Origin of the sequence: Flavobacterium sufflavum, assembly GCF_004016525.1 — a bacterium.
In the GTDB taxonomy this organism is placed as follows: domain Bacteria; phylum Bacteroidota; class Bacteroidia; order Flavobacteriales; family Flavobacteriaceae; genus Flavobacterium; species Flavobacterium sufflavum.
The window spans coordinates 1-57671 of the sequence record NZ_SACJ01000006.1 but is presented as its reverse complement, the minus strand read 5'-3'; the positions used below and the strand labels follow the sequence as shown (position 1 = coordinate 57671).

General features: G+C 33.3%; 44 protein-coding genes and 2 tRNA genes (1 of these 46 running past the window's edge). 27 read left to right on the top strand and 19 right to left on the bottom strand.

Annotated features, from left to right (window positions below):
• The 10 genes from EOD40_RS10995 to EOD40_RS10950 form a co-directional block, all read left to right on the top strand.
• Positions 1-1284, top strand: partial view of an alpha-L-fucosidase gene (locus tag EOD40_RS10995; protein WP_128195476.1) — the 3' portion only. Its footprint begins 201 nt before the window's first position; only the last 1284 of its 1485 coding nucleotides appear in the window; the start codon falls outside the window, past its left edge; the stop codon is at positions 1282-1284.
• Positions 1285-1293: 9 nt separating this feature from the next.
• A complete protein-coding gene (locus EOD40_RS10990) occupies positions 1294-3537 on the top strand; it encodes a GH92 family glycosyl hydrolase (RefSeq protein ID WP_128195474.1) in 2244 nt (747 codons plus the stop codon).
• Between the two features lie 27 nt (positions 3538-3564).
• Positions 3565-6213, top strand: a complete 2649-nt coding sequence (locus tag EOD40_RS10985; protein ID WP_128195472.1) for a glycoside hydrolase family 3 protein — start codon at positions 3565-3567, stop codon at positions 6211-6213.
• A 369-nt stretch (positions 6214-6582) separates the two neighbouring features.
• A complete protein-coding gene (locus EOD40_RS10980) occupies positions 6583-9696 on the top strand; it encodes a SusC/RagA family TonB-linked outer membrane protein (RefSeq protein ID WP_128195470.1) in 3114 nt (1037 codons plus the stop codon).
• A gap of 10 nt (positions 9697-9706) precedes the next feature.
• Positions 9707-11278 (top strand): SusD/RagB family nutrient-binding outer membrane lipoprotein, encoded by a 1572-nt coding sequence (locus EOD40_RS10975; protein WP_128195468.1) that lies wholly within the window; start codon positions 9707-9709, stop codon positions 11276-11278.
• A 235-nt stretch (positions 11279-11513) separates the two neighbouring features.
• A complete protein-coding gene (locus EOD40_RS10970) occupies positions 11514-12236 on the top strand; it encodes a copper homeostasis protein CutC (RefSeq protein WP_128195467.1) in 723 nt (240 codons plus the stop codon).
• Between the two features lie 100 nt (positions 12237-12336).
• The gene (locus EOD40_RS10965) at positions 12337-13671 is read left to right on the top strand and encodes a sugar MFS transporter (protein WP_128195465.1); all 1335 of its coding nucleotides are present in this window, start codon (positions 12337-12339) and stop codon (positions 13669-13671) included.
• A 61-nt stretch (positions 13672-13732) separates the two neighbouring features.
• A complete protein-coding gene (locus tag EOD40_RS10960) occupies positions 13733-14773 on the top strand; it encodes a sialidase family protein (protein WP_231129613.1) in 1041 nt (346 codons plus the stop codon).
• A 51-nt stretch (positions 14774-14824) separates the two neighbouring features.
• Entirely contained in the window at positions 14825-15157 is a 333-nt protein-coding gene (locus EOD40_RS10955; protein ID WP_128195461.1) for an L-rhamnose mutarotase, read from the top strand.
• Positions 15158-15217: 60 nt separating this feature from the next.
• A complete protein-coding gene (locus EOD40_RS10950; RefSeq protein ID WP_128195459.1) occupies positions 15218-16198 on the top strand; it encodes a M20/M25/M40 family metallo-hydrolase in 981 nt (326 codons plus the stop codon).
• Between the two features lie 261 nt (positions 16199-16459).
• On the opposite strand, the gene EOD40_RS10945 is transcribed toward EOD40_RS10950, so the two are convergent.
• The 4 genes from EOD40_RS10945 to EOD40_RS10930 all read right to left on the bottom strand — a co-directional run bounded on the left by EOD40_RS10945 (position 16460) and on the right by EOD40_RS10930 (position 19563).
• The gene (locus EOD40_RS10945; protein WP_128195457.1) at positions 16460-17710 is read right to left on the bottom strand and encodes a site-specific integrase; all 1251 of its coding nucleotides are present in this window, start codon (positions 17708-17710) and stop codon (positions 16460-16462) included.
• Between the two features lie 263 nt (positions 17711-17973).
• A tRNA-Ser gene (locus EOD40_RS10940) sits at positions 17974-18058 on the bottom strand.
• 229 nt (positions 18059-18287) lie between these two features.
• Complete coding sequence (locus EOD40_RS10935; RefSeq protein ID WP_128195455.1) at positions 18288-18725, bottom strand: Hsp20/alpha crystallin family protein; 438 nt, start codon at positions 18723-18725, stop codon at positions 18288-18290.
• Positions 18726-19011: 286 nt separating this feature from the next.
• Positions 19012-19563, bottom strand: a complete 552-nt coding sequence (locus EOD40_RS10930; RefSeq protein WP_128195453.1) for a GNAT family N-acetyltransferase — start codon at positions 19561-19563, stop codon at positions 19012-19014.
• A 490-nt stretch (positions 19564-20053) separates the two neighbouring features.
• On the opposite strand from EOD40_RS10930, the gene rpsA reads away from it, so the two are divergent.
• The 4 genes from rpsA (at position 20054) to EOD40_RS10910 (ending at position 27728) form a co-directional block, all read left to right on the top strand.
• A complete protein-coding gene (gene rpsA, locus EOD40_RS10925; RefSeq protein ID WP_128195451.1) occupies positions 20054-21832 on the top strand; it encodes a 30S ribosomal protein S1 in 1779 nt (592 codons plus the stop codon).
• 152 nt (positions 21833-21984) lie between these two features.
• The gene (locus tag EOD40_RS10920; protein ID WP_128195449.1) at positions 21985-24627 is read left to right on the top strand and encodes a gliding motility-associated C-terminal domain-containing protein; all 2643 of its coding nucleotides are present in this window, start codon (positions 21985-21987) and stop codon (positions 24625-24627) included.
• Positions 24628-24658: 31 nt separating this feature from the next.
• Entirely contained in the window at positions 24659-25594 is a 936-nt protein-coding gene (locus EOD40_RS10915; RefSeq protein WP_128195447.1) for a PorP/SprF family type IX secretion system membrane protein, read from the top strand.
• A 10-nt stretch (positions 25595-25604) separates the two neighbouring features.
• Positions 25605-27728 carry an OmpA family protein gene (locus tag EOD40_RS10910; protein WP_128195445.1) on the top strand — a complete coding sequence of 708 codons (2124 nt, stop codon included), beginning with the start codon at positions 25605-25607 and terminating at the stop codon, positions 27726-27728.
• An 86-nt stretch (positions 27729-27814) separates the two neighbouring features.
• Here EOD40_RS10910 and EOD40_RS10905 read toward each other — a convergent pair whose 3' ends face one another.
• Positions 27815-28570, bottom strand: a complete 756-nt coding sequence (locus EOD40_RS10905) for a GDSL-type esterase/lipase family protein (RefSeq protein ID WP_128195443.1) — start codon at positions 28568-28570, stop codon at positions 27815-27817.
• A gap of 264 nt (positions 28571-28834) precedes the next feature.
• Here EOD40_RS10905 and EOD40_RS10900 point away from each other — a divergent pair, with 264 nt between their 5' ends.
• From EOD40_RS10900 to EOD40_RS10875, 6 genes are all read left to right on the top strand, one after another.
• Complete coding sequence (locus EOD40_RS10900; protein WP_128195441.1) at positions 28835-29452, top strand: TetR/AcrR family transcriptional regulator; 618 nt, start codon at positions 28835-28837, stop codon at positions 29450-29452.
• Positions 29453-29505: 53 nt separating this feature from the next.
• Entirely contained in the window at positions 29506-30840 is a 1335-nt protein-coding gene (locus tag EOD40_RS10895) for a TolC family protein (protein WP_128195439.1), read from the top strand.
• 18 nt (positions 30841-30858) lie between these two features.
• Complete coding sequence (locus EOD40_RS10890; RefSeq protein ID WP_128195437.1) at positions 30859-31950, top strand: efflux RND transporter periplasmic adaptor subunit; 1092 nt, start codon at positions 30859-30861, stop codon at positions 31948-31950.
• 7 nt (positions 31951-31957) lie between these two features.
• On the top strand, positions 31958-35011 hold the full coding sequence (locus tag EOD40_RS10885) for an efflux RND transporter permease subunit (protein ID WP_128195435.1): 3054 nt from the start codon (positions 31958-31960) through the stop codon (positions 35009-35011).
• 28 nt (positions 35012-35039) lie between these two features.
• A complete protein-coding gene (locus EOD40_RS10880; RefSeq protein ID WP_128195433.1) occupies positions 35040-35843 on the top strand; it encodes an SDR family NAD(P)-dependent oxidoreductase in 804 nt (267 codons plus the stop codon).
• A 240-nt stretch (positions 35844-36083) separates the two neighbouring features.
• Positions 36084-36638: a fasciclin domain-containing protein gene (locus EOD40_RS10875; RefSeq protein WP_128195431.1), complete on the top strand. Its 555-nt coding sequence runs from the start codon at positions 36084-36086 to the stop codon at positions 36636-36638.
• A gap of 86 nt (positions 36639-36724) precedes the next feature.
• Here the strand turns inward: EOD40_RS10875 and pheT are convergent, their stop codons facing one another.
• The 13 genes from pheT to EOD40_RS10815 form a co-directional block, all read right to left on the bottom strand.
• Positions 36725-39145: a phenylalanine--tRNA ligase subunit beta gene (pheT, locus tag EOD40_RS10870; protein WP_128195429.1), complete on the bottom strand. Its 2421-nt coding sequence runs from the start codon at positions 39143-39145 to the stop codon at positions 36725-36727.
• 330 nt (positions 39146-39475) lie between these two features.
• Positions 39476-40339 carry a bestrophin family protein gene (locus EOD40_RS10865; protein WP_128195427.1) on the bottom strand — a complete coding sequence of 288 codons (864 nt, stop codon included), beginning with the start codon at positions 40337-40339 and terminating at the stop codon, positions 39476-39478.
• Between the two features lie 158 nt (positions 40340-40497).
• The gene (locus EOD40_RS10860) at positions 40498-41430 is read right to left on the bottom strand and encodes a transglutaminase (protein ID WP_128195425.1); all 933 of its coding nucleotides are present in this window, start codon (positions 41428-41430) and stop codon (positions 40498-40500) included.
• A 20-nt stretch (positions 41431-41450) separates the two neighbouring features.
• Complete coding sequence (locus EOD40_RS10855; protein ID WP_128195424.1) at positions 41451-42302, bottom strand: substrate-binding domain-containing protein; 852 nt, start codon at positions 42300-42302, stop codon at positions 41451-41453.
• Between the two features lie 65 nt (positions 42303-42367).
• Positions 42368-42826: a GNAT family N-acetyltransferase gene (locus EOD40_RS10850; protein ID WP_128195422.1), complete on the bottom strand. Its 459-nt coding sequence runs from the start codon at positions 42824-42826 to the stop codon at positions 42368-42370.
• Positions 42823-42999, bottom strand: a complete 177-nt coding sequence (locus EOD40_RS18330; RefSeq protein ID WP_394343675.1) for a hypothetical protein — start codon at positions 42997-42999, stop codon at positions 42823-42825. The genes EOD40_RS10850 and EOD40_RS18330 overlap by 4 nt, the downstream gene beginning before the upstream one ends.
• Before the next feature lie 57 nt (positions 43000-43056).
• Entirely contained in the window at positions 43057-43203 is a 147-nt protein-coding gene (locus tag EOD40_RS18235; RefSeq protein WP_231129612.1) for a hypothetical protein, read from the bottom strand.
• 23 nt (positions 43204-43226) lie between these two features.
• Positions 43227-44108, bottom strand: a complete 882-nt coding sequence (locus EOD40_RS10840) for a nucleoside phosphorylase (RefSeq protein ID WP_128195420.1) — start codon at positions 44106-44108, stop codon at positions 43227-43229.
• A 91-nt stretch (positions 44109-44199) separates the two neighbouring features.
• A complete protein-coding gene (locus EOD40_RS10835; RefSeq protein WP_128195418.1) occupies positions 44200-44532 on the bottom strand; it encodes a translation initiation factor in 333 nt (110 codons plus the stop codon).
• Positions 44533-44622: 90 nt separating this feature from the next.
• Positions 44623-45573, bottom strand: coding sequence for an isopenicillin N synthase family dioxygenase (locus EOD40_RS10830; RefSeq protein ID WP_128195416.1), 951 nt, complete (start codon positions 45571-45573; stop codon positions 44623-44625).
• A 142-nt stretch (positions 45574-45715) separates the two neighbouring features.
• Positions 45716-45796: transfer RNA gene (locus tag EOD40_RS10825), tRNA-Tyr, on the bottom strand.
• A 188-nt stretch (positions 45797-45984) separates the two neighbouring features.
• Positions 45985-46350 carry a TlpA family protein disulfide reductase gene (locus tag EOD40_RS10820; RefSeq protein ID WP_128195750.1) on the bottom strand — a complete coding sequence of 122 codons (366 nt, stop codon included), beginning with the start codon at positions 46348-46350 and terminating at the stop codon, positions 45985-45987.
• A 39-nt stretch (positions 46351-46389) separates the two neighbouring features.
• Positions 46390-47172: a DUF4369 domain-containing protein gene (locus tag EOD40_RS10815; RefSeq protein WP_128195414.1), complete on the bottom strand. Its 783-nt coding sequence runs from the start codon at positions 47170-47172 to the stop codon at positions 46390-46392.
• 236 nt (positions 47173-47408) lie between these two features.
• On the opposite strand from EOD40_RS10815, the gene EOD40_RS10810 reads away from it, so the two are divergent.
• Positions 47409-47636 (top strand): hypothetical protein, encoded by a 228-nt coding sequence (locus EOD40_RS10810; protein WP_128195412.1) that lies wholly within the window; start codon positions 47409-47411, stop codon positions 47634-47636.
• A gap of 38 nt (positions 47637-47674) precedes the next feature.
• On the opposite strand, the gene EOD40_RS10805 is transcribed toward EOD40_RS10810, so the two are convergent.
• Positions 47675-49219 (bottom strand): hypothetical protein, encoded by a 1545-nt coding sequence (locus tag EOD40_RS10805; RefSeq protein WP_128195410.1) that lies wholly within the window; start codon positions 49217-49219, stop codon positions 47675-47677.
• A gap of 154 nt (positions 49220-49373) precedes the next feature.
• Between EOD40_RS10805 and EOD40_RS10800 the strand changes: the two genes are divergently transcribed.
• From EOD40_RS10800 to ilvC, 6 genes are all read left to right on the top strand, one after another.
• Positions 49374-50549 (top strand): 2-isopropylmalate synthase, encoded by a 1176-nt coding sequence (locus EOD40_RS10800; RefSeq protein WP_128195409.1) that lies wholly within the window; start codon positions 49374-49376, stop codon positions 50547-50549.
• A gap of 59 nt (positions 50550-50608) precedes the next feature.
• Entirely contained in the window at positions 50609-51727 is a 1119-nt protein-coding gene (gene leuB / locus EOD40_RS10795) for a 3-isopropylmalate dehydrogenase (RefSeq protein ID WP_128195407.1), read from the top strand.
• Between the two features lie 273 nt (positions 51728-52000).
• Positions 52001-53674, top strand: a complete 1674-nt coding sequence (gene ilvD, locus EOD40_RS10790) for a dihydroxy-acid dehydratase (protein WP_128195405.1) — start codon at positions 52001-52003, stop codon at positions 53672-53674.
• Positions 53675-53752: 78 nt separating this feature from the next.
• Positions 53753-55441 (top strand): biosynthetic-type acetolactate synthase large subunit, encoded by a 1689-nt coding sequence (ilvB, locus tag EOD40_RS10785; protein ID WP_128195403.1) that lies wholly within the window; start codon positions 53753-53755, stop codon positions 55439-55441.
• A gap of 4 nt (positions 55442-55445) precedes the next feature.
• The gene (ilvN, locus tag EOD40_RS10780; RefSeq protein ID WP_128195401.1) at positions 55446-55973 is read left to right on the top strand and encodes an acetolactate synthase small subunit; all 528 of its coding nucleotides are present in this window, start codon (positions 55446-55448) and stop codon (positions 55971-55973) included.
• 15 nt (positions 55974-55988) lie between these two features.
• Positions 55989-57461, top strand: coding sequence for a ketol-acid reductoisomerase (gene ilvC, locus EOD40_RS10775; RefSeq protein ID WP_128195399.1), 1473 nt, complete (start codon positions 55989-55991; stop codon positions 57459-57461).
• Positions 57462-57671 lie beyond the last annotated feature (210 nt).

Below are 57671 nucleotides of genomic sequence, written 5' to 3'. Positions count from 1 at the left end.
TGTCCAGAAGATTATGGATGGTGCGAACGCAAAAAAGGAAGCAATCCAGGCAATTACAATCAATATGTAAAAGAATATGAAGGACTGAAAAAGAATTTCAACCCTACTAAATTCAATCCCGAGAAATGGGCAAAAGCAGCTAAAAATGCCGGAATGAAATACATGGTTTTTACCACGAAACACCATGATGGATTTAATATGTTCGACACCAAATATTCGGATTATAAAGTAACCGATGCAGGTTGTGCTTTTAGTACGAATCCAAAAGCAAATATTGCAAAAGAAGTTTTTAATGCTTTTAGAAAAGAAAATATTTCAACTGGAGCTTATTTCTCTAAACCAGACTGGCATAACGAAAATTATTGGGATCCTTATTTTCCTCCTTTCGACAGAAATGTAAATTATGATCCAGCGGCATATCCGGATAAATGGAAAAAATACGTTGATTTTACACATAATCAAATATTAGAATTACTTTCAGATTATGGCAAGATTGATATTTTATGGCTTGATGGTGGTTGGGTTAGAAAAAGAGATCAACAAAACATAAAAGAAAATTACGAAGAAAAGTTTGTAGAAAACGAATCAAAAAATGGATTTATAAAGCACAGGGTAGTTGACCAAGACATCAAAATGGATGAATTGGTGGTAAAAGCACGTCAAAAACAACCAGGATTGATTGTAGTTGACAGAGCCGTTCATGGAAAAAACCAAAATTATTTAACTCCTGAAAACCGTGTTCCAGAAAAAACATTGCCTTATCCTTGGGAATCTTGTATCACTTCAGGCGGAGGATGGTCTTATACTCCTGATGCCAAATATTTAACAGGAAGACAAGGGATTCACATGTTGATTGATGTGGTTGCCAAAGGAGGAAATTTGTTGCTAAATGTAGCTCCGGGACCTGACGGAGAATGGCAACAAGGCGCTTATGATTTATTAGCCGCTTACGGCGATTGGATGAAAGTAAACAACACCGCAATTTATAATACTAAACCTATTGCTCCGTACAAAGAAAATAATATTTGTATGACTCAAAATAAGGCAGGAAATGTGTTCTTATTTTATTTGGCTAAAGAAGGAGAAAGCACCATTCCATCAGAAGTTGTTGTTAATTCTATTAGTCCAAAAAAAGGAAGCAAAATCACGATGTTAGGTTCTAAAACTTCCTTAAAATGGACTAAATTAGATAAAGGATTTAAAGTGATAATTCCAGAAAGTTTGAGAAATAATTTACCATCAAAAGAAGCCTGGACTTTAAAAATTGAAGCGATTAACAGATAAAATTAAATTATGGTTTTATATAAAGGGATAACATTACAAACAGCATGTTTTTTTTACATGCTGTTTTTTAGCACAGCTATTTTGGCACAACAGCCAGCCGATTTTGTCAATCCGTTTATTGGAACTTCCAATTTTGGAGCTACTTTTCCTGGACCAATTGCGCCAAGAGGAATGGCTAGTATTAGTCCGTTTAATGTTTCTGGTTCTCAAAACCGACCTTTGGAAAAAGACAGCCAGTGGTTGTCAAATCCGTATGTGAATGAAAATAAATTTCTAACTGGTTTTAGTCAAGTGAATCTAAGTGGTGTTGGCTGTCCTGATTTAGGTGTTATTTTAGTAATGCCCACCACAGGAATTGTTGAAACGAATCATTTAAAATACGGTTCTACTTATTCTAACGAAGTGGCAAAGACAGCTTATTATGGTTTAAATATTGACAAGTACAATGTCAAAGCAGAATTTACAGCTTCAAAAAGAGTGGGTGTAAGCAAATTTACTTTTCCGAAAGGGCAATCTAATATTTTATTAAATCTTGGATTGGGATTGACCAATGAAGAAGGCGCAATGGTTAGAGTAGTTTCTTCGACGGAAATTGAAGGAATGAGATCTGTCGGTTCTTTTTGTTATAACAGTCCAGAAGATGCTTATCCGGTTTATTTTGTAGCTAAATTTTCTAAACCAGCCGATAAATTCGGAGTTTGGAAAAAACCTGCAAAATATAAAGGCGTTGAAGCACAATGGATGGGTTACAATGGCAAAGCGAGAATGATGGAAAATACAATCAAAACGGTTGTTGGAGATAGTATTGGAAGTTATTTTAGATATAATTTTGAAAAAGAAGAAACGGTTGAAGTCAAAATCGGTATTTCTTATGTAAGTATCGAAAATGCTCGTGAAAACTTAGAAAAAGAAGTTGGAACTAAATCATTTGATGCTGTTTATAAAGAAACATATAACGAATGGAACGAAGAATTGTCTAAAATTTTAGTGGAAGGCGGTTCAAAAGATGAAAACACGATTTTCTACACGGCTTTATACCATACTTTAATTCATCCCAACATCTTAAATGATTTCAACGGAGAATATCCTGAGATAAAAAGAAGTAAAATTGGTAAAACGGATGATACTCGTTATACGGTATTTTCACTTTGGGATAGCTATCGCAATTTGCATCAACTGATGTCTTTGGTGTATCCAAAACAACAATCGGACATGGTAAAGAGCATGCTTGAAATGTACGATGAAAACGGCTGGTTACCTAAATGGGAACTAAATTCGACAGAAACTTTTACTATGGTGGGTGATCCGGCAAGCATTGTAATTACAGACACCTACTTAAAAGGAATTCGTGATTTTGATGTGCAAAAAGCCTATACAGCGATGTTGAAAGGTGCGGATCAAATTGAAAATAATCCATTACGTCAGGGATTGAAAGATTATATCGAAAAAGGATATTTAACTACTAATGATCGGGGACCGGTTTCTACCACGCAAGAATACAATGCATCGGATTATTCCATTTCACTTTTGGCGAAAGCCTTAGGAAAAACAAAAGATGCTAATCGATTAAAAAAACGTTCGTTATCGTACAAAAAATTATTCGACAAAAACTTAAAATTATTGCGTCCAAGAACATTTGACGGAAAATGGTATGAACCTTTTGATCCTGTATCTGGTGCTAATTTTCAGGAAAATGTTGGTTTTATAGAAGGCAATGCCTGGCAGTATGCTTTTATGGTACCACATGATATCAAAGGATTGATGAAATTAATGGGCGGTGAAAAAGATTTCTCGAATCAATTGCAAAAAGTATTTGACAGCAAACAATTTGATATGGCAAATGAGCCTGATATTGCTTATCCTTATTTGTTTAATTACATAAAAGGTGAAGAATTTAAAAGTCAGGAAATGGTGAAAAAATTAGTAAAAGAATATTTCCAGAATAAACCAAAAGGATTACCAGGAAATGACGATACCGGAACGATGTCGGCCTGGTTGGTGTATTCGATGATGGGAATTTACCCAATTGCTCCGGGCGAACCTATTTATACCATCACCACGCCAATGTTTGATAAAATCACGATTGCTTTAGATGCTCCATATTATAAGAATAAAAGCATTGTAATTGAGAGAGAAAAAAACAAGGAAGGTCATATTAAAGCGATTCAACTTGACGGAAAAGCACATAACAGTTTTTTCATTTCTCACGATGAATTTGTAAATGGGACGACATTGAAAATAATTCAGAATTAAAAAATACACACGTTATAAAACTAAATAATGAAAAAGATAACTATTGTTTTAGCATTGTTTTTGAGCTTTTTAGGTCAAGGTTTTGCACAAAAAAAATATCCCTATCAAGATGCAAAATTGGGAGTCGAAGAGAGAGTTAAGGATTTGTTGAGCCGAATGAGTCTGGAAGAGAAAGTACGCCAGATGGATATGTACAAGGGTGAATATTTTAAAGAAAAAGAAGATTTTTCTAAAACAAAATCCGATGCTAAAATTGGAAAACTTGGAATAGGTGCTATTCATGATATTTATCCCCGTTCGGCTAAAATGATTAATGATCTTCAAAAAGAAGTAATTGAAAACAATCGTTGGGGAGTTCCTGCCCTTATTATGTGTGAGATGCTTCACGGTTATTTAGATGAAGGAAGTACAGCTTTTCCAATGAATATTGGTTTGGGAGCTACTTGGGATACTAATTTAATGGGGAAAATAGGGCAAGTTATTGGTACCGAAGCCAGAGCGCATGGTGTTCATTTTGGTTTAGGTCCAAATTTAGATTTGGGGCGTGAACCACGTTGGGGAAGAGTTGCGGAGACTTTTGGTGAAGATGCTTATTTGAACAGCGAAATTGGTCTGGCAATGATTAAAGGAATGCAAGGAGATGACTTAAAGTCTGATCGTTCCATTATTGCTGAGCCGAAACATTTTGCTGTTCACGGAATTCCGCAAGCAGGAGGAAATTCATCTCCAATTTTAGTAGGAGAACGTTCGGCTCGCGAAGATCATCTTCCTTCTTTCGAAAAAGCATTTAAAAAAGGAGGGGCTTTAGGAACCATGTGTGCTTATTCAGAGTTGGATGGTATTCCTTGTGCCGAAAATCATTGGTTGTTAACCGATGTGTTGAGAGAAGAATGGGGATTTAAAGGTATTGTGGTATCTGATTTAGGAGCTATTAAATACCTCCAAACCACACATTATGTTACGGATTCCCCAAAAGAAAGTATTCATCAAGCCGTTGCTGCCGGTGTAGATATGCAGTTTTATGATTTTACCAATGATTTTTGGCAACAAACCATTATTGATTTGGTAAATGAGAAAAAATTAACAATGGCAAATATAGACCGTGCTGCTGGCGGTGTGTTACGACTTAAATTTTTATTGGGACTATTTGAAAATCCATACACGGATAAGAGTTTGATAAAGTTGCGTTTTCATTCAAAAGAAAACCAAGCTGTGGCTCTGGAAGCGGGACATAAATCGATTGTGTTGTTAAAAAATCAAAACAATATTTTGCCTCTTAGCAAGGATATTAAAAACATTGCAGTGATTGGACCTAATGCCAATGAGTCAAGATTGGGAGGATACTCGGTAAAAAACAAAGTGGGAACAACAGTTTTAGAAGGAATTCAACAAGTGGTTGGTGATAAAGCCAAGGTGCTTTATGAAGAAGGTGTACCACTTATTGTAAAAGGACAAATTATTCCGTCTAAATATTTATTTACTCCTGATGGTTCCAAAAATGGATTGAAAGGAGAATACTTTAATAATAGAAATGTAGAAGGAACGCCAGCATTGACGCGTATTGATAGTCAAGTAGAATTTGACTGGCCTTGGAATCCGGGTGTAGGGGTAAATGATGATGATTTTTCTATTCGCTGGACAGGTTACATTCAGTCAGAAAAATCATTTGACGGTTGGTTAGGACTAAGTTCTGATGACGGAATCAGAATGTGGATTGATGACCAATTGGTAATTGACAACTGGACAAAAGGAGCAACGAGTATTGTAACTACTCCAAAAAACATTGAAGCAGGTAAAAAATACAAAGTCCGCATCGAAATGTGGGAAGGCGGCTGGGGAGCCAGAGCCCATTTGCGTTGGAACTTAGATAAGATAAACTTCCAACCAGCGATTGATATTGCTAAAAAAGCGGATGTAGCTATTGTGGTTTTAGGAGAATCGAACGAATTAGTTGAGGAAAACAGAGATGTTGCCACTTTAGATTTACACGGAATGCAACAAGAATTGATTGAAGCGATTCATCAGACAGGAACTCCGGTAGTTTGTGTGTTGCTAAATGGCCGTCCACTTTCTGTAAATTGGATAAATGAAAATATTCCTGCTATTGTTGAAGGATGGTTTCCAGGTGAGGCAGGAGGGAAGGCTGTTGCTGATGTATTGTTTGGGAATTACAATCCAGGAGGGAGATTACCAATTACTTTTCCGAAATCGGTGGGGCAATTGCCTATTTATTACAACCAAAAACCATCTGCTATACACAGGTATGTTTCTGAAAGTGAAAATCCATTGTATACTTTCGGATATGGCTTAAGTTATACTACATTCGAGTATACTAATCTTGCTTTAAGTACCAAAGAAATTAAACCTGATGGAGAACTGAAAGTAAGTGTAGATGTTAAAAACACTGGAAATTATGATGGTGATGAAGTGGTGCAATTATACATTAATGATGTTTACAGCAGTGTAACAACTCCAAGAAAAACATTAAAAGGTTTTAAAAGAATATTTATTAAGAAAGGCGAAACAAAACATGTAGAATTTAGCTTAACTTCTGAAGAATTGGCTATTTGGAACCGTGAAATGAAAAAAGTAGTAGAACCAGGCGATTTTGAAGTTATGATTGGAGGAAATTCAATTCATTTGTTAAAAGAGCAATTTACAGTAGTTAATAATTAATTTTCATTTATAAAAAATACTAGTGTTTTAAGCAAGCACACACATTAATATGTGTGTGCTTTTTTTGTTAGCTATTTTAACTAATTTTTTAGTTATTATGTGTTATTTTGATAGTTTTCTTAAATAAGAAGGTGTTGATAAGGATATTTTATGTTTAAATAATAGCTAAGAGCTGCTTGTTTTTTTTAATAAATATGTATCAAAATGAGTTTTTTAATAAAAATATCAACTAAAATAGACGAACACCTTTTAAAATTTGTCATTGGTCGAAATTATGAAAAGCAAATGAATCTTTCTCTTTACATTTAACTAAGTATTAACGAAAGGTTAACTTATTAAAAACAAAATTACTAACTCAAAAACAAAATTATGATTCAAAAAGTATTAAAACTACTGCTTGTATTTTGCTTGTTCAGTTTTCACAATGCTAAATCGCAAAATGCAACAGTTTCAGGTAAAGTTACAAATGCTACAAACGGAATGGGGTTACCTGGTGCGAGTGTTATTGTAAAAGGAGTACCTAATGGTGGTGCTTCTACAGATTTTGACGGGAATTTCACAATTAAAGTTCCTAATAAAACGGTTAAATTAGTAGTTTCTTTTATTGGGTACACTACAAAAGAAGTTGCTCTTAATGGTGAAAGTACCATTACTATTTCTTTAATAGAAGATTCTCAGAAACTTAATGAAGTTGTAGTAACAGCTTTAGGTATTAAAAGAGAGAAAAAATCGTTGACTTATTCAGCTCAGACAGTTTCTACCAAAGAGCTTTCTGAAGCTAGATCACTTAATGTTGCAAACTCGCTTTCAGGTAAGGTGGCTGGTCTTAATTTCTCTACCACAGGTAGTGGTGTAGGTAGTTCGTCTAGAATTACGCTACGTGGGAATCGTTCTCTTACAGGTAATAATCAGCCACTATATGTAATTGATGGAGTACCGATGGATAATTCTGTATCTTCGCCTGCTACTGATATTGGAGGTCTTACAAGTTTTGATGGTATTTCAAATATTAATCCAGAGGATATTCAATCTTTAACTGTATTGAAGGGACCTTCTGCTGCGGCATTATATGGATCACGTGCCAGTAATGGTGTTATAGTAATCACCACAAAAAGCGGATCTACAGGAAGTAAAGCCCGTATTTCAGTATCATCTAATTTTATGTCTTCCAATGCATATAATTTGCTAAACCAACAAAATGAATATGGCCAAGGTAATGGAGGTGTTTATAACTCTTTATCTAAAAACAGTTGGGGACCTAAAATGGAAGGGCAGTCTGTTGCTGCTTGGCAACTTGATCATAATCCTGATTACGCTGGACCTGCTTCTTATGCATTTACTCCACAACCAAATAATTCATCAGATTTTTTTAAATCAGGGTATAACTGGTCTAAAAATTTAACAGCCTCAATGGGTAATGAAAAAGTCCAAGGATATTTTTCTTATACAAATACAGATGCTAAAGGAATAGTTGTAGGGAATGAACTTGAAAGACATAATGTCAATTTGCGTTTAACAAGTAGTTTAACAGATAAATTAAAATTAGACGTTAAAACAAATTACATTTCTCAAAAAGTTGAAAATGCTATAGGTGCTGGTGAAGGCTCTATTGGAGAGGCTCTTTATACAATGCCAAGAAGTTTACCTTATAATCAATATAAAGATTTTGAATATATTGATGCAGCAGGTCAAATAAGATATAATTATCCAGATGCAAATACATTAAGTACACTTGGAGCGAATCCTTTTTGGCTTGCAAAGAGAAATTTAAGAACAGATGAAAGAAATAGAATTATTACTTTCGCTTCGTTAACTTATGACTTTACTAAGGAATTAAGCTTAATGGTGAGAACAGGTTTAGATCAAGCTACAAATAAATCTAAAGTATCTCGTTATGCTTCAAAAGCTATACTTAATCAAGATTTTGGTAGTTATTCTGAATCAATTGGGGATAACTCAGAATTAAATTCAGATTTCCTTTTATCCTATAAAAAAGAATTAGGAGACTTTAAAGTAAATGTAAATGCCGGTGGTAATGCCCGAAATCAAAAAAGTACTTCTTTGAGTAGTGGTGGTACCTTAACAAAAAGAAATTATTTTACGCTAACAAACCTTCAAAACGTTACTGTTACTCCAGATTTTAGTCATAAAAAAGTGAATTCTTTGTATGGTTCAGCACAAGTTGGGTATAAAGAATATTTATTTTTAGATGTTACAGCACGTAATGATTGGTCGTCAACTTTACCTGTAAATAATAGATCTTTCTTCTATCCGTCTGTTGGTTTATCAGGTATAATTACTGATATGTTTGATGTTAAATCGGATTTGTTGTCTTTCTTAAAAGTTAGAGGTTCATATGCTCAAGTAGGAAATGATACTGATCCTTATCTTTTAGCTAATCAATTATATTTTTATGGTTTTAATGGAGGAGTTGTTCAGGCATCTACATTAAAAAACAATCCTGATCTTAAACCTGAAATTTCTAGTTCAACAGAATTAGGTTTAAATGCTCGTTTTTTTAAAAATAGAATTGGTTTAGATTTTACTTGGTTTAAAACAGACACTAAAGATCAGATTTTTACAATCAATTTGCCTGAATCTTCAGGCTACTCTAAGCAAGTAATAAATGGAGGGAAAATTCAAAACAAAGGGGTTGAGTTAGTATTGAATGCTAAAATTGTAGACAATTCAGATTTTACTTGGGATGCAACGGCAAATTTTGCAACTTATAGAACTAAAGTTTTAAGTTTAGCTGAAGGTCAAGACGAATTAAATCTTTCTACAGGATACGAAAGGTTAGCCCAAACTATTGTGAAAAAAGGAGGAGGTTATGGTGATTTGTATATCCGTGGTTTCAAGCGTACAGATGATGGAAAAATAATTGTTAATGCTACTAGTGGTTTACCGGAGTTCACTTCAGGATTTGACGTTCTTGCTGGTAATTTTAATCCAGATTGGACTGCTGGTTTACAGAATACTTTTAAATATAAAGATTTTAGCCTTAGTTTCTTGATCGATTTCCGTATGGGAGGAAAAACAATTTCTTATTCTCAGGCAAGAATGGCTGGAGCTGGAGCAAGTGATATTACTTTGGCAGGTAGAGATGGTTTTGTAGTTGATGGAGTAGTAGATAATGGTAATGGTTCATATTCTCCAAATACTAAATCTATTACAGCTGAAAATTATTGGTCACAAGTTGCAAGTAGAGATCCAAAATCAGCTGAAGATTTTGTTTTTGATGCTACTAATATTAGATTAAGAGAATTAGTTTTAGGTTATTCTCTTCCTAGTAGATTATTGAAAAAATCACCATTTACAGGAGTTGATTTCTCAATCGTTGGTAGAAATCTATTCTTCTTTACTAATAAAGCAAAATACTTTGATCCAGAACAAGGGGTAAGTGTTGGAAACCTTCAAGGAATAGAATCTTATAATATTCCAAGTACTAGAGACTTTGGGGTTAATGTAAAATTCAACTTTTAAAATATAAATTATGAAAAATAATATAGTTAAATTTTTGGCAATTGTTTTCCTGTTTCAGATAACAGGATGTACTTCGGATTTCAATGAAGTTAATTCAAATCCAAATACTCTTACTTCGGATCAATTAGATGCAACAATGGCAGGTCCTGCATTTGCAAATGCTTTATATAAAGGGACAGGTAATGCTTCTTGGAGTCTTCCAGGAGATGATTATGGTACATACGGGTTAGCAACAGCTTTACATTCTATGATGTTTGCTCACTATATGGCTCCTGGTTGGGCAGCAGCAACTGATGCGAACGGTGTTAACGACGGATGGAGAAGTAGAGGCTGGTTAAGATTTTATACCTTGGCAGTACCTTCTTTATTAAATACTTATAAGGCCGCTGAAGGGAATGTTGAAGCTACAGCTATTTTAGACATTTGGAAAGTTTATATGTTCCATAGATTCACAGATGAGTGGGGACCAGTTCCTTATTCGCAAGCTGGTATTGGGGGTAAATCAGTAGCTTATGATTCTCAAGAGGCTATGTATACTGATTTCTTTAAACTTTTAGAAGCAGCAAATACTACTTTAAGTTCAACAACCGTGACTACTGTTGCTGTTTTTAAAGATTATGATGCTATATACGGCGGTAATGTTCAAAAATGGAGAAAGTTTGCTAATTCACTTAGATTACGTTTAGCTTTAAGAATTTCAGATATTGATGCTTCTAAAGCAAAAGTGCAGGCAGAAGCTGCAGTAAATGCGGGTGTTATGCAATCAAATGGCGATAGTGCTTATTATAAAGTAACCAAAGATACGTACAATAATTTTGTAGATATTATGAAATATTGGGGTTTTTATATGACTGCTGATATGGAAAGTATGCTTAAAGGATATAATGACCCACGAATGGCAAAATGGTTTAGCACTGTGTCTGATAATACTTCTATTTATAAAGGTCAGTATGTTGGGTTACCAAATGGTATGGGAGCTACAATACCATGGCAGAGTAAAAATTTTAGTGGAACAAATCAAGAAACTACATTTTCAGATAATGTTACAAAAGACATTGAGGTTATGATGGCTTCAGAGTCAAATTTTAATCGTGCTGAAGGGGTCTTAAAAGGTTGGAATATGGTAGGAACTGCAAAAGCACTTTATGAAGATGGTATTCGTTTATCTCTACAACAATGGGGAGTGACTGATAATACACAGATAAATACATACATTGCTGGAACTACAACAGGTGCTGTACCTACATTTGGAAGTTTATATACAAATCCTACACCTCCTGTTGATGTGCCTGTTGCCTGGGCAAATACTTTAAGTCAACAAAAAAAGCAAATAGCTGTTCAAAAGTACTTAGGTCTTTTTCCGGAATCATGGGAGGCATGGTCTGATTTGCGTAGAACAGATGCAAATATATTGTATCCATTACTTACAACTGAGGATCCTACAATTGGAAAAGGTGTAATGAAACGTATTACATACTTACCAAGTGAATACAGTACTAATGGAGATGCAGTTAATGCTGCAACAACACTACTTGGTGGAGCTGACAAAGGAAATACAAAGCTTTGGTGGGATGTTAACTAAATAAAAAAGAGACAAATCATAGGTTTCTTTCAATTATTTGTATGAAAAAGAGGCTGTCTCACAACTTGTGAAATAGCCTCTTTTTTTATTATTCAATTTCTTTAGAAGACGATATCCCAATATTCAATTTTAAATGATTTGTTTTAGTTTTGAGAATTCACCTTATAATTCTTGCTAAGATTGAAACTACATGGTAGTACACATTGAATATTATTTTGACTAAAAATAAAAAAATATGGTATTAGAAATTTGTGCTTCTTCTTATCAATCGGCTATAAATGCACAAAATGCGGGAGCACATCGTATTGAGTTGTGTTCTGAATTGTCTTTAGGGGGTATTACTCCTTCATACGGTTTACTTAAAAAAGTGATGGAGAATGTGTCAATGCCAGTACATGTGTTAATACGACCTCGAAGTGGAAATTTTACCTATTCTGAAGAAGAATTTGCTATAATGAGAGCAGATATTAATTTATGTAAAGAGTTGGGGTGTCAAGGTATTGTTTCAGGCGTTTTAAAAGCTGATAATACTATTGATGTTATAAGGACGCAAGAATTAATAGCATTGTCAAAGCCTTTATCTTTTACTTTTCATAGAGCATTTGATTGGATTGAGAATTCTTCTGAAGCGTTGGATATATTAATAAATGCTGGAGTTGCCAGGATTTTGACCTCTGGAAAAAGTAATGCTGCTCTTGATGGAATTGAACAACTTAAAAGTTTAGTAGAACAAGCCAATAATAAGCTAATTATACTTCCTGCAGGAGGAATAAATTCAGAAAATGCAATCTTATTTAAAAAATCAGGGTTTAAAGAGATTCATTGTTCTGCTTCATCAATACAGTATGTAAATGAATTGGGAGCAATAGCAATGAATAGTTCAATTTTTTTTGACGAACGTATCATCGTTCATTCTGATTTGGATAAAATTAAAGAAATATTGAATCGTATTTGTTGAGAATGAATAATATTAATATATAAAACAGTTATCTCTTAATTGTAAAAAAAACTGATTATTAGGTGTTTAAATAATTGAAAATATTAAAAAATAAATAATTATGGCAAGTAGTGCATTGTCTTATCAGACTAAAAACAATACCTTAATTCCAATTATGATCATAGCTGGGCTATTTTTTATTTTTGGATTTGTTACCTGGATTAACGGAGCCTTAATTCCATTTATGAAAACCATCAATGAATTGACTTCTGCACAATCGCTTTTGGTAGCTTCTGCTTCTTATATTTCATTTGTCGTGATGGCTTTGCCAGCTTCTTATATTTTATCAAAAATTGGTTATAAAAAAGGAATGTCATTAGGTTTGTTTATAATGAGTTTGGGGGCTTTGGTTTTTATTCCAGCTGCTGAAGCAAGAACTTATTGGATGTTTTTGATGGGAATTTTTATCCAAGGTGCAGGAATGACCTTATTGCAAACCGCATCAAATCCCTATATCACTATTTTAGGGCCAATTGATAGTGCCGCAAAACGCATTTCTATTATGGGTATTGCTAATAAAGTCGCAGGTGCTTTAGGTTCTCTTATATTTGGAGCATTGCTATTATCAGGGATAGATAAAATTAAAGAAAAATTAAATGTGGTAAGTGCTGCTGAAAAAACCGAATTGTTAAATATAATGGCAGATAGTGTAGTAACGCCATATCTTGTAATGGCTTTGGTTTTATTTATTTTGGGAATATTAATTAGAAAAGCACCATTGCCAGATGTTGAAGCCGAATTGATTGAAGAACCAAAAGACGGTACTACAACTAAAAACAGTATTTTTCAATTTCCACATTTATGGCTCGGAGTACTAACACTTTTTATGTATGTAGGTGTAGAGGTTATTGCTGGAGATACTATTATTGCATACGGAATTTCATTAGGAATTCCAGTTGCCGATGCTAAGTTTTTTACCACATTCACTTTGATGGCGATGGTGGTAACTTATGCTTTGGGAGCTTTCTTAATTCCAAAATATATTACCCAAACTCTGGCCTTAAAATTAAGTGCAATTTTAGGAATTATATTATCATTTTGTATTGTGTATGCAGATGGATTTACCTCCGTTTTATTTGTAGCCGTATTAGGAATAGCAAATGCTTTGGTTTGGCCTGCAGTTTGGCCATTAACTTTAAAAGGCTTGGGTAAATTTACAAAAACAGCTTCTGCTTTATTGATTATGGCAATTTCAGGAGGAGCAATAATTCCACCTTTATATGGAAAATTGGTAGATGCTAATAAAGTTGACTTTTTGGCTCAAGGAATGAATGAAGCTTTGGCTACAGCAACGGCTTCTACTAAAGGCTATTGGATTTTATTGCCTTGTTATCTTGTCATTTTATATTATGCTGTTGCTGGGCATAAACTGGGATTAAATGGAGATAAGAAATAAATTTAAAATGCTTATATATCTCAATGTAAGTGTAAATAGTAAAATAATGAAGAGTCTAAAATTGAAATATTTAATTTTATTTATTGTTCCAATATGTTTTTCATGTAGCTCATTACTTAAGAAACCAAAAGTTAGTAATACTACTCATATTTATATTTCTAATCAACCAGTAACTATTAATAGCCATGCTGCAACCCTTGTTGAATATATGCCTAATGAAATTATGGCTTCCTGGTTTGGCGGAAGTTATGAAGGAGCTAAAGACGTTGGTATTTATACATCAAAATATAAAGATGGAGTATGGACTCCTGCCCAAATCGTTGTCAAACCTGCTGTAATAAAAGGAGATACTTTAGCTTGTTGGAATCCTGTTTTATTCAAAAGTAAGAGTAAAAGATTATATCTTTTTTATAAAGTGGGTAAAAACCCTAGAGAATGGTTTGGAGCAATGATTACTTCATTGGATAACGGTGTTTCCTGGAGTATTCCTAAATACTTACCAGAAGGTTTTTTAGGACCAATTAAAAATAAAGCTATAGAAATATCTCCAGGAATTATTTTATGTGGAAGTAGTACAGAAAGTGTAGAAAACAATCAGTGGCGAGCGCATGCAGAAATTTATAATGAATTAACGGATAGTTGGTCTAAAATGGCTATTCCTAATGATAAAGGTTTTGATATTATCCAACCTACAATTTTAGTTCATTCTAAAAAAAAGCTTCAGATGTTGCTTAGAAGTAAACATAATAAGTTGATTACAACCTGGTCTTTCAATAATGGAAAAAGTTGGAGTAATGCAGATACTTTGAATGTGGTTAATTCAAATTCAGGAATTGATGCATTAAGATTATCAAACAATTCATTTTTATTAGTAAATAATCCTTCGCCACAAGGAAAAGATTGGTTTTATGGAAGAAACGTATTAGATGTTGAGTATTCAAGAGACGGTGTGACATGGGAGAAGTTATTTGATCTTGAAAATCAAAATGAAGGAGAATTCAGTTATCCGGCAATTATTCAAACTAACGATGGTCAAATTCATGTTGTATATACTTATAATAGAAAATACATCAAGTATGTAAGTTTTAAAATAAAAAAATAATAATGTAGAAGCATTTTATAGACTTCTAAATATAGATATTGATAAAGAATTATGAAAAAATATTGCCTTGCTTTAGATTTAAAAAACGATCCAAATTTGATTGAGGAATACAAAAGATTTCACCAGAATGTTTGGCCTGAAATTATTGAAAGCATTAAAAAATCAGGAATTATTAGTCTTGAAATTTACAACATTCAAGATCGTTTGTTGATGATTATTGAAGCCGATTCTAATTTTTCTTTTGAAGAAAAGTCAAAATTAGATGCTACAAATCCAAAAGTTCAAGAATGGGAAACATTAATGTGGAAATTTCAACAAGCACTTCCTGGAGCTAAACCAGGAGAAAAATGGTTATTGATGGATAAAATTTTTGAACTAAAATAGTTGGGTATTGATTTTATAAAAGATTATTATAAAAACGAATCATTCATCTGAAAACAAATTATGTTATTTTTAGAAAAAATAAAATGGAAGCACTTTTTTATCATTGCAGTATTTTTGAGTGCTACTGTTAGTGCTCAAAATAATAGTCTCGCAAAAGCATTTTACAAACATGATAAATACCTGTCTTCTGATAAAATGGAAGGACGATTTCCAGGAACAAAGGGTAATAATGATGCCGCAGCTTATATAAAGAAATATTTTCAGAAATATGGTTTGAAAAAGTTCAATGGGAATTATTATCAGCCTTTTAAGATATTTGTAAAAGAAGGTATTAATAAGATGCAATCAGATAGTGTTGTTGCTCAAAATGTTGTTGGTTATATTGAAGGTTCAGATAGTAATCTAAAAAACGAATATGTAGTAATAGGAGCACATTATGATCATTGGGGATGGGGAGGAAAAAATTCCGGAAGTAAAAAAAAGGATACAATGGCTATTCATAATGGAGCTGATGATAATGCTTCAGGGGTAGCCGCATTACTATGTATATTAAGGAAAGTTACAAAGTCTAAAGTTAAGCCTAAAAGGAGTATTATTTTTGTTTCTTTTAGCGGAGAAGAAGAAGGTTTATTGGGATCCAAATATTTTGTAAATCATTTAGCTGTTCCAAAAAATGGAGTAAAAGTAATGCTGAATATGGATATGGTAGGAAGATTGAATGCTGAAAAACAAATCTATATGGGTGGTGCTGGAACTTTTCCTGACGGGGTTGAATTGATGAAACAACTGGGTGAAAAAAGCGGACTGAATCCTGTCATTCACGCGGGTGAAGTTGGAGGTTCCGATCATGTTTCCTTTTACAAATCTTCTATAGCTGTTATAGGATTTCATACGGGAGGACATCCGCAATACCATACTCCCGAAGATGATATTAATTTAATTAATTTTAAAGGAGGTGCTTTAGTTACTGAATATATTTATGAAGCTCTAATTGCAATTGCAAATTACCAACAATCGTTATATTTTATTAATCAGGATTAGAATTATAAAAGTATCTGTAAAACATCTCGCAGGTTCTCGTCAGCGATGAGTTCTTAATTAAATTTAAAGATAAAACATAGAGTTATAGTATTTTTAGTGAAGGAATTTTTAATTTTTTATTGGTAAGTATTTTACCAATTAGTTTAAAGATGATCTGTTTGTATTTATTTTCAAGCTGTTCAATGAAGCTTATTTTGCACAATGGTGTTTCATCTTCTATGGTACTTTTTTGGGGTTAATTAACATGAAATTTAAATATGGTCAAGGTTTTGTTTTTTTTTCTAAAGGAGGAATTTTTAAAATTGCCAATTTATTTTTTAGGATCTTCATGTCTTCACTCACTTTTCTATCCAAAACTTTTGCATAGTGTTGCGTGGTTCTCAAATTTTTATGACCAAGCATTTTGCTTACACTTTCTATAGGAACGCCATTTGTGAGTGTTACAGTTGTCGCAAAAGTATGCCTAGCAATGTGAAAAGTTAATTCTTTTTCAATTTCACAAACTCCAGCAATTTCTTTTAAATATGCATTCATTTTTTGATTGGATAAGATAGGTAGTAGTCTATCTTCGTTATTACATTGTGGATGATTTTCGTATTTATCTATTATCATTTGAGTAACTGGAAGGATTGGAATTTTGGAAGCACTTTCTGTTTTTTGGCGATGTGTAAAAATCCATTTCTCACCATCTATTCCGAAGCTTATATGAGACTTTGTTAAGTTTTTGACATCTATGTAAGCTAAACCAGTAAAGCAGCTAAAAATGAAGATATCGCGAACTAAAGACAGTCTTTCTGTTTTAAAATCTTTTTCAATAATGGATTGAATTTCACTTTCAGTTAAATAAACTCTTTCCACTTCTTTGACTTTTGATTTATAGTTTACAAATGGGTTTTTATCAAGCCAGTCATTGGCCAAACAAATTTTGATAATCTTATTGAAGTTTTTGATGTACTTTACTGCAGTATTATTGGCACAGTTTCTAACACTTCGTAACCAAAATTCATAATCGGTTATAAAGGCGTGATCAATCTTTGTAATATCGATATCAGAAACGTTGTATTTCCATTGCAAGAATTCAATGGTATGTTTGAGTGAGGTGGTGTAGCGTTCGAATGTTCCTGGAGCGTATTCTTTTCCAATAAGCTCTTTTATTTTATTGTTATGATCTTGGAAGATGGGAACAAGCATGCGCTTGGTTTCAGATAATCCAAATAATTCATTCTTTAGATTTTCAGAATTTAAAGTAATGTCTTTCTTGAAAAGTTTCTTCTCGGCTTCTAAAACTTGGTTTTTTAGATAATCAAGATGGCTATTGATTGTTCTAGCTTCTTCTGTAGTACCTTTAATTTTATTACCTTCTGAGGACCATTTATCAGGATTGATATATTTGTTGGTACTAAACTCAAATCTCTTGGCATTTACTGTAACTCTGGTGTAGATCGGACAAAACCCTAAATTATTGGTTTTTGCTCTCTTGATATAAAAGAGAATTGATACTGATGTGTTCATGGTTGGTGACCTTAAAGTTATTATTAAATTTATTTGATTTAATAACTACACACAAGATGTACATTTTTTGAATATGCTGTTGAACACCCTGTAATAGCGGTGTTTTTCTTTGTTAGGTGTCACTTAAAATTTGATTTTTTAGTGACACCTTGAAAGACACCTAAACTTTGAGATTTAATGAATAATTTGATATATCCTAAAAAGTAAAAACCCACTAAATTGTTGAATTTAGTGGGTTTTAGTACCGTTTGCTTTTCAGCTTGCGGAGAAAGAGGGATTCGAACCCCCGGACCTGTTACAGTCAACAGTTTTCAAGACTGCCGCATTCGACCGCTCTGCCATTTCTCCAGTATGTCGCTATCATTTTGTGATTGCGAGTGCAAATATAGGAGGTTTTTCCAGATAAAAAAATATTTAAGGCTTGTAGAAGCTTTTATTGTCTGAAAAAAATAATGAAACTCTTGAAAGGATTTTTAACTTACTGGAAATTAAATGTAAAATTAGGTTGGAACTTCTTTGGAGTGTCAAAAAAAAAATGAGTTAGTGTTTATCTAACTCATTTTTTTTTGTTAACAGCTTATTTTACGCTGATTAGTTTTGGAGTTTTTGGTTTTGCTTCTTCTTTTTTAGGGATTGTGATAGACAAAATACCATTTTCATATTTGGCTGAAATTTTTTCATCATCCACTAGTTCAGGAAGAGAGAAAGAGCGGCTAAAAGACTGGTAACTGAATTCTTGTTTGGTAATTCTTTCTCCATCTTTGAGTTCATTGTTTAGTTTTTTTTCTGAAGAAATAGTTAATAAATCATTATTCAGTTCAATTTTGAAATCTGATTTTTCAAAGCCCGGAGCAGCCACTTCTACAAAAAAGGAATCTTTATTTTCTTTGATATTCAAAGTAGGTAAAGTAGTGTTGGTCATTGAAAAATTGTCTCTATTCCAACCTTCAAAATCATTATTAAAAAATCTGTCAAATAAACTAGGCAATTGATTTTGATATCTAACAACTGTCATAATAATTAATTTTTTAAGTTAAACATTCTTTATATAATCTACAAAGAAAATACCATTTGTAATAAACTGACAATAAGTTAGTTGTTTCGGTTTTTGAAGTCTTTTTATTTCTGAAAATTTTAATAATTTTTAAGAAAGAAATGTCAATTTTTCAGTTTGTAAATGGTTGAAGTGTTAGGTGTTGCTCACTGTTGCGGGCACGGATTACAAATCCGCGCTATCTGGGAGCAGGTTGAATTTTGTACTTCAGCCCGCCTGACGCAAAACCCTTGTTAGCTATGTTTTTTTATTTTACGTTGATTGTCATTGTTAGATTGTCAAAGTATTTTCCGTCTTGCTTAAAAAAGTTTTTCATTATTCCATTTTCTTCAAATCCTAATTTACGATACAATCTTAATCCTAATTCGTTGTCTGTGTAAACTTGAAGCCAAAGAAGTTCAAGAATTGAATTTTCTTTTGCCCATTCAATTGCCAATTTTAATAATGCTGTTCCAAGACCATAATTTCTCCATTCTTTAAGCATTCCCATTCCAATTACTGCTGTATGTTCCATTATTTTTCTTCGGTTGCCAGTTAAGTCAATATTCCCGATTATTTCATTTTCAAATTCAGCGATTAAAAGCAAAGAATTTTCGTTTGTCAAAAAATAATTAATCCATTCCTTTTCTTGTTCAATTGTCAGTTTAATTTCTTGTTCAAGTTTCGGAATGTAATCACTTTGTGGAACATAAGTTTTTATACAATTGAGCAACTTTTCCGCATCATCAATTTCTGCTTCTCTAATTGTTACAGTTTTTTGATTTTTCAGTGTTAATATTTGTGGTTTGAATTTTTGCATTGTTGTTGGTTAAAATCACAGCTAATTTGCTTATATGTTTGATGAAATCACACAAAGCCACCTGATTTTGGGTAGATATGTATGACAATGATCATGTGTTATTTTTCTTTCAAATATATCAAAATATCTTTACAAAATGTATTCTGAAAACCAAACACCCTAAATAGCCCTGATGGAAGAGACATCCTCTTGTCTCGTCTTTTGGGACGAGACAAGAGATAGAACGGACAGCAGGAGGAAAGTGAGTCTTGGAAACCAAGTCGTTGTGCTCCTAAAAAAAGGAAAAAGCGTATAAATGAGGCTGAGTTTGGGTTTAGTGGTGATTATCAGTGGGATTTGTTTTGTAGTTACATAAAAAAGAATTAATTTTGCAGTCCTTTTGGTGAATAAGAGTTTCCTTTAGGTATCAACTAATTATACAAACAACTTCTGTTGTTTTCTATCACATCAAGAAACTCGAGAGAATGCAGAATACAAATTTTTTATCAGCATGTCTGAACAAATTAAATCACAAGAAGAGTTTTTAGCAAATTTTAACTGGCACAACTTTGAAGAAGGTATTGATGCAGTAGATGAAAAAAACTTATTAGAGTTTGAAGAACTAGTATCTAAAACTTTTATCTCTACTGACCAAGAAGAAGTAGTTGAAGGAGTTGTAGTTAGAATTACTGATAGAGACGTTATCGTTGATATCAATGCTAAATCTGAAGGTGTTATTTCTTTAAATGAATTCCGTTACAATCCAAACTTAAAAGTAGGTGACAAAGTAGAGGTATTAATCGACATCCGTGAGGATAAAACAGGTCAATTAGTATTATCTCACCGTAAAGCACGTACTATTAAATCTTGGGATAGAGTTATTGCTGCTAATGAAACTGGAGAAATCGTTAATGGTTTCGTTAAATGCAGAACTAAAGGTGGTATGATCGTTGACGTTTTCGGAATTGAAGCGTTCTTACCAGGATCTCAAATTGATGTTAAGCCAATTAGAGACTACGATGTTTACGTAAATAAAACTATGGAATTCAAAGTGGTAAAAATTAACCACGAATTCAAAAATGTTGTTGTATCTCACAAAGCTCTTATTGAAGCTGATATTGAAGTACAGAAAAAAGAAATCATCGGTCAATTACAAAAAGGACAAGTATTAGAAGGTGTTGTTAAAAACATTACTTCTTACGGTGTATTTATTGACTTAGGTGGTGTTGATGGATTAATCCACATTACTGACCTTTCTTGGTCAAGAATCAACCACCCATCTGAAGTTCTTGAATTAGACCAAAAATTGAACGTTGTAATCCTTGATTTTGATGATGAGAAAACAAGAATTCAATTAGGATTGAAACAATTAAACGCTCACCCATGGGATGCATTAGATGCTAACTTAACTATTGGTGATAAAGTTTCTGGTAAAGTAGTTGTAATCGCTGATTACGGTGCGTTTATCGAAGTTGCTGAAGGTGTTGAAGGTTTAATCCACGTTTCTGAAATGTCATGGTCTACTCATTTACGTTCTGCTCAGGATTTCGTAAAAGTAGGTGATGTTGTTGAAGCAGTTATCTTAACTTTAGACAGAGATGATCGTAAGATGTCATTAGGTATCAAACAATTGACTCAAGATCCATGGACTGATATTACTTCTAAATACCCTGTAGGTTCTAAACATTCAGGTATCGTTAGAAACTTTACAAACTTTGGTATTTTCGTAGAATTAGAAGAAGGAATTGATGGATTAATCTACATCTCTGACTTATCTTGGACTAAGAAAATCAAACACCCATCTGAATTTGTAAATGTTGGTGAAAAATTAGACGTAGTTGTATTAGAATTAGATGTTGACGGACGTAAATTATCTTTAGGTCACAAACAAACTACTGCTAATCCTTGGGATCAATACGAAGATTCTTTCGCAGTTGGAACTATCCACAACGGAGAGATTTCTGAAATCGTTGACAAAGGAGCTACTGTAGAATTTGGAGATGATATCGTTGCTTTCATTCCTACTCGTCACCTTGAAAAAGAAGACGGAAAGAAATTGAAAAAAGGTGATACAGCTGATTTCAAAGTAATTGAATTCAACAAAGAATTCAAAAGAGTAGTTGCTTCTCATACTGCTATCTTCCGTGAAGAAGAAGAGAAAAACGTGAAAGCTGCAACTGAAAATACTTCATCTGCATCTACTACTAATGCACCAGCTGCAACTTTAGGAGATAACAATGATGTATTAGCTGCATTGAAAGCTAAAATGGAAAAATCAGAGAAAAAATAATTTTCTGATTCTTTAAATAGGAAGCCTCACAGAAATGTGAGGCTTTTTTTGCTATTATTCGAAAACACTGTCGACTTTTTTTGATTTTATTACTACTTTATTTCTTACATTAGCATTGTGTTACCCCTGAAATCTAACCTAAAAACTACGGTATGATGATAAAATTACTTTGTTTTATAAAAAATAACTTTATAAAGTTCTCTATTCTTTTTCTATTCCTTTTATCTTCAAATAGTTATTCGCAATGTGCCGGTAGTGGTAATACAATAACAATTTGTGATATTCAAAATCCAGTTAATAGTAATATCAATCTTTTTAGCCTTTTGGGAGGAAGTCCAACAGCAGGAGGAGTCTGGATTGATAATTCAAAACCATTAGAAGAAAGTATTTTTAATGGAATATTAGATGTTCAAAAGATAAAAAACAGTGGCGTTTATACCTATACTTATGTTCAAGACCCTTCAGTGTGTACCAATAATACGGCAACGATAACAGTTAATATTGGTCCTTACTCAGGAGTACCAAGTCCTAATGTTTCTACTTGCGATGATGTAGAATCTTTTAATTTGTTTTCAGCGTTTGATGGAACTAAGATAGCTCCCCAACAAAATGGAACATGGAAAGATAGTAATGGAGTTGTTTTACTGGGTAATACAATTAATCCAAAGACATTAGGAGAAGGAAACTATTCATATACTTATACCGTCCCAGCTTTAGCTACTTGTCCGGCACAATCAGCTACAGTTTTTATAACTGTTTTTAGAAAACCGGTATCGGGTGTTGCTTCTAATCTTATCCTTTGTAGTACAGATAATTTAGCTTTATACAAAAATCTTAATTTGCATGACCGATTGTCAAATGAAGACGCAGGGGGAAGATGGGCTGATGTATCTGGTACTAATCAAATAACGAGTACTAATGATAACAAAATTGACGTAGAAAATATCTACAATACGCGTGGAGCAGGAATCTATAGTTTTGTGTACACTGTTTTATCTTCTAATCCTATTTGTAACAATACTCAATCTACAGTTCTGATTGTTATTGAAGAACCATTAAATTTTACCGGAAGTACTTTAGTCGTGAATTCAGATATTTGTGAAAATGAAATAGCTACAGCAACTTATACAGCAACCTTAAGAAAAGGACCACAAGCGATTCCTGATGGGAATTATGATGTTAGTTACAGAATTTCTAATGGAACTACTACAAATAATATAACCGTTAACGGTAATTTTGTAAATGGTACTTTTACTTTTAATGTTAATTCTATTTATTTACAGGCTGTAGGAAACTATACTTTTACAATTACAAATATTATCAATAAAGCCAGTCGTGGAGCTTGCTCTAATATTTTAGGTACAATTTCAGATGTTTTGACTATTTCTCCTTTGCCAAAAATTAATACGGCTACTATAAAAATAGATCCAATATGTAAAGGATTGGCTGCTCAAGTGGAAATTTCTGGAAACACGAATTTAAGTAACGGAACTTATAGAATAAACTATAATTTATCAGGAGATAATACGGCTACAAACCAACAGCTGGATATTACGGTTACTAATGGAGTGGCACTATTTTCAATACCGGCTAATTTAATTCCGAATGTTGGAACAAATACAACTTTCAGTATTACTAATATCACCAATTTAACGACTGGCTGTACAAACACTTCTACTCTGTCAAAAGTATTTACTGTAAAAGCATTGCCTAATGTTGCTGCTGTTACGGTAAATGCTAATAATATATGTCTTGCTCAAACTGCAACAGTTCAGTTATCCGGTTTAGGAAGTTTGACCAACATTACTGTGGATTATTCGTTAACGGGTACCAATACGCTTTCAAATCAAACTGTTACTTTAACGGTCAATGCTGGGAATGCCAGTTTTACGATTCCTGCTTCAGCTCTTGTAAACGCAGGAAATACAACTGTTATATTAAATTCTATTTTGGATAATTCCAATGGTTGTAGTGCAGTAGCTTTGAATAAAACAAAATCATTCTTGGTGAACAGTATTCCAACTAATCCTGCAACTAATAGTTTTAGTTTTTGTAAAAATGATTTGAAAACAATAGCTAACTTAACACCTAGTGGTTCTCAATACCAATGGTTTGATTCGGTTTCAAGTACTACCGCTTTAAGTGCTTCAACAATTTTAGTTACTGGAAATTATTATGTTAAAGAAGTAAATTCGACTACGGGATGCGAATCGGGAAGAACAGTTATTGCGGTAACAATTAACGAATCAGACGCACCAATATTGGCTACTGATGGTCAAAACTTTTGCGGATTAGACCAACCTAAAGTTCAAGATTTAAGTAATAGAACAACTGTGGATGATGCCTTAGTTTGGTTTGATGCTCTTCAAAATGGCAATCAATTGGCTGCCAATGTACTCTTGAAAGACGGAATGACTTATTATGGGTATAATTTTACAAGTTCAACAAATTGTTATTCGAACGCTTTAGAAGTTACAATTTCTCTTTCTAATTGTGATGTTACTCCTGACTTTTTTACTCCAGACGGATTTTCTCCAAACGGAGACATGGTGAATGATACGTTTAGAATTCCAAAAATTGAATTTATCTATCCTGATTTTGCTTTAGAAATTTTTGATCGCTATGGGAATGTACTTTTTAAAGGAAATAAAAATAAACTAGAATGGGATGGTAAAAATTCGGATTATAAAATTGGAATTGATGGGATAGCGCCAAACGGAGTTTACTTTTATGTTCTTCATTTAAATAAAGGCAATAAAAAACCAGTTCAAGGAAAATTATACCTAAACCGATAGTAGATTTTCATTATACTAAACTAAATTTCGAATGAAAAAAATAATATTAAGTATCAGTTTTTTATTATTGATAATAAAAGTCTCTGCGCAACAAGATCCTGAATATACACATTACATGTACAATATGAATGTTGTCAATCCGGCTTATGCAACGGGAACTCAGGCAATGTTAGATCTGGGTGTTTTATACCGTTCTCAGTGGGCTGGTTTAGAAGGAGCACCTAAAACATTTAACTTTTTCGGACACATTCCTTTGACTAAAAAAGTAGAAATGGGGCTTTCGATGATTTCAGATGATATAGGTGCTGGGGCTAAAAAAGAAGATAATTTCTATGCTGATTTTGCTTATGTCTTAAACATGAGCAGTAGTGCAAAATTATCATTGGGATTGAAAGCAGGATTTACTTCGTTTAAGACGAATTTCAATGGCTTTAAATTTGAAAGTGGCGATTCGTCTACTGATATGGCTTTTTCTGAAAATGTAAATAATATTTTTCCAAACATTGGAGTAGGAGCCTATTATTTTACCGATAATTATTATCTGGGATTGTCAGCTCCTAATTTATTTTCGTCCAAACATATCGAAGAACGTTCTGGAATTAATGCTTTTGGTTCCGAGGAAATCCATGTGTTTTTTACAGGAGGTTATGTCTTTAACTTGTCGGATTCCTTTAAGTTAAAGCCTGCTTTTATGACTAAAGTTGTCAAAGGTTCGGCTGTTTCATTAGACCTTTCGGCAAATGTCCTCTTTAATGAAAAATTCGAGTTGGGTGCTTCCTACCGTTTTGATGATGCAGTAAGTGCTTTAATGAGTGTTAAAGTTTCGCCTAGTATTCGCGTGGGTTACGCTTACGATTATACGACTTCTAATTTAGGACAGTTCAACTCAGGAACACATGAAGTTTTTATGTTGTTTAATTTAGATTTACTGGGCAAAGGATATGATAAATCACCAAGATTCTTTTAATATGATAGCAATGAAAAGAATATACCTTATTTTAATTGTACTCACCATACAATTTACACAAGCGCAAACACAAGATTTACAAAGGGCAAAACGCTTGTTTGAAAGAACTTATTACAGCGAAGCGATTCCTCTATACGAAAAGATTTTAAACGGAAATCGTTCTTTTGAAGTGGTGAAAAACCTGGCTGATTCTTATTATTATACCAATGATTATGCGAATGCGCAAAGACACTATCGTTTCTTGATTTCGAGATTTCCCGAAGCAGCAACTGCCGAGTATTATTTCAGGTATTCGCAAACCTTAAAAGCTTCAGGAAATTATGAGGAGTCCAATAAAGTAATGCGTGATTATTTTTTGAGTACCAATAATCAAAAAGCCATAGAAAAGCTTGAAAAAGAGAATCTCGTTTTAGAAAATATTTCGGCTTTAGGGAATCGATTCGAAATTAAAAATATGGTAATCAATACCCCTAATTCTGAATTTGGAGCCACGCAGTATACTGATAAATTGGTTTTTTCAGCGGTTCTTATAAAGCCTTATTTTTTGGATAAGGTTTATAAATGGAACAACGAAAGCTATCTGGATTTAATGTCGGTTCCACTTAAAAGTGCCAGAGTCGATTCGATTAAGAAATTCTCTATCGAATTGAATACTCCATTGCATGAGTCTAATGCTGTTTTTACTAAAAATGGAAAGACGGCGTATTTTACACGCAACAATTCTATAGATGGTATAAGAGCTAAAAATAAAGAAAAAGTGTCCGTTCTTAAGATTTTTAAAGCAGAATTAATTGATGGGAAATGGCGAAATGTAACCGCTTTACCATTTAATAGCGATGACTATTCGGTAGAACATCCCGCTTTGAGTAATGATGAGAAAACCTTGTATTTTGCTTCGGATATGCCTGGTTCTTTAGGTTCATTTGATATTTATAGTGTGGCTATTTTAGGTTCCGATTATGGTACGCCAAAGAATCTTGGACCAACAATTAACACAGATAAGAAAGAGCAATTTCCTTTTGTTTCCAAAGACAACAAATTGTATTTTTCTTCTAATGGTCATGCAGGTTATGGCTTTTTGGATGTTTTTGTTTCTGAAATTAAGAACAATGAATTTACGACTCCTTTAAACGTTGGTTTACCTGTCAATTCAGGATATGACGATTTTTCATTTGTAATAGATTCAGACAAGCAACACGGTTATTTTGCATCGAATAGAAAAGGAGGAAAAGGAAGAGATGATATTTATGAAATAGGCGAAATTCAGCCTTTGGTGGTTGAAAATTGTATGCAATATATTGCAGGTGTAATTACTGATGTGGATTCTAAACTACCTTTAGCTCAAGCTAAAGTAATTTTGCAAGATGCCAATAAAAAAGAAATACAAAAAGTTATTACTTCAGCCGATGGACGTTTTTCTTTTTCAGTTGATTGCGAAAAAAGTTATACTGTTAATGCTTCGAAAGAAGAGTATACCAAGGCTTCAAAGTTCTTGAAATTGTATAAAGACAGAAAGAAAACTAATGATGCTTCAATGGCTTTAAAATCGATGCAAGTCATTAAAAAAGAAGAATTAGCTGTTGAACAACAAAAGAAAAAAGAGGCACAACTCTTAGTTGAAAAGCAGAAAAAAGAAGCTGCACTTATTGCTGAAAAAGCGAAAGTTGAAAAAGAAACGGCAGCTAAAAAAGCTATCATGGAGGCAGAGATCAAGAAAAAAGAAAAGATTGCGGCAATTGTTACAACCGAAAAAGATATTGTAAAAGACAAAGAAAGATTACTGATTAAAACCGATCCTATCTACTTCGATTATGATTTATGGTACATTCGAAAAGAATCAAAACCGATATTAAATAGAGTAATTGAGTTGATGAAAAAATACCCGGATATGGTAGTCGAAATAGGTTCGCATACGGATAATCGTGGAAATGCTAAATACAATTTAGACCTTTCTTCTAAAAGAGCTACTTCTACAAGAGAGTATTTTATTAGCCAGGGAATTCCGGAAAAAAGAATTTTTGCCAAAGGTTATGGTGAAACGGTTCAAATTATAAAATGTGAACCAAGTGAATCTTGTACCGAGGAACAACACGAATTGAATAGAAGAAGTGAATTTGTAATTAAGAATTTGTAATAATAAAAAAACCGTTGATATTAAAGTGAGGTTCTGAGAATCTCACTTTTTTATTTAGGTAATGTGGTCAAAAATAGTTGGTAATTTTACAATCTTTCAATTATTGGTTTCTCGAAGTTTATCCATTTCGCATATCCTTTATCATTTAGATGAACACCATCATTAGTGAATTCCCTTGGCAATTCCCCATATTCATCTACAAATTGAGCATATAAATCAATGACTTCATAATAGCCTTTAGCCTGATTTTTTTTAATCATTTTATTTACTGCAAGAATATCTTCTTTAATGTATTCCCTTCGACTGGGTAAAAGTGTACGCACATAAATCTTTGTATCTGGCGATTTTCGATGAATTATTTTTGCAATTTTCAATATATTTTTCGCTATATATTCAGGTGATGGAACAATTTTTTCATACTTTAAAGAACGATTGTCTTCATTGTAATGTAGGCTAAACAGGTCGTTTATTCCAATCAAGATAAATACAGCTTTTGGCTTGAAATATATAGTTTCATCTAAACGTTTCAATACACCATCAGTAACATCTCCGGCAATTCCCCGGTTCCGAATATGATCTAGCCCAAATCTTGCGCTCCAATCGTGCCCTCCTTCTGTAATACTATTGCCGATAAATACAATTTCTCCAAACTCCAGCGGTTTTTTTTTAAATTCTTGAATGCGTTTTGGGTAATATTTTTGTGTCCAATCGTTGTGATAAAGAGATACAATCTTTTTTGTTGGATATAATTTTGCTAATTTCTCTGCTGCAAGCGGTGATGATTGTCCATAAGTACTGTTGCTCATTACAATCAAAAATAAGACTAGAAATATTTTTTTCATAGTTTTCAGTTATTCTATTTTAAAATAATATTAGTTTAGCCAGGAATGGCTTGAAGTTATACTTTGTTTTAACCACTTTCTTAGTGATAGAGTAAATAGCAGTTAAAAGAGAGCCAAATTACGAATATTTCCTTACAGAATCGTTGTTTTTTATCACTCAAACCAAAACTATTAGGGTATAAAAATAAGGTGGGGAAAAAAATATTAAAAAAAATGAACAGTGTTCAAAAAATACACATATATTTGTAAAAGAATTTATTACTTATGAGTGTAGCAGATAGAAAAGCAAGAGAAAAAGAAGCGTTAAAAATGCTTATTCTAAAAGGAGCAAAAAAGCTTTTTTTGGAAAAAGGAATTGAGCAAACAACGATACGTAATATAGCTGATGAAATAGATTATAGTGTTGGTACTGTGTATGTCTATTTTAAAGATAAAAATGCGATTTTACATGATCTTCATTCCATAGGATTTCAAGAATTGGGCGGATACTTTAGTGAATTATTTAGTATAGAAAACCCAATGGAACGACTTCGAAAAATGGGATTTATCTATATTAAATTTGCCCTGGAAAATCAAGAAATGTATGATTTGATGTTTAATGTTAAAGCTCCTATGGAATTTTTAGAAAACTCCAATAATGATGATTGGGACGAAGGAGCAGTAACATTTGGCCATGTTAAGAAAACAATTGAGGAATGCATTAATAAAGGGCATTTCGTTGGACATAATGTAGAACCTCTTTCATTTATGGTTTGGAGTTTAGTACACGGTATGTGCTGTCTCCAAATTCGACAGAGAATCACAGGTGTAAAATTCACTAATCCTGACACTATTCTGCTTGACGGATACAATGAATATTTAAAAATAATAGAAAAATTATAAATTTTTTTGATTAAAAAAATGAACAATGTTCAATAAGTAAACAATGTAATATTATGAAAAATCTAACAACACTGCTAATGATTTGTCTTGGGTATTTAGGATATGCCCAAAGCAAGCTCGACAATTATATCCGAATTGGATTAACCACTAACGAAGTTATAAAGCAGCATAATTTTGATATTAACAAGAGTGTATACGCTCTTAAGGAAGCACGTTCCCTCTTTTATCCGACGGTATCTTTGAATGCTAATTATACAAAAGCTGAAGGAGGAAGAACAATAGATATTCCTATCGGGGATTTGCTAAACCCGGTTTACAATACCTTAAATCAAATCACAAATTCCAACGCTTTTCCGGCTTTGCAAAATCAGTCAGTTTTGATAAATCCGGATAATTTTTATGATGCCAAAATCCATACAATAATGCCATTACTAAATTTTGAGATCATTTATAATAAGAGAATCAAGAAGCAACAAAATTCCTTGCAAAAAATAGAACTCGAAATTTACAAAAGAGAGTTAGTGAAGGAAATAAAAATTGCCTACTACAAATATTTACAATCAATTGAGGGAGTTAAAATTTATCAGGATGCTTTAAAATTGGTAAAGGAAAATCAAAGAGTTAACCAATCCCTCTTTAAGAATGATAAAATAAACCGTACAGCAGTTTTACGAAGTGATAATGAAGTAATTCGAATAGAAGCAAACCTTGAGACAGCAAAGCAAGTAAGCAATAATGCAAAGTCATATTTTAATTTCTTGCTCAATCAGAAACTCGATACTGAAATAGAAGTTGATTCTGAAAATGAGTTGCTGCCAAATGTAATGGTTAATGAGAATACCCAAAACAGGGAAGAACTTACACAACTAGGCTTAGTTAAAGTGCTTAATGGTAATGTAAGTAAGTTAACACAGTCTTATTGGTTTCCAAAATTAAGTGGTTTTGCAGATTTAGGTTTTCAGGATTTTGATTTTGAAGTAAATAAACAATCAAGATACTACTTTGCTGGGCTTGGTTTGGAATGGAATATTTTTTCAGCTAACAAAAACAAGTATAGGCTTAGACAAGTTGAAGAAGACACAAAAAAAATAAGTTCCCAAATAGATAATGTGAAACAACAGTTATTACTTCAATTTCAGGTTTCACAAAACAATCTGAAATCTGCATTGGAACAATTCAACGCCGATAAAAATCAGAAGGCATCTGCCAAAAAATATAATGAGGACATAACCAAATTGTATAAAGAAGGTCAAGCCATTTACATCGAACTTTTAGACGCACAAAATCAGTGGGTAAATGCCCAACTAAATACTAATATATCTCTTTGTAATTCGTGGATTGCCTTTGCAGAATTAGAGAGAGCAAATGCAACTTTTAATTTAAAATAAATTTAAAAAACAATAATCATGAAATCAAGGATTCACGAACACCAAAAAAATAATTTTACACTTGTGAGTAAAAAATCAATAGTAATTTGTCTTTTAGCCTTCCCTATTTTTTATGCTTGTAAAGAAGAAAAAAAAGAACATAAAACATTCGAAACTGCTGATGTTATTTCAATTAAAACAGCAACAGTTGAATCTTTGGCGCTTATAAGTGATATAAGTGCCTCAGGTTTAGTAACAACTGAAAACGTTGCCAACTATGCCTTTAAAATTGGTGGAGTCGTTAGCCATATTTTTGTAGAAGAAGGACAGTTTTTCAAAAAAGAGCAACTCTTAGCAACTTTAGATGAAACAGAAATAAGCGCTGGATTAAATCAAACTGATCTAAACGTAAAAAAATACGAACGTGATTATACACGTGCTTTAAATCTTTATAAAGATAGTGTTTATACTTTAGAACAATTGCAAAACACAAAAACAGGGCTTGACATTGCTAAAAAACAGAAAGATGCTGTAGCGTTTAATGCTCGTTACGCAAAAATATTTGCGACCGCTGATGGTTTTGTGGCAAGAAAAATAGCTAACGTAGGAGAAATTGTTGGTGCGGGTTTTCCAGTTCTAGCAATAAATGAAACAACCCAAAACAACAATTACTTGCTAAAAATTGGAGTAACAGATCAAGAATGGGCATCTGTAAAAACTGGTCAGAAAGCTATCGTAAAACTTGATGGCTATCCAGAAAAGAATTTTGAAGCAACCGTTTTTAGAAAATCTCAATCTGCTGATGCTGCCTTAGGGTCTTTTCAGATAGAATTGAAACTCAAAATGGGAAATATCAAACCAGCCGTAGGTATGTTTGGGAAAGCAGATATACAAACTGAGAAAGCACAAGATTTTATCGTAATTCCATACAATTCACTTATAGAAGCTGACGGAAACAAAGCCTTTGTATTTATCGTAGAGAAAAACAAGGTAAAAAGACAGCCTGTTACGATAAATAAGTTTGAAAATAATAGAGTATTCATAAAAGATGGTCTTCAAAAAACTGACCAAATAGTTATTTCTAACAGCGCTTATTTAAACGAACAATCTACTATAAAAATAATTAAATAACAACGTCATGAAGATAACAAACTTTTCAGTTAAGAATTATCAGTTTACACTGATTCTAGCGCTGTTAGTCGCTGTAGTAGGTGTTCTTACATTATTCACGATGCCACGTGCAGAAGATCCATCAACGCATCCACCACAATATTTAATTACAGTTATTTATCCTGGTACAAGTCCAAAAGATATGGAAGAACAAGTTGTAAAACCTATTGAAAATAAGATTTACGGCTTAGAAAACATCGAAAAAATACTAACAACAGTAGAAGATGGTGTTGCCGCTTTTCAGGTAAAATTCAAATACGGAGTTGATGTTGATAATAAATATCAGGAAATCTCTACCGAAATGAACGCTCTTAAAAGCAGTGAATTACCTAAAGATATTTATCAAATCAAAACGGAGAAAATTTCGTCTTCAGATGTAAAAATTCTTCAGGTAGCTTTGGTTTCCGAAAATGCATCTGACAAGAAATTACGTGATGAAGCGGATAAACTAAAAGCAAAAATTGAAAAAATAACAAATCTTAAAGATGTAAAATACAGCGGTATTCCAGAGCAGGAAATACGAGTGGATTTGAATTTAGAAAAATTGGCACAATTGAGAATTCCATTAAATGTAGTAATGGGTAGTTTACAAAGTGAAGCTGCCGATATTCCTGGTGGAAGTATTGATATGGATACGAAAGTATTCAATGTAAAAACAAGTGGAAAATTCAAAAATGCTGATGATGTTGCCAATACAGTTGTTTACAATGCTAATGGGAAAATCATCTATATGAAAGATGTAGCCGAAGTAAGTTACAAATCTGAAGTTGCATATCATATAACAAGAATCAATGGGCACCGATGCGTTTTGGTTACCGCTGGAATGAAGGATAATGTAAACATTAGTGATGTTCAAAAAGAATATTTACCAATAGTTGATGCATTTTCTAAAGATTTACTTCAGAACATTAAGCTTGTAAAAAACTTTGACCAAGCCGATATGGTATCAAAACGTTTGGGGCATTTAGGGTTTGATTTCGGACTTGCTATACTATTGGTTGTCATTACATTAGTGCCATTAGGATTAAGAGCATCTGGTATTGTAATGATTTCTATACCGTTATCATTGGCTTTGGGATTAATTGCAATGAATGCCTTGGGATATTCATTAAATCAATTAAGTATTGTGGGGTTGGTCGTTGCATTAGGATTGCTGGTTGATGATAGCATTGTTGTTGTAGAAAATATAGAACGTTGGCTTCGTGAAGGACATTCTAAAATGGATGCCGTTTTAAAAGGCACAAAACAAATTGGTGTTGCTGTTATAGGTACTACAGCAACTTTAGTTATAGCTTTTATACCACTAGCTTTTCTTCCTGACATGGCAGGTGAATTCATCAGAAGTTTACCTATGGCGGTAATCACGAGTGTACTGGCTTCTATGCTTGTTGCCTTGACATTGGTTCCGTTTTTAGGAAGTCGATTCTTAAAAACACATGAACATGAAGGTGGAAACATATTTCTTCAGTATTTACAAAAATTCCTTACGAATGCATACAAAAACATTATGCCTAAAGCATTGAAGTTTCCAAAAACTACGATTGTCATTTCAATATTTTTAAGTGTAATCGCTTTTGGACTGTTTTCTGTAGCAGGATTTAAGTTATTCCCAACTTCGGAAAAGCCAATGTTTCTTATCAACATAAAAATGCCACTTCAAGCCAATATTTCGGAAAGTGACAGGGTAACTAAAATTGTGGAAGCTGAGTTGAAAAACCATAAAGAAATTGTGTATTTCACTTCAAACGTTGGACACGGAAATCCTCAAATTTACTACAACGTACACCCTCAGGACAGAAAATCTGATTTTTCTCAAATTTTCGTGCAATTGGAGGATGAAGCAAAACCTTCAGACAAAACTATTCTTATACAAGAATTGCGCGAAAAATTTAAAACGATGCCTTATGCTAAAGTAGAAGTAAAAGATTTTGAGCAAGGAACACCTTTGGAAGCTAATATTGTAGTGCGATTATTTGGCGAAGATCAAGAGATTTTACGCAAGTTGTCTTCGCAAGTAGAAACTATTTTACGAAATGAGGAAGGAACAGTTTACATCAACAACGAGTTAAATACTTATAAAACAGATGTTAAAGTAAAAATTAATAAAGAAAAGGCAAGAACATTGGGTGTACTAACAAGCGAAATTGACAAAGTAATTCGTCTTGCCGTTGCTGGTTTAACAGTTGGAGATTATATAGATGACCGTGGTGATGCAAGAAACGTGACCATTACTTTGCCAAGAGAAAAGTTTTCTAATCTTGATGCACTTAAAAATTTGTATGTAAATAATGTTCAAGGAACACCAATTGCACTAAATCAAATTGCAACAGTATCTTTTGAAACAGCTCCAACAGCAATAAACCACTTTAACAAATCACGCTTTTCAAAAGTTAGCGCCATGACAAAAGAGGGTTATTTAGCAAATGACCTGTTGGTAAATATCATACCTAAATTGGATAAGCTTAAAATGCCAAAAGGGTATTATTACAAACTGTCTGGAGAAAAAGAATCGGAAGGTGATGCATTAGGAGGTAATTTTCTTGCTGTAATTATATTAAGTACGTTTTTATTCATAGCTGTTTTATTGCTACAATTCAAAACATTTAAAGGAATTATCATCGTACTATCTATCATTCCACTTGGAGTTCTTGGAGGTGTAATATTTTTGATAGCATCAGGAAATCCAATGTCATTAGTATCTATTATTGGCTTCATAGGTTTGTCTGGAATCCAAGTCAAAAATTCTCTTCTTCTGGTCGATTTTACAAATCAATTAAGACAAGAAGGAAAGTCAATTGATGAAGCAATTGCAATTGCAGGTGAAACTCGTTTTCTTCCGGTAGTTTTAACATCAGTCACCGCAATTTGTGGTTTGATTCCACTAGCAGTAAATCCCAACCCTCAAATATCTCCGTTAGCGATTGTATTGATTGGTGGACTGATAAGTTCAACAATTCTGGCAAGAATTGTAACACCGGTAATGTATAAATTGATTCCACCAACTATCGAAATTGATAAATAAATTATAAAACAATTTAATAAAATTCAAGATGAAAAAAAACATTTTAATAACAGGAGCTTCAACAGGTTTTGGACTTCAACTGGCCTCTAAACTTTTTAAGTTAGGATTTAATGTAATAGGTACAAGCCGTGAGCCAGAAAAATACAAGGATAAAGTTCCTTTTAGACTATTGCGTCTGGATATTTCTGATGATGATTCGATCAATACTTTTACGAAAGAACTTTTTACTCAAATAGAAAAACTGGATGTTTTAGTAAATAACGCAGGTTTTTTTGTTACAGGACTTGCAGAAGAAACACCTACAAAAATAGGATTACAGCAATTTGAAACTAATTTTTGGGGAACAATAAAACTTACTAATGCACTGCTACCAAATATGAGAAATTTAAAACAGGGTAAAATTATTACTGTTGGTTCTTTTTTAGGGTTAATTGGACATCCTAATTTAAGTTACTATTCAGCTTCTAAACACGCTTTAGAGGGATATTTCAAATCATTAAGATTTGAATTAACTCAATTTAATATAAAAATCAGTATGATTGAACCAACGTTTCACAAAACTAATTTTGTTAATAATGCAGTTGCTACACACGGTAATATTAAAGACTATGATACGTTTAGACAAAAGATTCACTCTTACTATAATAATGAACTCAAAAATGCTCCAGAGCCAACTATCGTTGCTAATACTATAATTAATGTTATTAATTCAAAGAATCCTAAATTCAGTTATCCAGTGGGTAAAGGAACAGCAATGATTCTCGCTTTACAACGTTTTGCATATAATGCTTTTGAGAGTGTTGTTTTAAAAGGAATAAATAAAGCAAAATAAAATGGAGAATAGAAGACCCCAAGTGTGGATTATTTTTTTGATGGTTAAGTATAAAATGGATTAAGATTGTTAAACAGCGGAAAAACATTTTTGCAGCTGTTTTTTTAAACTTAAAATATACAGTTTCAAAGTGTTGATTTTCAGCACTTAATCTGATTGTTCTGATTTATTTGTAAAATTTTTAAAACCAAAGCGAATCCATTGTCGTAAATGATTTTATATAACTTAAAAAATACATTTATGAAAACTACAAAATTAGTATCAGTAGCCTTTTTTGCCCTAGTATTTGGAGCGACTTCTTTTGCTCAAAAAACAGTAATGGTGGGTGGAGCACCCATGTATCCTAGTAAAAACATTATCGAAAATGCAGTTAATTCTAAAGATCATACCACACTGGTAGCAGCGGTGAAAGCAGCAGGATTAGTAGAAACATTGCAGGGTAAAGGACCGTTTACCGTTTTTGCTCCTACCAATGCGGCTTTTGATAAATTACCAAAAGGTACGGTTGAAACGTTATTAAAACCAGAGAATTTAAAAACCTTGCAAACCATTTTAACCTATCATGTGGTTGCAGGAAAAATGAATGCGTCTGACATTGCAAAAGCTATTAAAGCTGGTAAAGGGAAAGCTACATTGAAAACGGTAAGTGGTGGTACTCTGACGGCTTGGATGAAAGGAAATAAATTATACATCACTGATGAGAATGGTTCAATGTCTCAAGTTACCATTGCTGATGTAAACCAGTCTAATGGAGTAATCCATGAAGTTAATACCGTTTTGTTACCAAAATCATAGTTGTTTGTTATTTATAGATTAGTTTAAAATGAAAAACCCATTAGCCGCGGCGAATGGGTTTTTCTATAAATGGTATTCTTTTAATTTTATCTCAAACTTGCTCCAAGTTCTGTTTCAAAATTCTTCTGCAATTTGCCCATGATTTTGTCAATTTGAGCATCGGTAAGCGTTTTTGAATCATCTTGAAGAATGAAACTTAAAGCATAAGATTTTTTACCCTCAGGCAGATTTTTACCTTCGTAAACATCAAAAAGGTTGATGTCTTTCAATAGGCTTTTTTCTGTTTGTCTGGCAATTGCGTAAATACTGTCGTAGTTTACATTTTGATCAATCAGTAAAGCTAAATCTCTTCTTACCTCAGGATATTTAGTGATTTCAGTATATTTAATTTTGTTAGGAATGGTTTTTAAAATAGCTTCCCAATTAAAATCAGCATAAAAAACTTCTTGTTTGATTCCGAAGTGTTTTAGTATTGATTTTTTAACTACACCAAATTCTACCAACGCATTTTGAGTTGTTCCAATGGCAATTCCTTCAGAGAAAACATCCGATTTTACAGGAGTGTTTTGTGTTTTTTGAATTCCCAGTCTCGAAAAAATTCCTTCTACATAACCTTTGAATAAAAAGAAATCAGAAGGTTTTTGTGGATTAGTCCAGTTTTCCTGGTTTCTGTTTCCGGTTAAAAATAAAGTAAGGTGTTTGTGTTCTTCATAGCCGGAAAGGAATTTATGATATGATTTTCCAAATTCAAACAATCTTAAATCGGCATTTTTACGGTTAATGTTGTAAGCAATGGCTTCTAATCCGGAGAACAATAAAGATTGGCGCATAGTTGCCAAATCATTACTCAATGGATTTAACATCGTTACATTGTGTTCTTCTTTTAGCATTTCTGAAAGCTGAACATAAGAAGCCGTAGTCAATGAATTGGCCATTATTTCGTGGAATCCTTGTGAATTCAATTGATTTCCAACAATATTTTGCAACTTATAATCTTCGTTTCTTGGCGCGTTAAAAATCGTAGCGTTTACTTTATTCGAAAAATCAATTTTATTGTAACCGTAAACTCTCAGGATTTCTTCGATAACATCAATTTCTCTTTGAACATCAACGCGGTAAGCAGGAATAGTCAAACCTAAACCGGCATCCGAAACACTATTTACCTTAATATCTAATGATGCTAATATTTTTTTGATAATGTCTCTTGGGATTTGTTGTCCAATAATTTTATTGACTTTATCAAAATTTACAAACACTGAGAAATCTTCCACTTTTTTAGTGTAGATATCGATAAGATCAGAAGTGATGTTTCCACCGGCAACTTCCTGGATTAATAAAGCCGCGCGTTTTAAGGCATAAGCTGTAATGCTAGGATCGATTCCTCTTTCAAATCTAAAAGAAGCATCGGTATTTAATTGATGTCTTTTGGCTGTTTTTCTAACGCTTACAGGATTAAAATAAGCACTTTCCAAAAAGATAGAAGTAGTGTTATCAGTCACTCCCGATTTTTGACCACCAAAAACCCCCGCAATACACATTGGACCTTTTTCGTCACAAATCATCAAGTCTTCTTCATGTAAGGTTCTTTCAACATCATCTAAAGTGGTGAATTTTGTTCCTGCTTCAACCGTTTTTACATGAATTTTTCCGTTGATTTTTGCAGCATCAAAAGCGTGTAGTGGTTGTCCTAAATCATGTAAAACATAATTTGTTACATCGACAATATTGTTTTTTGGATTGATTCCAATGGCTTTTAAACGATCTTGTAACCAGGCAGGTGAAGGTTTTACGGTAATTCCTGAAATTGTAACCCCGCAATAACGAGGTGCTAAAAGCGGTGCATCAACCTTAACATCAATTTTTAAAGTACGCATGTCTACTCTAAAATTACTTATCGATGGCGTAATCAATTCGACACTAACCCCGTTTTGTAATAATCCGGCTCTCAAATCTCTGGCTGTACCTAAATGGCTCATGGCATCGGCGCGATTTGGCGTTAGGCCTATTTCGAATACTTCGTCATTTTCTATTTTGAAAACTTTAGCTGCCGGAGTTCCCGGAATCAAGGTATCATCCAAAACCATAATTCCGTCATGACCAGTTCCAAGACCTAATTCGTCTTCGGCACAAATCATTCCGTGGCTTTCCTGTCCGCGAATTTTTCCTTTTTTAATCGTAAAAGAGTCTCCTTCTTTGTCGTATAATACAGTGCCAATAGTGGCTACAGGTACTTTTTGTCCCGCTGCTACATTTGAAGCCCCACATACAACCTGTATTGGTGTTCCATTTCCTAAATCAACGGTGGTTACTTTTAGTCTGTCGGCATCAGGATGTGGCACGCAAGTAAGTACATGACCTACTACAATACCTTCTAATCCTCCTTTTACAGATTGATATTTTTCAACAACTTCTACCTCAAGACCTAAATCAGTCAGTAATGCTGCGGTTTGTTCTGAACTCCAGTCGGTTTTAATGAATTGTTTTAACCAGTTGTATGATATTTTCATTTGTAAATTTTAATAAGGTTGCAAATATAAACATTGTCAACCGAGCTTCAAAGTTATTAAACTCACTTTTTGCGAATATTCCAAATGATTTTTAGGAGTATGACGTTTGTTTTTTTAGGGAAGTATCTTCCTGCCATTCGTTACAAGCTTTAGGGCTTCAAGCTCTTTTTCTAAGAAGCTGCAGGAGCTTCCGTTGGTCGCTCTGCATCATCAGGAAAAAGTAGCTTTCTTCCCCTAAAGGCTTTTCACTGCTGTCAGGACTAGGAGAGAGGTTTTGTTGTTTTTAAGATGATTCTTCTGCAAGGTTTTCAAAACCTTACAGGATAAATATCAAATTATTTCTTCCACATGCTTTTTAATGTTTGCTGCAATTTTAGCGGTAGGTAAATCATTATCGTCATGACCAAAAGGTTCTTCGATTTCTTCGGCAATTAATTCCAAACTCGCCAATACATAAAAGATAAAAACCACTACAGGAACTACAAAATAGCCCAGATTAAAGACATAGCCAAAAGGTAAAGTCATAACATAGAAAAAGATAAATTTTTTCAGGAATACGCTGTAAGAATAGGGGATAGGTGTGTTTTTAATGCGCTCACAAGCACCGCAAATATCAGTAAAAGATTGAATTTCGCTATTCAAAATTATCAATTGGTCACCTGTAATTTTTTTGTTTTTATACAATTCATTAATTTTCATGAATAGCATTTTAGCTACCTGATTCGGGCGGTGTGTATGATGATCTACCGGAAAAGTAATTTCCTCAGATAATTGTTTTCCAGTTTCTTCGTCTTTTAGGTGTTTGTTTAAAATGGACGCATAAACCGGAATAATTTTTCTAAAAAAAGCTCTGTCTTTTTCATCTTCCAGAATTGCATGGAGTTTCAATGCTAAATTACGGCTGTTGTTAACTAAAGCTCCCCATGATTTTCGTCCTTCCCACCAGCGATCGTATGCCGTATTGGTTCTGAAAACCAATAATAGAGAAATTACAAATCCCAACATTCCGTGCATTATAGAAATGTTTTTAACATGGCTATCATCCGGTAAATCCAAATATTCGAGTTCGAGATAAGCTATTGCAGCAGAGTAAAACCCGATTAATACTATTAAAGGAAACAATTGTCTAAAAGTATCGGCTTTGTGAAAACGGAAGATGAAAGTAATCCAGTCTTTTGGGTTGTATGAAATCATGAAAATAAATTTGAAGTAAATTTAATTTATAAATTATATTTTTCAACATTCCTTTTCAAAAAAATAAACCTCAAATAATACGGCGTAAGTATTGATTTGAGGTATATTTTTTCTTTTTTGCTTGATCAAAAAAGAAAAACAGTAGTTTTTTTCTATTTTTAATTCAAAGTCAAAGCACCCAGAATTTCTTCTGACATAAATGGTCCTCCCGGATATTTGGCCGTGTAATCCAGGTTAAGCCAAATCTGGTTGCGCTCATCAATATGGTAATGCAATTGTTTTCCGTAGCTTTCCTTTGCAAAGAGTTTGTTTTTTATCAAAAAATTGACTGCCTCAAGGTCATTCATGCTTCCAATTAGAATTTCAGGATAAATGTGCCCTTTGGTATGAATTAATCGTGGAGTTCCTCCAATAGCACGAACACAGGCAGCCATTAAAATAGAATGATCATCACAGTCTCCTGATAAATAGGCTAAAGATTCGCTGGCGGTAGCAATGTAATCACCATCTTTAGGATCACTTACATAATTCCAGCGGCTGTTTATTTCTTTAAAAACAGCAAAACACTGAATTATCGTTCGGTAATCATTATATCCTTTAATATTTTTGAAATTTTTATTGATTGCCATAACTGCAAAATTCCGAACCTTAGGATTTTGATATTCAATGGCATTAAGAATTTGCGATTTATTAGGAAAAGGCAATAATTTAGAAATGATAATGTCCTGTGGATTAGGATTGTCGGACATAGTATAAATCATCGAATCATAATCCTCATAAACGCTTTCGAAACCATAATTTCCTGATACTGTTCCGTAAAATAGTATCAAAATATAAACGATAAGGCAGATTATAATAATGGTTCTGAGTAGTCTTAAAATTAACTGGGTCAGTGTTAAAATACTAATGAATAATATAATTCTATCCAGATTTAATATCCAATTTAACTCAATTAAGTTTTGGTGTGCAATGATAAATGTGGGGATGCTAATCAAAAGATTAAAAACAAAAATGATGACATCATCCCAAGGCTTCTTGACCTGAAGCTTTTGTTTAATATTTTGAGGAGTAAGATTTTTATAATTTATCATGCGAAGCCGAAAAGGAAAAACTATACTGTTTTAACTATTTCATCAAAAGTACCTATTTTATCAATAATTTTAAGCTCTAATAACTGATTTTGAATATTGTTTAACATTTCTTTATTTAATTGCTTTTTCGACCATTCCGTAAGTGAAAGCCATTCTTGAATATCGGCTGTTTTTTGATGGTATTTTTGGGCTAAAATGCTTTCAATATTAAGGATTGATTTAAACGAAGCTGTTTTTTTATTGATGATATCTAAGATTTTATGAATGGTTTCCGGTTCTTTTTTCAGCATTTCATCGCGTACCGCAATTACAAAGCAAGGCCAGGGAGTAGGGCAGTCGGCTATTTTTCTAAAAATACCCTTATCAACTAATGGTTTGGTCATAAAGCGTTCCCACATAAAATAATCGGCAGTACCGTTGCTTAAAGCTTCCACGGCTCCATCAATAGTATTTACAATTTCAAATTGAAGAGAATTAGTTTTCCAACCTTGATTATTAGCATTTACATAAGCCATTAATTGAGAACCAGAACCCAAACGGGAAATGGCAACCTTAGTATTTTCAATGTCTGCTAAGGTTTTATAATTGGATTTTATAGCCACGTGAATCCCCCAAATTAAAGGCGAATCAACATAAACCTGTACAATTTTTGTTGGATTTCCTGCTACAATATCTTTTACAATTCCTTCGGTAAGAATTACAGCAATATCGGTTTCACCATCGCGAAGCATCTGACACATTTTTCCTGTTCCCTCAGGTACATCCGTCCATTGTAAATCGATATTTTGACTTTCGAATTCTTTGTTTTCAATGGCTAAATGCCAAGGTAGATTAAAGTGTTCCGGTACTCCGGCTATTTTTATTGTATTCATGTTGTTTTATTTTCTAATTCATACCAAATACATGGTATTCCGTTCCAATTAAATTCATTTTTTTGTTACATTCCTATTTTTTCAAGAATCTTACGTGACCCCAAATTTTCAATATTTGCTGAAGCATAAATTGTTTGAATTTTCATAGTTTTGAATCCATAGTCTAACCAAGCTTTAGCAGACTCATAACCATATCCTTTTCCCCAATGTTCTTCAATGAAACGATATCCTATTTCATAAAAATTAATATGCCCATTCTCTCGTTCTGTAATGTATTTAATTCCAGACCAACCAATAAATTCATTTGTTTCTTTGAGAATTACTGCGTAACGACCAATTCCGTTTTTGACGTATTGATTTCGGATGTAATCAATATATTGTCTGCTTTCTTCAATTGAAATAATTGGTTGATTACCGAGAAACTTATGAACATTAGGATTTGAATCCAAACGATACATTCCTTCGTCATCAGTAGGAAGTAGTTCTCGAAGAATTAGCCGTTCGGTTTCTATAGTTGTATTCATTTTTTGATTCTTAAATGAGACAGAACAATTCTTGCTCCATCGGGGTCTAAAAACATTTTACCATTTTGATTCCAATAAGGATTTTTGGCACTAATAAAAGTAATATTGTTATTAGAAATTCTAGCTATTAGTGTGTCATGTTCCAAAACGGTTTCCGGATAGAGTACTAAAATGTCATCTTCATCAAAGAGATGATTTGCTTTATCCTCAGATTGAGTAAATTCAAGATGTCAATCTAAATTTGGTTTTCCTATAAACACACCATTATAATTGTTATGATTATTAAATCCGCCCAAACGTTCAAAACCCAGAATGTTGATATAGAAATTTTCAATTGTTTCCAGATTATTAGTATGTCTTGCAACTCTTAAATGCATAAATTATCTAATTTTAAAATTGACTAATTCTCTAATAAATGACCAGCCAATTTATTCAACGTATAATCAATCAGTCTGTCAATCGTTTCATACGGATTTTTACTAAAACTTCCATCGGCACGATTGGCAATAATAGCATTTAACGAAATGGCCTTATGTCCTAACAGGGTGGCAAGTCCATAAATGGCAGCAGTTTCCATTTCGAGATTTGTAATTTGGATTCCGTTATATTCAAATTGATCCATTTTTTGATTCAAATCGGTATCTTGTATGTTTAAGCGTAAAACTCTTCCTTGAGGCCCGTAAAATCCTCCAGCGGTAGCTGTAAATCCTTTTTGAATTTGAGTTGAATAAAAATGATTAGCTAAAGCTTCACTTGAGGAAATTACATAAGGTTTTCCTTTTTGCAAATCCCAATTAGTTTGTTCTACAAAAGCGGCTTCAATTTCAGCATTGGAAACTTTGTCAATGCAATAGGAGCGAAGCATGTTGTCCAGGCCAATGGCATACTGACTCATAACAAAGCTATCCACGGGAATAGCAGCTTGTAGAGAACCCGAAGTTCCTATTCGGATAATATTTAATGATGTTAGCTTTTCTTTTACTTTTCGTGTTGTAAAATCGATATTGACTAAAGCATCCAATTCGTTTAAAACAATATCAATATTATCAGGACCAATTCCGGTGGAAATCACGGTGATTCTTTTGTCTTTGTAAGTTCCGGTTTGGGTTTTGAATTCTCTTTTCTGAATTGTGAATTCGATATTGTTAAAAAGTGCGGTGATTTTTTCAACCCGATCCTGATCACCAACAAAAATAATATCTTGGGCAATATGCTCGGGTTTTAGATTCAGATGATAAATACTTCCATCCGGGTTTAGAATTAATTCTGATGCTTGTATCATTTTTTAATTTCCTAAGATTCTAATTAGTAAAGCGTTTTTTGTAACTCCAATTGTAAAATTCTGAAATCTAAATTCTGAAATCTACAATCAATTACCCGCCAACACGTTTGGTTTTAAAACCTTTTTCTTGTAAAATTTTCATGATTTTATCACGATAATCTCCTTGAATGATAATCGCTCCATCTTTAAAACTTCCACCTACACTTAATTTGGTTTTGATTTCTTTGGCGAGAATCTTAAAATCCTCGTCATCTCCTTCATAACCTTCGATTATAGTGGTTGGTTTTCCTTTTCTTTTTTCGAATTTACAAATCATAGGTTCCTTTTGAACGTATAATTCATGCGATGTTTCTTCTTTTTCTTCCGGTTCGTTGCTGGGAACATGATCCGGAAATAAGTTTTTTAATTGGTCTTGTAAGTCCATAATTTTTATGCTAAAAATCAAATTTTTAAAATTCCAAATTCCAATTTGAATCTTTGGAATTTGGAATTTTACTTTTGGAATTTATTGTTGTTATTTTTTAATCAATCCTAAATCTACTAATCGTTCATAAAGAAATTCACCTGCGGTAATATCTTCAAATTGTTTTGGATTCTCATTATCAATACAGTTTTCTAAGCAATTTAAGGGCATATCACTCACCGGATGCATGAAAAATGGAATGGAATAACGTGAAGTTCCCCATAATTCTCTTGGAGGATTCACTACCTGATGAATGGTTGATTTTAATCTGTTATTGGTGTGTCGGGATAACATATCGCCCACATTGATTACTAATTCGTCAGACTCTGCAATAGCGTCAATCCATTCGCCATCGTGATTTTGAACCTGAAGGCCTTTGCCTTGAGCGCCCATTAAAAGTGTTATTAAATTAATATCACCATGAGCAGCTGCGCGAATAGCATTTTCGGGTTCGGAGGTAATAGGAGGGTAATGGATGGGTCTTAAGATAGAATTTCCTTCTTTGGCGTAGTCGTCAAAATAGAATTCGTCCAATCCTAAACGTAAAGCTAATGCTCGCAATACATAGATTCCTGTTTTTTCAAGCATTTGGTAAGCTTGTTTTCCAACATTATTAAAATGCGGCAATTCTTTTACCGTTACGTTTTCGGGGTATTCTGAGGCGTATTTTGAATCTCCAGACACATATTGCCCAAAATGCCAAAACTCCTTTAAATCGCCTTCTTTTCTTCCCTTAGCGTGTTCTTTACCAAAAGAAACATATCCTCTTTGTCCTCCAAGTTCAGGATTTTCATAACTTTTTTTAATCTCTAGTGGTAAACTGAAAAATTGTCTGATTTCACTATACAGTTCTTCGACCAATTGCTGGTCTAAAAAATGTCCTTTTAGGGCAACAAAACCAATATCTTCGAAAGCATTTCCAATTTCATTCACAAATTTTTGTTTGCGTACCGGATCGTTTGATAAAAAGTCGCTTAAATCAACACTAGGGATGTTTTGCATATTGTATAATTTTATTTTTATGTAACATTAGTAATGAGATTCTAAGTTCTCTTTACAAATGTATTTAATAGAATTTTAAAACTGAAATGGTTCGTGAAAATTAGAGATAAAAAAAACGCTTCAATTTCTTGAAGCGTTTTTGTGGGGAGAGCAGGATTCGAACCTGCGAAGTTTTCACAGCAGATTTACAGTCTGCCCTCGTTGGCCGCTTGAGTATCTCCCCGAAGCCTTTGAGTACAACAATTGTTTGTTGTTGTTAGCGGTGCAAATATAGGAACACTTTTCGTTTCTGCAAACTAATTCAGGACTAATTTTGCAATATTTTACAAGCTTTTTTTTAACGTGTTGGTCTTGAATAAAATAAAAAATCTCCACTAGGGAGATTTTTTATTCTTATGATGTAAAACAGCTTTATTTAGCCAGAAGTTCTATGATTTTTGCTCTAAGTTCAGCATCTCTCAAGTCTTTTGCAACTACTTTTCCGGAAGCATCAAGGATAAAAGTAGCAGGAATGGCTTCAACTTTATATTGGGCGGCAATTGGTTCTTGCCATCCTTTTAAATTAGAAACCTGAGTCCAGGTCAGTTTATCTTTTGCAATTGCTTCTTTCCATTTGTTAGCGTCTTCGTCTAAAGATACACCTATAATGTTAAGCCCTTTTGAGTGAAACTCTTTATAAATGGCTACAACATTTGGATTCTCTTTTCTACAAGGACCACACCAAGATGCCCAAAAGTCAACTATTGTAACTTTTCCTAAACTTTCCTTAAGGGAAATTACTTTTCCTTCCGGATTAGGAGCAGAGAAATCGGTTCTTCATTTAGTTGCAGCTGCCGGTGCTGGTGCTGCTCCTGGAGCAGCTGGTGCACCTGGTACAGAAGAATTAATAGCTGTAAGTCTTTCTTTAATAGCTTTACCTGGCTTAGTGTTTTTTAATTCGTCTTCAAATCCGTTGAAGATTTTTTCTGCTTTTTTAATGTCTGCAGATGGATCTTGTAACATACTTTGAATGATTAAAGCACTGATGAAAGATTTTGGGTGAGATTCAGCGTAAGTAACATATTTAGTTTTAGAGTTATTACCAACTTCTTGTTGAATTGTTTGGTATTGTTTCATTAAACTGTTGATTACAGCAGTATCTTTGGCTTGTTGTGCTTGGTTCATTTTAAGCATGTTCGCTTTTTGGAAATCAATTAATTTCTTTTGAACCACTTTCATTTCGTCGTTAAATTTCACATACTCATCATTGTTGTAAGTACCTGAAATTTTTGTATTTTGAATACTATCTTTGTTAACTTCGATGTTGATTTCTCCAGATTCTAAGATGAATGGAATAGGTTGATTAGCTGCTTCTAATTGAAGTACGTGGAATGCAGGCTCAGTAACTTTTCCTTTAATTTCAAATTTTCCGTTTTCAACTTTTACAGTATCAATATTGATTAATCCTCCCATTCCGTTAGGATCCTGTGCTTGAAGGATGATAGTTTTTCCGTTTTCAATTCCTTTTGCAGTACCAGTGATAATGTACTCGTCTTTACCAACTTTACTACAAGAGAATAGTACAGCAGACGCAGAAAGTAATAAAAATAATTTTTTCATTATTAATTAGTTAAATTAGTTAAGTGTGCAAAAGTATTTAAATTTATAAAATGGCAATAATTTAATTCGCTAAATTTTTGTTATAATTACATTTATAATGCTTTACTATATGATGCTTTTTGAGGAAGTTAAAACAAATGGAGTAATAATGTTTTTTTTACTCATGAGGTTTGTTAATTTGTTTTTATCAGTGTATCAACTTATTTTTGACTTTTAAGAAACAACAATATTAGTTTATGAAGCCGTTAAAAGAGATATTGCTTATAAAAGATGCTACTATTAATAAGGTACAATTTGATAAAGAATGGTTTTTTAGTCTTGAAGACATGGCTTTTTACTTGAAAGAAGATTTATCGGAAGTAGAGTTTGTGTATTTGCCAATGTTGATTGATGGAGAAAGGGAAATTGTAAAGTGCTGTTCTTTTGAAGATATTCTTAGAGGCAGAAAAGAATTAACTGAATAATAAAAAGAGAGAAGTATCCGCTTCTCTCTTTTGTGTTTTTATCTATTACTTAGTTTTGCTTTTTCTTTGATGATGTCACTTATTTTTCGGTTTTCAATTTTGCTTTCAAGCCAGGAAATAATATCGAGATAAAGAAAAGCTCTTTTTTCATAAGTACTTTGTTCTAATTCAATAAAACGTTCCTTCATTTTTATGAATTCATTTTTTATATCGCTTGGATAAATTGAATTTAGGTTTTTTAAGAAACGAATGATCTCTTTTTGTACTTCGTGTAGATCATTCATTTTAAGTAAAAACTTATAGGTGTTTTTCAACTGACTTTCTAAATAGTAGTCTTTACCTAATTCGTAATGCGCAATCAAACATAAAATACGGGCAAAACACATTAAATCTTCGCGCATACTAAGATTTTTGTTGTTGATGATTTTCTCTAAATAAAAGATGGAATCATTGTATTTTTCGATACCAAAATAAATACTGGCAATTTTGTAGAAAAATAACATTTCGTGATGTTCGTCTAAATGCTCGTTGTGAATTTTTAATTTACTCAGAATTTCAGGAATTAAATATTCGCTTTCCGCAAATGTTCCTTCCATAATGTGGTAATTCAATTTGTTGTTATATAAGTATAGGAAAGATAACGAAGCTATGTTGTCATTGATAGGGAAACGGGGATCTTTAATGGTTTCTTCAAGCCGTGTCAAGTATTTTTTAAACTTGGTTTTATACTTTAACATATATAAAGATTCCAACAGGTAATTGTTTCCTTTTAGGAAAAACACAGGATTTAGGAAAATCATGTTTTCATTATCGTAAAAAAGAGTGACCCATTTAGACGCAAATTTATAACTGCCTAAAAAATCCTGAACCAGGAAACTGCGCCAAAGATTAGCATTGTAAAACCAATATTTTTCACGGAATCCAAAGTTGTTTTCGTCTAATTTAGAAATATGCTTATTGAAATAATCGTCTATGTATTTGTATTCTTCATCAGTTTTAACATAACCTGTTTTAAGCATTATGCCATACAATTGCAACGATAAATTAGATAATTTGCTGGATATGGTATTTTGATAATTCAGTTCTTTGGCTTGAATTACCAATTCGTCAGCTCGTCCCTGAATACTTCGGGTGATATATTGTGATTCGATTAGTTTTTCAAATTCTACAATTTCATATGCCATTAGCTTTTCGTCATTTTCTATGGCCTGACTCTTGGTTTTATCGAGAATTTTTAAACTTTGTTTATATAAACCTTTGTTATACAGAATGGTAGCAAAGTCGATTTGTTCTCTTAGTTGGTAACGGATGTTTTGACTTGGAATATTAAGACGGATGCTGACTAATATTTGCTTGTATAAATATGATTTTAGATTCGATAATTGTACTTTTTTAATGATGCCACTTTTTAAAATAAGTTTTTCATCATAGTTCTCGGATTTGTCTAAAATATTGAACAGTTCAATGAATTTTGTATTCGAACTGGTCTCTAATCGACTCGCAAAAATCTTAAATTGTCGTTTTTCGGATTTTGATAAGGACTTAATTAGAACGAATAAAAAATCTTTTTGATGGTTAGCCATTGTAAAATAAATAGATTTAACTAATTGATTTTTAGTTAGTTAGGTTGTTATTGCTAGACTTATAAACAGTATATTCAATTAAAATGAATTTTCTATTCAAACTAAAGAATATATTTTTGTTATCAAGATGTGAAATTACATTAAATAAATGAAAATGAATAGAGAGAAAGTCCAAATTTTTGATACCACTTTACGAGATGGGGAACAAGTTCCGGGATGTAAATTAGATACCAATCAAAAACTTGTTATAGCGGAACGCTTAGATAAGATGGGGGTTGATATTATTGAAGCTGGTTTTCCGGTTTCTAGTCCTGGCGATTTTTTATCTGTTACTGAAATTAGTAAAATTGTTCAAAATGCAACAGTTTGTGGTTTGACCAGAGCTGTGAAAAACGATATTGATGTAGCAGCCCAAGCCTTAAAACATGCTAAAAGACCACGTATTCATACTGGTATAGGAACTTCTGACTCTCATATATTACATAAATTACAAACAACAAGAGAAGATATTATTGCCAGAGCAAAAGCTGCTGTAGCACATGCGAAATCTTATGTAGAAGATGTAGAATTTTACGCAGAAGATGCTGGAAGAACCGATAATGCTTTCTTAGCACAAGTTTGTGAAGAAGTTATTAAATCAGGAGCTACAGTGTTAAACATTCCTGACACAACAGGTTATTGTTTGCCTGATGAGTATGGAGCAAAAATTAAATACCTAAAAGAAAACGTAAAAGGTATTGATAATGTAACTATCTCTTGTCACTGTCATAACGATTTAGGGATGGCAACTGCTAACTCTATCGCCGGTGCTATTAATGGAGCCAGACAAATCGAATGTACAATCAATGGTATTGGGGAAAGAGCAGGAAACACGGCACTTGAAGAAGTGGTGATGATTTTCAAACAACACCCTGATTTGAATTTATATACTGATATCAACACTAAACAATTAAACGAGATGAGTCGTTTGGTTTCTGAAAGTATGGGTATGATGGTACAACCTAACAAAGCAATCGTGGGAGCTAATGCTTTTGCACATAGTTCTGGAATTCATCAGGATGGTGTTATCAAAAACAGGGCTACTTATGAAATCATAGATCCTTTAGATGTAGGAGTTAATGAATCATCAATTGTTCTTACTGCCAGAAGTGGTAGAGCAGCATTGGCATACCGAGCTAAAAAAGTAGGGTATGAGTTAACAAAAACACAGTTAGATGTCGTCTACGTTGAGTTTTTGAAATTTGCCGATGTTAAAAAAGAAGTTTTAGACGATGATATTCATTTGATTATTGCAGCTTCTAAAATTGAAGGTGATTTAATTAAACGATAGTTAGAGCTTAGGAGTTTTAAATGATTAAATTTGCAGCGTTTTAATTAAAAATCAATCTCATGAACTTAAAAATTGCTGTATTATCGGGTGACGGTGTTGGTCCTGAAGTAATCTTACAGGCTAAAAAAGCTTTGTATGCTGTAGGAGTGGTTTATGAACATGATTTTATTTTTGAAGATGCTCTTGTGGGAGCTATAGCAATAGATAAAGCAGGTTCACCATTACCGGAACAAACATTAAATCTGTGTCTTAATACAGATGCTGTTTTGCTGGGTGCAATCGGGGATCCAAAATACGACACCGATTCTAATGCAAAAGTTCGTCCCGAGCAAGGATTATTGCGATTGAGAAAAGAGTTAGGGCTTTATGCAAATATCAGACCCCTTAAGCCTTTTAAAAGTTTAGTTGATGTATCTCCTTTAAAAAGAGAAATAGTTGAAGGGGTTGATTTTATCATTTATAGAGAGTTAACTGCCGGACTTTATTTTGGAGAAAAAAAAATAAACGAATCAGGAACAATTGCTTCTGATTTATGTGAATATACTGAAGGTGAGATTTCAAAAATAGCTCATTTAGCATTTAAATCGGCTCAAAACAGAAGAAAAAAAGTAACCTTGGTTGATATGGCTAATGTTCTTGAAACTTCGCGTTTATGGAGAAATGTAGTTAAAAAAATTGGAGCTGATTATCCTGATGTAACTTTAGATTTTTTGTATGCTGATAACGCAGCAAAGCAAATTATATCAAATCCAAAACAATTTGACGTAATATTGACCGAGAATCTGTTTGGAGATATTTTATCTGATGAAGCCAGTGTAATTACAGGTTCAATCGGAGTTTTACCATCAGCTTCATTAGGAGAAAAAAATGCGTTGTTTGAACCTGTTCATGGTTCTTATCCTCATGCAAAAGGAAGAAATATTGCCAATCCTTTTGCAGCCATACTTTCGGCAGCGATGTTGTTAGAACATTTTGGTCTTAACGAAGAAGCTAAGAAAGTATATGAAGGAGTTGAAAAAGCAATTGAATACAATGTTGTAACAATAGATTTAAATCCAGATTCAAAATTTGGAACAAATGAAGTTGGGGAATTTGTTTCCAATTTTATTTTAAATAAAGACGACTTAATGTATTTTAATAATGATAATGTACATTTAGGTCAATCAACAATAGTATAATGTACTATTTTGATAGATAATTGAGATTAATGATAAGAAATTCATAAAATTTTAATTTTTATTTTTTTAGGTATAAAGGTTTTTATACTTTTGTTCCATCAAAAAAAGAAAATGAAAAATTCAATCGTATTAGTTTCTGTCGTTAATGTCATTGTTGTATCAACAAATGCATAAGGGAAGCTATTAATATAATTGAAAAATAATATTATATAACTCCCATAAATTGGGAGTTTTTTTTTGGAATTATTTTAGCACAAAAAATAAAAAAATACGATGGAATTAAACAAATATAGCAAGACAATCACTCAGGACGAGACACAACCCGCTTCTCAAGCGATGTTTTACGGAATTGGATTGACAGAAGAGGATCTTAAAAAAGCACAGGTAGGAATTGTAAGTATGGGTTATGACGGAAATCCGTGTAACATGCACTTAAATGATCTGGCTAAAGATATTAAGACTGGGGTATGGAAAGAAGATTTAGTTGGTTTGATTTTTAATACCATTGGTGTAAGTGATGGTATTTCTAATGGTAACGATGGAATGCGTTTCTCATTAGTTTCTCGTGATGTAATTGCCGATTCTATCGAAACTGTTATGGGTGCACAATGGTACGATGCTATGATTGCTGTTCCGGGTTGTGATAAAAATATGCCGGGAGCTTTAATGGCTATGGGGAGAGTAAATCGACCTTCTATTATGGTTTATGGAGGATCAATTCACCCAGGAAAATGGAAAGGTCAGGATTTAAATATTGTTTCTGCATTTGAAGCTTTAGGGAAAAAAATCAGCAACACAATTACACCGGAAGATTTTAAAGGTGTAATTCAAAATGCTTGTCCAGGCGCAGGTGCTTGTGGTGGAATGTACACTGCTAACACCATGTCATCAGCAATTGAAGCATTAGGAATGAGTTTGCCTTATAGTTCTTCTAATCCTGCTTTAAGTCCGGAAAAAAAACAAGAATGTGTTGATGCCGGAAAAGCTATCAGAATATTGTTAGAAAAAGATATTAAGCCTAGAGACATTATGACTCGTAAAGCTTTCGAAAATGCTATTACAATGGTAGCTGTTTTAGGAGGTTCTACAAATGCAGTAATGCACTTAATTGCAATGGCTCATTCTGTAGGTATAGAATTAACATTAAAAGATTTCCAAGACATCAGCGATAAAACACCATTATTAGCCGACTTGAAACCAAGTGGTAAATACTTAATGGAAGATTTACATAATGTAGGTGGTGTTCCTGCAGTAATGAAATATTTACTAAAAGAAGGTTTCTTACACGGGGATTGTTTGACTGTAACAGGAAAAACAATTGCTGAAAATTTAGCTTCAGTTCCTGATTTACACGATGGACAAGAAGTAATTTTTGAAATCCAGAAAGCATTAAAAGCTACCGGGAATATTCAAATTCTTTACGGAAACATAGCTTCAGAAGGTTGTGTGGCAAAAATTAGTGGAAAAGAAGGAGAATTCTTTGAAGGTACAGCTGTAGTTTTTGAAGGTGAAAAAGATGTAATCAGAGGAATACAAGCAGGTGAAGTAAAACCAGGAAATGTCGTCATTATCCGCTATTGCGGCCCAAAAGGTGGTCCTGGAATGTCTGAAATGTTAAAACCTACATCTGCCATTATGGGAGCTGGTTTAGGAAATACTGTAGCTTTAATTACTGACGGACGTTTCTCTGGAGGTTCTCACGGTTTTGTAGTAGGACACGTTACTCCGGAAGCTTACGAAGGTGGAGGAATTGCTTTAATCGAAAATGGAGATGTTATTACAATTGATGCTGTGAAAAACACCATCAATATGAAAATCTCTGACGAAGAATTCGCAAAACGTAAAGCTAACTGGAAACAACCAGAATCACCAATCAAACAAGGAGTTTTACTAAAATATATGCGTTCAGTATCCAGTGCATCTGAAGGATGTGTTACTGACAAATAATAGTCAATTACAATTTCAAAATTCAATTTCAATATCAAATTTTGAAAAAATAAATTGCCAAAACAAAAAAGACAAACAATGAAAATATCAGGAGCAGAAGCAGTTATCAGATGCTTATTAGCCGAAGGAGTTGACTTAGTTTATGGATATCCAGGTGGTGCCATAATGCCGGTTTACGACGAATTATATAAATTTCAAGATCAATTGCACCATGTATTGGTGCGTCACGAACAAGGTGCTGCTCACGCTGCACAAGGTTTTGCCAGAGCTACCGGAAAAGTAGGGGTTGCTATTGCAACTTCCGGACCAGGAGCTACAAACCTGGTTACAGGTATTGCTGATGCTCAAATCGATTCTACTCCAATGGTATGTATCACTGGACAGGTAGGGAAACATTTATTGGGTTCTGATGCTTTTCAGGAAACAGATATTATCGGAATTTCGACTCCGGTAACAAAATGGAATTACCAAATTACTGAGGCTGATGAAATTCCTGAGATTATGGCAAAAGCATTTTACATTGCCAGATCAGGACGCCCGGGACCAGTATTAGTCGATATTACTAAAAATGCACAGTTTGATACTTTAGATTTTAGTTATAAAAAATGTACTGATATCAGAAGTTATCATCCAAAACCTGTTTTGAAAATCGAAAAGGTTGCGGCAGCGGCTGAAATAATCAATAAGGCTAAAAAACCGATGATTATTTTTGGTCAAGGAATCATTCTGAGTAAAGCGGAAGAAGAATTGAAAGCATTGATTGAAAAATCAGGAATACCAGCAGCCTGGACTATATTAGGTCTTTCTGCTTTGCCTACAGAACACGAATTGAACGTAGGAATGGTAGGAATGCACGGAAATTACGGACCGAATGTTTTAACTAACGAATGTGATGTTTTAATCGCATTAGGAATGCGTTTTGATGACCGTGTTACTGGGAATCTGGCTACTTATGCTAAACAAGCAAAAGTAGTTCATTTTGAAATTGACCCAGCTGAGATTGATAAAAACGTAAAAACTGAGGTTGCTGTATTAGCTGATTTAAAAGAAGCGCTAACAGCATTATTACCTCTTATTGAAAAGAATTCTCACGAAGAATGGCATAACGAATTCAAGAAGAAATACGAAATTGAATTAGATGCAGTTATCAATGAAGAATTGGCTCCAACGAATGGAAAAGGAATTTCAATGGGTGAAACTATCGAAATGATTAACAAACACTCGAAAGGGGATGCGATAATGGTTTCTGATGTTGGTCAACACCAAATGTTTGCTTGCCGTTATGCTAAATTTAACCAAACTAAAAGTAATGTAACTTCAGGAGGTTTAGGAACTATGGGATTTGCTTTGCCGGCTGCAATTGGAGCTAAAATGGGAAGACCGGATCGTGAAGTTGTTGCAATTATTGGTGATGGTGGTTTCCAGATGAATATCCAGGAATTAGGAACTATTCATCAAACTAAGGTACCGGTTAAAATTGTGGTATTGAACAACGAATTTTTAGGAATGGTAAGACAATGGCAAGAATTGTTTTTTGACTATAGATATGCTTCTACAGTAATGACAAATCCTAACTTTTGTGCTATTGCCGAAGGTTATTATATCAAAGCCAGAAAAGTAACTAAGAGACAAGAACTGGATGAAGCAATTGCTGAAATGATGGCTTCTAAAGACTCTTATTTTCTTGAAGTTATGGTTGAAAAAGAGAACAATGTATTCCCAATGATTCCAACAGGAGCTTCGGTTTCTGATATCCGATTAAGTTAATATTATGGAAAATAAAACATTCACCATTTCTGTATATTCAGAAAACAACGTTGGCTTATTGAACAGAATATCCGGGATATTCTTAAAACGCCATATCAATATATTGAGTTTAAACGTATCCGAATCGGAAATTGAAAACGTTTCCCGATTTGTAATTGTAGTGGATACTACTGAAAAATGGGTACAAAATATTGTTGGTCAAATCGAAAAACAAATTGAAGTAATTAAAGCGTTTTATCACGTAGATGAGGAAACTATCTTCCTGGAAAGTGCTTTATTCAAAATCAATTCCAGTTTATTATTTGACGAAAGACAAATTCAAAACATCATCAAAGAAAGTCATTCCGAAATTGTAACTGTATCCAGAGACTTTTTTGTGATTTCAAAATCAGGAAGACGTTCTGAAATTGAAGAACTACATTCTAAATTAAAACCTTTTGGGATTATGCAGTTTGTACGTTCAGGAAGAATATCAGTTTCCAAAGAAAAAATGGAAGTGACAAGTTTATTATTAGAAGAATTAAAATCATAAATTAAATATTAGAAAATGGCAAATTATTTCAATTCATTACCACTTAGATTACAATTAGAACAATTAGGCGTTTGCGAATTCATGGATCAATCAGAATTTGCTAATGGAATCGAAGCTTTAAAAGGTAAAAAAGTAGTTATCGTTGGTTGTGGTGCTCAAGGTTTGAACCAAGGTTTGAACATGAGAGATTCAGGTTTAGATATTTCTTATGCATTACGTCCTGAAGCTATTGCTCAAAAAAGAGCTTCTTTCATGAACGCTGCTGATAATGGTTTCAATGTGGGAACTTATGAAGAATTAATTCCAACGGCTGATTTAGTATGTAACCTTACACCAGATAAACAACACACTGCTGTAGTTACTACAATTATGCCATTAATGAAGCAAGGAGCTACTTTAGCTTATTCTCATGGTTTTAATATTGTAGAAGAAGGAATGCAAATCCGTAAAGACTTAACAGTTATTATGTGTGCTCCTAAATGTCCGGGATCTGAAGTACGTGAAGAGTACAAAAGAGGATTTGGTGTACCTACATTAATCGCTGTTCACCCTGAAAATGATCCAAACGGTTTAGGTTTAGATCAGGCAAAAGCTTACGCTGTTGCAACAGGAGGAAACAGAGCAGGAGTTTTACGTTCATCTTTCGTAGCTGAAGTAAAATCTGATTTAATGGGAGAGCAAACTATCCTTTGTGGTTTGTTACAAACAGGATCTATCTTATGTTTTGATAAAATGGTTGCTGAAGGTGTTGAGCCAGGATATGCTTCTAAATTAATCCAATACGGATGGGAAACTATCACTGAAGGATTGAAACATGGTGGTATCACTAACATGATGGACAGATTGTCTAATCCTGCTAAAATTGCTGCATTTAAAGTTGCTGATGAATTAAAAGACATCATGCGTCCATTGTTCCAAAAACACATGGATGATATCATCTCTGGAGAATTCTCTAAAACAATGATGGAAGACTGGGCTAATGATGATAAAAACTTATTAACTTGGAGAGCTGCTACTGAAGCAACTAACTTCGAGAAAACTCCAGCTGGAGATGTTGAAATCTCTGAGCAAGAATACTACGATAACGGAGTATTGATGGTAGCTATGGTAAAAGCTGGTGTTGAATTAGCTTTTGAAGCTATGACTGATTCAGGAATTATCGAAGAGTCTGCTTACTACGAGTCATTACACGAAACTCCACTTATTGCTAACACAATTGCAAGAAAGAAATTGTTCGAAATGAACCGTGTAATCTCTGATACTGCTGAGTACGGATGTTATTTGTTTGACCACGCTTGTAAGCCATTAATCGCTGATTACGTTAAAAATGCACCATCTAACTTAGTTGGACGTCCATTTGGTAACGGAACTAACGGTGTTGATAACAAAGAATTAATCGAAGTGAACAGCATCATCAGAAACCACCCAGTTGAAGAAGTAGGAGCTTGGTTGAGAGAGTCAATGACTGCAATGAAAAAAATCGTTTAATCACGATATTTTAATAAAGATAAGAAAGCGGAGTAATTATTTACTCCGCTTTTTTTATGCCTAAATTTTAACGGCTGTTATGGTAATTAACGTGAGTTCGATATAATCACGTAATAAATACGTAAAAATAATTGTACAAAAAAGCAAAAGTTAGTATATTTAAAGTGCTTAATTTCAAACAAATACTAAACTTTTGCTTATGCTTTCGCT

Coding starts and splice junctions, on each gene's coding strand:
- EOD40_RS10990 (WP_128195474.1), top strand. CDS start 1,294: ATGGTTTTATATAAAGGGATAACATTACAAACAGCATGTTTTTTTTAC.
- EOD40_RS10985 (WP_128195472.1), top strand. CDS start 3,565: ATGAAAAAGATAACTATTGTTTTAGCATTGTTTTTGAGCTTTTTAGGT.
- EOD40_RS10980 (WP_128195470.1), top strand. CDS start 6,583: ATGATTCAAAAAGTATTAAAACTACTGCTTGTATTTTGCTTGTTCAGT.
- EOD40_RS10975 (WP_128195468.1), top strand. CDS start 9,707: ATGAAAAATAATATAGTTAAATTTTTGGCAATTGTTTTCCTGTTTCAG.
- EOD40_RS10970 (WP_128195467.1), top strand. CDS start 11,514: ATGGTATTAGAAATTTGTGCTTCTTCTTATCAATCGGCTATAAATGCA.
- EOD40_RS10965 (WP_128195465.1), top strand. CDS start 12,337: ATGGCAAGTAGTGCATTGTCTTATCAGACTAAAAACAATACCTTAATT.
- EOD40_RS10955 (WP_128195461.1), top strand. CDS start 14,825: ATGAAAAAATATTGCCTTGCTTTAGATTTAAAAAACGATCCAAATTTG.
- EOD40_RS10950 (WP_128195459.1), top strand. CDS start 15,218: ATGTTATTTTTAGAAAAAATAAAATGGAAGCACTTTTTTATCATTGCA.
- EOD40_RS10945 (WP_128195457.1), bottom strand. CDS start 17,710: ATGAACACATCAGTATCAATTCTCTTTTATATCAAGAGAGCAAAAACC.
- EOD40_RS10935 (WP_128195455.1), bottom strand. CDS start 18,725: ATGACAGTTGTTAGATATCAAAATCAATTGCCTAGTTTATTTGACAGA.
- EOD40_RS10930 (WP_128195453.1), bottom strand. CDS start 19,563: ATGCAAAAATTCAAACCACAAATATTAACACTGAAAAATCAAAAAACT.
- rpsA (WP_128195451.1), top strand. CDS start 20,054: ATGTCTGAACAAATTAAATCACAAGAAGAGTTTTTAGCAAATTTTAAC.
- EOD40_RS10920 (WP_128195449.1), top strand. CDS start 21,985: ATGATGATAAAATTACTTTGTTTTATAAAAAATAACTTTATAAAGTTC.
- EOD40_RS10915 (WP_128195447.1), top strand. CDS start 24,659: ATGAAAAAAATAATATTAAGTATCAGTTTTTTATTATTGATAATAAAA.
- EOD40_RS10910 (WP_128195445.1), top strand. CDS start 25,605: ATGAAAAGAATATACCTTATTTTAATTGTACTCACCATACAATTTACA.
- EOD40_RS10905 (WP_128195443.1), bottom strand. CDS start 28,570: ATGAAAAAAATATTTCTAGTCTTATTTTTGATTGTAATGAGCAACAGT.
- EOD40_RS10900 (WP_128195441.1), top strand. CDS start 28,835: ATGAGTGTAGCAGATAGAAAAGCAAGAGAAAAAGAAGCGTTAAAAATG.
- EOD40_RS10895 (WP_128195439.1), top strand. CDS start 29,506: ATGAAAAATCTAACAACACTGCTAATGATTTGTCTTGGGTATTTAGGA.
- EOD40_RS10890 (WP_128195437.1), top strand. CDS start 30,859: ATGAAATCAAGGATTCACGAACACCAAAAAAATAATTTTACACTTGTG.
- EOD40_RS10885 (WP_128195435.1), top strand. CDS start 31,958: ATGAAGATAACAAACTTTTCAGTTAAGAATTATCAGTTTACACTGATT.
- EOD40_RS10880 (WP_128195433.1), top strand. CDS start 35,040: ATGAAAAAAAACATTTTAATAACAGGAGCTTCAACAGGTTTTGGACTT.
- EOD40_RS10875 (WP_128195431.1), top strand. CDS start 36,084: ATGAAAACTACAAAATTAGTATCAGTAGCCTTTTTTGCCCTAGTATTT.
- pheT (WP_128195429.1), bottom strand. CDS start 39,145: ATGAAAATATCATACAACTGGTTAAAACAATTCATTAAAACCGACTGG.
- EOD40_RS10865 (WP_128195427.1), bottom strand. CDS start 40,339: ATGATTTCATACAACCCAAAAGACTGGATTACTTTCATCTTCCGTTTT.
- EOD40_RS10860 (WP_128195425.1), bottom strand. CDS start 41,430: ATGATAAATTATAAAAATCTTACTCCTCAAAATATTAAACAAAAGCTT.
- EOD40_RS10855 (WP_128195424.1), bottom strand. CDS start 42,302: ATGAATACAATAAAAATAGCCGGAGTACCGGAACACTTTAATCTACCT.
- EOD40_RS10850 (WP_128195422.1), bottom strand. CDS start 42,826: ATGAATACAACTATAGAAACCGAACGGCTAATTCTTCGAGAACTACTT.
- EOD40_RS18235 (WP_231129612.1), bottom strand. CDS start 43,203: ATGCATTTAAGAGTTGCAAGACATACTAATAATCTGGAAACAATTGAA.
- EOD40_RS10840 (WP_128195420.1), bottom strand. CDS start 44,108: ATGATACAAGCATCAGAATTAATTCTAAACCCGGATGGAAGTATTTAT.
- EOD40_RS10835 (WP_128195418.1), bottom strand. CDS start 44,532: ATGGACTTACAAGACCAATTAAAAAACTTATTTCCGGATCATGTTCCC.
- EOD40_RS10830 (WP_128195416.1), bottom strand. CDS start 45,573: ATGCAAAACATCCCTAGTGTTGATTTAAGCGACTTTTTATCAAACGAT.
- EOD40_RS10815 (WP_128195414.1), bottom strand. CDS start 47,172: ATGAAAAAATTATTTTTATTACTTTCTGCGTCTGCTGTACTATTCTCT.
- EOD40_RS10810 (WP_128195412.1), top strand. CDS start 47,409: ATGAAGCCGTTAAAAGAGATATTGCTTATAAAAGATGCTACTATTAAT.
- EOD40_RS10805 (WP_128195410.1), bottom strand. CDS start 49,219: ATGGCTAACCATCAAAAAGATTTTTTATTCGTTCTAATTAAGTCCTTA.
- EOD40_RS10800 (WP_128195409.1), top strand. CDS start 49,374: ATGAATAGAGAGAAAGTCCAAATTTTTGATACCACTTTACGAGATGGG.
- leuB (WP_128195407.1), top strand. CDS start 50,609: ATGAACTTAAAAATTGCTGTATTATCGGGTGACGGTGTTGGTCCTGAA.
- ilvD (WP_128195405.1), top strand. CDS start 52,001: ATGGAATTAAACAAATATAGCAAGACAATCACTCAGGACGAGACACAA.
- ilvB (WP_128195403.1), top strand. CDS start 53,753: ATGAAAATATCAGGAGCAGAAGCAGTTATCAGATGCTTATTAGCCGAA.
- ilvN (WP_128195401.1), top strand. CDS start 55,446: ATGGAAAATAAAACATTCACCATTTCTGTATATTCAGAAAACAACGTT.
- ilvC (WP_128195399.1), top strand. CDS start 55,989: ATGGCAAATTATTTCAATTCATTACCACTTAGATTACAATTAGAACAA.